Source organism: Pseudomonas sp. AG1028 (assembly GCF_007993955.1).
GTDB classification, from domain to species: Bacteria; Pseudomonadota; Gammaproteobacteria; order Pseudomonadales; family Pseudomonadaceae; genus Aquipseudomonas; species Aquipseudomonas straminea.
In genome coordinates, this window is sequence record NZ_VIVP01000007.1 from 1 (window position 1) to 56,106 (window position 56,106).

Sequence of the window (56,106 nt, forward strand, 5' to 3'; positions counted from 1 at the left end):
CTCGCCAGAGTCGCATTCGCCTTGATGAAAACTCAAGGCGAGTACATCAGCAGAAGGACATAAAGGCATTGCCCTAAACCATAGAATCTCCTACGGGTCGCGAACCGGTCCTAAAAAGTATCCGTCTCAAGGATCGATTTTACGCCGCACCCACGAAAACGGCGCCAGCACCCAGAACACCCCATACGCCAATGTCCGCGTACACATCCGCACCACTAGCGGTGCCGGCCGCCAGTCTGCTTCGGCAACGAAAGCGCCAACCGGCCGAAAGCGCGCCAACGGACGGGTCAGAAACGCCTGCCATAGACCGTGACGCGAGATCGCCGCGCCCAGATTTTCGGGCAGAAAGAAGCCCGAATGGCCATACTCCTCGGCCCGCACGTTAAGCGTCGAGGCAGCCAGATATCCAACCTTCCCGCCCGGCCCGGCGCCGGGAATCGCGTATTGCGCGAAAGGCACGGCGCGATCCTGGCCACCGACATGATTGAGCACAGCCTCCACCCGCCCCTGGGCAATTAGCCGATCCCAGTCGAAATCCGGGCGCACGATGCTCGCTGCAGTGATGATGCGACCAAACTTCAGGTCGGCGAATTCGGGGTTCTCCAGCACCCGTGACAGCAGCAGCGTGCCGAAGCTGTGGGCGATGATGTCCGGCCGGTCGGGCAGCCGGCTCTTTTGCGCCTCTGCGATGGCGATGCGCATGCGCTCGCCCAGGCGCCTGGCGAGGCGATCGTGCAGCCAGCGGGCGAACACGTCGATGGTCGCCCAGCCGTACTTGTAAATCAGTACCGGCGCCGAATAGCTGAGGCGGTTGGCGATTTCCCAGCTGAAGGCTTCCTGCCATTTGGCGCGGCTGTTCATGCCGTGAATGACGATCAGCCAGCGAATGTCGCGACTGCCCTCGCCCACCAGCCGATAGACAGGTTCGACCTCGGCCGTCACACCTTCCTGCTCGAAATCGGCCTGACAGAATGGGCACACAGTGTTGGCCATACCGGCCGGCAGCAGACGCGCGCACGGCGCCATTGGGCAGCGGTAAACCTCATGCCGCTCGGCGCTCGTGGCACCGACCAGGCCGTCGAGAAAGATCTTCAGCCCAACATCGTCAGGCGCCGCCTCGACCGTCCGGGCGAACTGCGCCTGGGTGAATTCCAGCTCAACGCCCTGACTCAGGCGCCGCTCGACCTCCACCTGCCAGCGGTCCGACTGTGTCGTATTCATGATGCGCCGTTGTAAGCCCAGAGCAGTTCGACGATGCGCAGCACATCTTCACGCTTGCACTGCGCCCAGATACGCAGCCGCGCGTCGCGGCCATACACCTGCACGGCAATGCGCCGGCTGGTGCCATGTTCTTCGGCGGCGAAATGCAGCATGCCCTGAGCCCGGTCGAACTGGCCGGTGTCCACCGCCTGCAGCACCACGCGCACCGGCTCGACGGCTTCGATTCCGCCATTGGCCAGGGTCGAGGCCATCTCCACATAGCCGCCATCGAGTTCGAAGCGGGTCGAATGCACGCCCTTGCCCTTGCTCGCCGCCACCTTGACGGCCTGGTCAAGGGGGATGGGTTTTGCCGGGGCGTCCGGGCAACCGATGGCGACCAGCGTGCGGCGGATATCCCCGAAAACCGCCTTGTGATCGATCTCGGGGTTGCGGTGAATCAGTACCAGGCAGTAGGGGTCGGCGAAGCGCCACTCGAAGCGCACCACGCTGCGATCAAGCCGCTGCCGATAGGCGTCGAAGCGATAACGCTCCAGCCCTTCCTCGAGTGTGAAATCCTTGGGTTTGAAGCGATTCCAGCCAGCCTTGCCCTGATGCCAGAGCAACGACAGGCCAGCGTCGGACAACGCGATATGAGTGAGCGTGAGCGCTTCCGGGAAATCCAGGCTGGCGCTGGCGCCGAGCGCTTCGGCATGAGGGCTCGCGGCGATACCGGCGGCCAGCCGCGCCCCATCGACCGCGGGCGGCGCGATCAGGTAAAGGTGCTGGTCGCCCCAGCCCTCGACTTCCGCCAACCAGGCTTCGAGCTTTTCCTGGGTTAGCTCGTCGGCATCGATGGCGGCGTCCAGGTTGGCAGCGAAGTCTTCCTTGGTCGCGCCGATCCTGGCGTTGGTGCCACGCAGCAGTTCCTTGATGAACGCGTTGCCCTGAGCAACGATCACCCGTCGCACCAGCTCCTTGAGTTGCGTCTTGCTCAGCGGATCCATGCCCTCTCCCGACAATACGCCGTGTCACGCCGGGCGGCAGGCACCCGGCGCAACATAGCCATACGCCATCATACTGCGTGGAGAGGATTTTGGCGCTGCGTCGCTATCAGGCGATCACCTGCCCGCCAGCCAGCGGCTTTCTGAGGGGCGTCGCTTCGCCCAGTGCACTGACCGAGTTGAGCCGCTCGACCTGCTCGGACGAAAGGTCGACGGCCAGCGAACCGAGGTTATCGGTAGCCTGCGCCAGGGAGCGCGGGCCGATGATCGGCACCGAGCCATGGCTGCCAGCCCAGGCGATGGCGACCTGGCCTGGCGTGGCGCCCAGCTCCTCGGCGATGGCCAGCACCGTATCGAGAATCTGCGTGCGCTGTGGCGAGTTCTCGGCCTGGAACACCCGGCCGCCAAGTCCCTCGGCCCGGCCCTTCTCGCCCTGGCGATATTTGCCAGTGAGCATGCCGCCCCCCAGGGGCGACCAGGTCAGCATGCCCAGGCCCAGCGCCCGACAGGCCTGGAACAGGTCGGCCTCGGGGTCGCGGTGCACCAGGCTATGTTCGAACTGCGCGGCGGCGATGGGCAGCGCCCGCGTCAGCTCCGCCAGCGTGGCGATATGGGCGAGGCGCCAGGCCGGGAAGTTGGACAGCCCTGCGTAGAGGATCTTGCCGGCACGAGCCAGATCGTCGAACCCGCGGATCAGCTCCTCGGCCGGCGTCAGGCCATCGGGATGGTGCACCCAGTAAAGGTCGATGCGGTCGGTCTTCAGGCGTTTCAGGCTGGCCTCGACGGAGGCGACCATGGCCTTGCGGCTATTACCGGTCACCAGGCGGTTGGCGTTCGGCACTGCGCCGCTGGTGTACTTGCTGGCGAGCAGGAAATCCTCGCGGCGCCCTTGCAGCAGCGTGCCGAGCAGCGCTTCGGACTGGCCGAACTGATAGACGTCCGCCGTATCGATGAAATTGCCGCCGGCTTCGGCGTAGGCATTGAAAATGCTCCTGCTGGTATCCGGGTCGGCGCCATGGCCCCAGCCTGTGCCGAAATTGCCCGTGCCTAGTGCAACCTGGGAAACCTGCAAGCCGGTATTGCCGAACGCTACGTATTTCATGGTCTGCTCCACTGTCATCATGCCGCCAGGCGGCCTAGGTCGATTGCGTTTACTGCGCGGGGCGCCGCGGTACAACCAAATTACCTACGGAAACCTGTACGGGCTGATCGTGCTGATTCAGGGTGGTGGTGCGCAGCTTGACCAGGCCCTGGGTAGGTTTGCTCCTGGACGGCCGTACCTCCAGCACCTCGAGCTCGACCCGCAGCTCGTCACCGGGCCGCACCGGCAGTGGCCAGCGCAGTTCGTCGAAACCGGCGCCGATGATGCCGCCGGCCAGCTTCGGCTCGCAGTCCACCAGCAGGCGCATGGTCAGTGCCGCGGTATGCCAGCCACTGGCCGCCAGCGAGCCGAACAGCGAATCGCGCGCTGCTTCGTTATCGAGATGAAAGGGCTGCGGGTCGAACTCACGGGCAAAGGCCTTGATGGCATTTTCTTCAACGCGCGCTCGGGCGTTGCCCTTGAAGTGTTGCCCAGGAGCCAGGTCGTCGAGGTAATAAAGGGTCATTTCTGCCTCCGTTTCTGGTCGTCGCCGTCGCGACGGCCAGGTGATGAATTCACTTCGTCGCCGCCAAGATCTGCGTGTGGCAAACGCTGAGAATTTCGTCGGCCAGTGGCGAGTCATCCGGGCAGGCCCGCGACAGCAAGATGGCGCCGACAGCCTGGGCGAGCTGGCCGATCAACCTGGCACGCTGCTCTTGGCTCACATCACCATCCGCTGAAGCTTCGTTACGCCCCAGCGTTGCCAACAAGCTGTCGATACCGTCGGCAAAGATCGCTTTGAGATTCTCCGGCTGGCGCGCCGCATCGCCGCCAAGCGCGGCGAGCGTGCAGCCAGCATCGCGAGAATCACGGTGCTGGCGCGACACGTAAAGATCGAAGAATTGCGCGGCGTCTACCGCCTGGGTGCGCTCGAGCGTTTTCGAAATACCGCAAGCCGCGGACTCGGCCATCAAATCGGCCTTGGAGCCAAAGTGCTTGTAGAAGCCGCCATGGGTGAAGCCGGCCGCAGCCATCAGATCGGCCACGCCAACGCCGTCATAACCGCGCTCACGGAACAGCTGCGATGCCGTATCCACGATCAGCGCCCGGTTCGCCTGGGCCTGGGCTTTGCTCACTCGCATGAGGTGATGCCTCCTGAAGTCCTGTCGATTGGCTGAGAGCCACTATACATAGATGTCGATCATAATCAAAATGCGTTGACATAAAAGATTATGACCATCATCTTAAACCGCACCGACACCACCGTCGTTAACTGGCATCGACGCCCCACTCCGCTATCGAGCAGATCACCATGAGCCAACTCTCTACCGTACTTATCACCGGCGCTTCGTCCGGTATCGGCGCCGTTTACGCGCAACGCTTCGCACAGCGTGGTCATGACCTGGTGCTGGTCGCTCGCGATCAGGCGCGCCTGGAATCGCTGGCCAGCCGGCTGCGCGCCGAACATGGCGTAGCCGTGGATATTCTGCGCGCCGACCTGAGCCAGGCCGATGACACCCGGCTTGTCGAAAAACGGCTGCGTGAGGATGCGCGCATCGGCGTGCTGATCAACAACGCAGGCATCGCGCAATCGGGCAGATTCGTGGAGCAGGCAGGAGACGCAATCGAGCGGCTGATCACCCTCAACACCACTGCCCTGGCCCGCCTGGCCAACGCCATTGCGCCGCGCCTGGCGCAGGCCGGTGGTGGCAGCATCGTCAATATCGGCTCGGTGGTCGGTCTGGCGCCGGAGCTGGGCATGACCGTCTACGGCGCCAGCAAGGCCTTCGTGCTGTTCCTGTCCCAGGGGCTGAGCCTGGAGCTGAACCCCAAGGGCGTCTATGTACAGGCGGTGCTGCCGGCGGCCACCCGCACCGAAATCTGGGAACGTGCCGGCATCGACATCAGCGCCATCCCGGAGCTGATGGACGTCAATGAGCTGGTGGATGCCGCGCTGGTGGGCTTCGACAAACGCGAGGCGGTGACCATTCCTCCCCTGCATGACGACGCTGCCTGGGACAAACTCAACAGCGCCCGCCAGGCCCTGCTCAGCGGCATCAAGCAATCCCAGGCGGCTGAGCGCTATCGCCCGGCCGACGCGCAGCGAGGCTAAGACCATGCCATCGAATCAAGGCACCTGGGTGCTTATCAGCGGCGCCTCGAGTGGCCTCGGCGAGGAGTTCGCCAGGCAATACGCGGCAGCTGGCCATAACCTGATACTCGTGGCCCGGCGATTGGAACGGCTCGAAGAACTGGCAGACTCCCTGCGCCAGCAACATCGCATCGACGTGCTGGTCGAGCAGGTAGACCTCGCCGACATCGCAGCCGTGAACCGCTTGCATCAACGGTTGACTGAAGAACGGGGCATCGAGGTCGATGTGCTGATCAACAACGCAGGCCATGGTTTGCAGGGGCCATTTCTGGGCAGCCAACCTGAGGCGGCCCTGTCGATGATCCAGTTGGACATTGCCAGCCTCACCGTCATGACCCACCTCTTCGGCCAGGACATGCGCCGCCGCAAGCGCGGCAAAATCCTGCAGGTTTCCAGCATTCTCGCCTACCAGGGCGTCGAGAGTTTTGCGGTCTACTCGGCGGCCAAGGCCTACGTGTTGCGCTTCAGCGAAGCACTGCACCGGGAATTCAAACACGACGGCGTGACCGTCACCGCACTATGCCCGGGCCTGACCGACACCGGCTTCGCCAGTGCCGCGCGCCAGCACATCACGCCCACGTTGAAGGCCGTGATGATGAAAACCCCGCCAGTGGTGCGCGCCGGTATTCGCGCCATGAATAACGGCCGTATCAGCATCGTGCCTGGTGTTGCCAACAAGCTGAACGTCGTGTTCATGTGGGTAACCCCGCGCTGGCTTCATCAGGCCGTCCTGGCTCGAATAATGACCGCCTGATCGAGATACTGACTGCCCGTTCGATAGCCAGATGACGCCCCAACGTTCCCCAATCGCAGAGCCGCTGACAACCCGGCGGCCACCGACCCTCTGATGGAGTTTTTATGTCCGACGACGTTCTGTTCAGCCCCTTCACGCTAAAGGGCCTGGAGCTTGCCAACCGCATCGTCATGGCGCCGATGACCCGCGCCATGGCTCCGGAAGGCATCCCCGGCCCGCAACATGCCGAGTACTACCGCCGCCGCGCGGCTGGCGGTGTCGGCCTGATTCTTACCGAGGGCACGGTGATCGACCGCCCGGCCTCGCGCAACATGCCGGGCATCCCCTTCTTCCACGGCGATGCGGCGCTGGCCGGCTGGGCTGAAGTGGCAAAGGCCGTGCATGCCGCAGGCGGGCGTATCGGGCCGCAGATCTGGCACACCGGTTCGACCCGTGGCCAGGGCGGCTGGGAGCCTGAAGCACCGGTCGAGAGCCCATCCGGGCTGGTAGCGCCAGATGATCCGCGCGGCACGGCGATGAGTCTGGAAGATATCGCCGACACCGTGGCCGCTTTCGCCAGCGCCGCTGCCGATGCCAAGCGCCTGGGCTTCGATACCGTGGAATTGCACGGCGCCCACGGCTACCTGATCGACCAATTCTTCTGGCCCGGCACCAACACCCGCACCGACGCCTTTGGCGGCGCCACCATCGCCGAGCGTTCGAGCTTCGCGGCCGAAGCAGTGCGCGCCGTACGAGCAGCGGTGGGCGAGGACTTCCCGCTGATCCTGCGGGTCAGCCAGTGGAAGCAGCAGAACTACGCCGCGCGCCTGGCCACCACGCCAGAGCAGATGACCGAATGGCTGGCGCCGCTGGTCGACGCCGGTGTGGATATTCTGCACTGCTCGCAGCGCCGCTTCTGGGAACCGGAGTTCCCCGAGATCGACGGCGCCGAAGGCCTCAACTTCGCCGGCTGGGCAAAGAAATTGACGGGTGCACCGACCATCAGCGTCGGCTCTGTAGGTCTGGATGGCGACTTCTTCGGCGCCTTCGGCGGCAAGGGTTCCGGCGCCGCGGTGCTGGATAACCTGCACTTGCGCATGGAGCGTGAGGAGTTCGACCTGATCGCCGTCGGCCGCGTGCTGATCTCCGATGCCGAGTGGGCCAACAAGGTCCGCAAGGGCGAGCCGCTGCCGGGCTTCGACGCGGCTGATCTGGCCAAGCTGGCCTGACGACCAGGCTGCATTGCTCAAGAAAACGCGAGCACAGAGCTCGCGTTTTTTTATTCTGGCGGGCTATCGCCCGCCTCTACTGCTCCTCATCACGCAGCTGTGCGCTCAACTGGTCGCAACTGGCGGACCAGTCGCTCAGCCACTGCGGCAATGGCGGCGATTGCTCGGGCAAGCGCAGTTCGGCGGCGAATTCGCCCGGCAACACGTTGCCTTTAGGCCCACGAAGCAGCCCACGCATGATCACCACGCCAACCACACGCCCGCCCTTGATGAAGCGATGCTCCATGAAGCTCCACTTGTCATCCCAACCCAGCATGCGGGAGTGAACTTCGAAGGCTTCGAACAGCTTCAGCTCACGGCGAAACTTGCCCCACACGTCACCGACGATGGGCAACGCACGATGGCGCAGCGCCACCCGGAATGCACCACTGCGCAATACGTAATCCATGCGCCCGACATCGGCGAGGGTGAAGTAGCGGCCGTTGGTGACATGACGATTGAAGTCCAGATCCAGCGGCCACACGCGCATGCGCACCACGGTGGTGTCGAACGCCAAAACTGGTTTGCGCCAGGGGCGGCGCAAGAGCATCAGGAAGAGGCGAAACCAGAGATTCATACAGGGACGGCCGGTAGCAGCGAAAGGCTTTCACTGTATACGGCGGGTGAGCGGGCGAGGTAGCTGCGAAGCGGCCGTTTCGCACGGGGTTTGTGCCTCGCTGGCAGCGGTTCAGCTACTTAGATGCGCTATCAGCGTTCTCGACGAATGGATCGGTTGGCGTGAATACGGTCTGCCCGTCCCGCTCGAGCAGCCGCTTGAGCTGGGCGATGAAGTCCAGCATCACCGCTTGCACGAGGGCACCGTTGCCCAGTTGTGACGTACTCAGGTGCCGTTGCCCCAGGCATTGTCCGTCGTTGGATATCGCCCTGAAGCAAATGCCGGTGGGACAACGCTCGAGTTCGAGCTGGCAGCCGGTTTCCGTCATGAATCTGCTGATGTATTTGTCCATACCTCTGTGAGGCGGATACATGCAGAACAGTTCGTATAGTCTTGCGACCACTCGTCCGGGGCATCAAGAATGGCCGCGAAGCGCCAATTAGACGCGCACGGCCACTCGTCTCAGCTCACACCGGTAGGCCCGTCGATAACCTGACGCACCTTGCGCGCCAACTCGTTGGGCACGTAGGGCTTGGAGATCACATCAAACTCGCTGCCACCGGCATCGGTGCGCTCCAGCGAGTTCTCCGCGTAGCCTGTGGTCAGCAGCACCTTGAGGCCCGGTTTGCGGCGGCGTGCTTCACGCGCCAGCATCACGCCATTCATGCCGCCGGGCATGATCAGGTCGGTGAATAGCAGGTCGTACTCGGCCACATCCAGACGCAGCAGCGCTTCGCGAGCATTCAGGGCGATGTCGGTGATATAGCCATAATCCTCGAGCACCATGCGCGCGAGGTCCGCCACATCCGGGCGGTCCTCGACCACCAAAACGCGCTCGGTGCCGTTGCGCTCGTTAGTGCGCTCCTTCGCCGGGCTGTGGATCACCTGGCTGTCATCGGCCGGGAAGTACAGGCGCAACGTAGTACCCACGCCCTCTTCCGAATAGATGCGCACGGCGCCGCCAGATTGCTTGACGAAGCCGTAGACCATCGACAAGCCAAGCCCGGAACCCTTGCCTTCATCCTTGGTGGTGAAGAATGGATCCATCACCCGGCTGCTCACGCCTTCGGACATGCCCATGCCGTTATCGGTGATCGCCACGCTGACATATCGGCCCGGCATCAACCCGTCATAGGACATGCTGCCCAGTTCTTCGACCCTGACGTTCTTGGTTTCGATATGCACCACGGGCTGGTCGCGACCTTCAAGCGCGTCGCGGGCGTTGATCAGGATGTTGAGAAACGCGACCTCGGCCTGAGTGGGGTCGATGCGGCAATTCCACAGGCTCTTGTCCAGGGTCAGACGCAGGTTCGCATTGCCCAGCGTGCGTTCGCCCAACTCTTTAAAGCCGCTGATCATCCCATTGAGGTTCAGTACCCGGCCTTCGAGCTTCTGCTTGCGCGAGAACGCCAGCAGCTGCTGGGTCAGCGTGGCCGCGCGGTCCGCGGCGTTGCGCGCGTTGTTCACGCAGCGCAGGATGCGATCGACGTCGTATTGAGGCTTGCTGGCAGTTCGTTCGAGCACTTCCAGGTAGCCGATCATCACCTGCAGCAGGTTGTTGAAGTCGTGGGCGATGCCACCGGTCAGCTGGCCCAGGGCCTCCATCTTCTGCGCCTGGCGCAACCCTTCCTCGGCGTCGCGGCGGCGGCTGATGTCCAACTGCGAGGCGAAGAAATAGATCAGCTCGCCGGCATCGTTGTATACCGGGGAGATAAACAGCGCGTTCCAGAAGGTCGAGCCATCCTTGCGGTAGTTGATCAGCTCAACCGAGATCTCCTGGCGTTTGGTAATGGCCTCCCGCACCTGGGCGACCACCGAGCGGTCGGTTTCCGCGCCCTGCAGAAAGCGGCAGTTCTGGCCGACGATTTCCTCGACCTCATAGCCGGTCATTTCCAGAAAAGCGTTATTGGCGAAGATGATCGGGTTATCGGGACGGTTGGGATCGGTCACGATCATCGGCATGCGGGTGGTTTCCACCGCTGCGAAGAAGATGTTCTTCCCCGAGCCGGAAATGTCGCCCGACGAGGCGTTATCGACCCGGAAATCGTGCTTGCCACCTGTTGGCATCGGCTTACCTATAGCGTTGCTGGCGGGGCCGATTGAACAAGCCCCTGTAGGTGATTCGAGCAACAGCGCCTTGAGAAGTTCTACAAGCAATGCGAGCTGTACAAGCCTGAAGCAAGGATGCCGAAGGATTACGGTAGAAAGCTCGCAAATTCCATGAACAATCGTGGCAAATGCTGCTGGGTTTGCCGCTCCCGCTCAGGCACACTGGGCGCCGACCCGCACCCCAGCAAGGTGTCCCGTGCCATCCATCCTTGACGATTTCGACTGGGCCGCCACGCCGCTCGGCCCCCAGCACAGCTGGCCCGCCGCGCTGCGCACCACCTGCGCGATCATGGCCACCAGCAGCTTCGCCATGTGCGCTGTCTGGGGTCCTCGGCGCACCTTGCTGTACAACGAGCCCTACGCGGCCATTCTCGGCAAGCATCACCCTGATGCCCTCGGCCAGCCCATTGAAATTGCGTGGGCCGATGTGTGGCCGACCCTAGGCCCGCTGGTGCAGCAGGTGCTACGCGGTGAGCCGGTGCATGATGAAAACATGCATCTTCTGCTGCACCGCAGCGGCCAGCCCGAAGACACCTACTGGACCTTCTCCTACAGCCCGCTGCGCGACGATTCAGGCCAGGTCGCCGGTTTCCTGAATGTCGCCATCGAGACCACTCGGGTGGTCACCATCGAGCAGCCGGCCGTCGCCAACGCCGAGCGGGTGCAATTGGCGCTGGCTGCCGGAGCGATCATCGGTACCTGGTTCTGGGACCTACCCAGCAACCAGTTCACGGTCGACGAAGCCTTCGCCCGCAGCTTCGGTCTGGATCCGGCACTTGGCCGCCGCGGCCTGAGCCTGCAGCAGGTAGTTGAGACGGTTCACCCGGACGACATCGACAGCCTGCTCGCTGCCATCAACGAAGCGATTGCCCGCGGCGGCCCCTACGCCCACCAGTACCGCGTGCGCCGCGCCGATGGCCGTTATTACTGGCTGGAAGCCAACGGCCGTGTCGAGTTGGCAGCCGATGGTACGGGCCTGAGTTTTCCCGGCGTGCTGATCAACGTCGAAGAGCGCCGCGCCATCGAAGGGGAACGTGACCGTGCCATCGCCCGGGTCATGGCGCTCAATGCCGAGCTCGAACAGAAGGTCATTGCCCAGACCTTCGAGCGTGGCCGTACCTGGCAGATCACCCCGGATCTGCTCGGCGTGCTCAACCACGATGGCTACTTCGAGACCACCAACCCGGCCTGGCAGGCCACCCTGGGCTGGAGCGAGGAGGAACTGGCCAGCGTTCACTTCCTCGAATTCGTCCACCCCAAGGACCAGGCTGCCACAAAACAGGTGTGGATGAACTTCAAGAGCGCCGGAGAGCCGGCGCTGGGACTGGAGCACCGCTTCCGCTGCCGCAACGGCGACTGGCGCTGGCTGTCCTGGGTGGCGGTGCCCGACGGCCGCAAGACCTACTGCTCGGCCCGCGACATCACACGAGAGAAACTCAACCGCGCCGAACTGCGCAAGCGCACCGCCGAACGCGACCGTCTGTGGGAAACCACCAACGATCTGATGGGATCGGCGGGGCTGGACGGCTACCTCAAGACCATCAACCCGGCCTGGACGCAACTGCTCGGCTGGGAGGCAGACACACTGCTCAGCGCGCCCTTTCTCGACGTGGTGGTCGAGGACGACTGGGCCGATGTGCTCAATCTCATGGAACGTCTGCGCCAGGGTGAAAAGGTCAGCGACTTCACCAGCCGCTTGCGCAGCAAGGATGGCGAAACGCGCACCTTCATGTGGACGGCCGGCCCGGATCCCTCCGGGCGGATCTTCCATTTCGTTGGCCGCGATGTCACAGCCCAGCACATGGCAGAGGAATCCCTGCGCCAGGCGCAGAAGATGGAGGCCATCGGCCAGCTGACCGGCGGTCTGGCCCACGATTTCAACAACCTGCTGGCCGGTATCTCCGGTGCGCTGGAGCTGATGCACTTGCGCATCGAACAGGGCCGCTTTCATGAGCTGGCCCGTTACATGAGCGCTGCGGAAACCGCCACTCGCCGCGCCGCCGCCCTGACCCATCGCCTGCTAGCCTTCTCGCGCAGGCAGACGCTGCTGCCCAGCCCCACAGACACCAACCAGTTGATCGCCGGCATGCTGGAAATGATCCAGCGCACCGTCGGCCCGGCCATTCGCCTGGAGAGCGATCTGCAGGCCGACCTTTGGACGGCTCTGGTCGACGCCTCGCAGCTGGAAAATACCCTGCTCAACCTGTGCATCAACGCCCGCGACGCCATGCCAGGTGGCGGCGTGATCAAGGTCAGCACCCGCAACCTGCATATCGACGCAACCCAGGCCACCGCACTGAACCTGACGCCGGGCTCTTACCTGAGCCTGGCGGTCGACGACGATGGCGTGGGCATGCCCGCCCACATCGTTGCCCGCGCGGTGGAGCCGTTTTTCACCACCAAACCGATCGGCGAAGGCACCGGCCTAGGACTTTCCATGGCCTACGGCTTCGCCAAGCAATCCGGCGGGCAAATGCGCATCACGTCGGTTGAAGGTGAGGGTACGGTAGTAACGCTTTACCTGCCGCGACACAACGGTAACCCGCAGAGCGAAACCGAGCCGGGTAGCATTCCCGCACTCGAACCTGCGCAAGAACGCCAAGGCAAGACGGTGTTGGTGGTCGACGACGAGCCGACCATTCGCCTGCTGGTCACCGATGTGCTCGAAGAACTGGGGCTGACGGTGATCGAAGCCGGCGACAGCACAGCGGGCATCGGCCTGCTGCATTCGGACGCCGCCATCGACCTGTTGATCAGCGACGTCGGCCTGCCTGGCGGCATGAACGGCCGGCAGATGGCCGATGCCGGCAGGCAGCAGCGGCCGGGCATGCCGGTGTTGCTGATCACCGGCTACGCGGAAAATACGCTACTCACCGATGGTCAGCTGGCGCCTGGCATCACCGTGCTGACCAAACCCTTCACCCTCGACGCTCTGGCCTCGCGGGTGCGAGAACTGCTCGCCGAATAGCGAGCGGCGCTCAGTCCAGAGCGTCCTGGTAATCCTTGACGTACTGACTGGCCAGACTGGTCTTCTGCTGGTCGGTGAGCATCTTGCCGGCCTGCTGGAAGAAGGTGTGCTCCTCGTCTTCCAGATGATGGACGATCTTGTCCTTGAGCTTGCGCGCCGTGGCGATCCACGACGGGCTGGAGGGGTCGGTTTCCTCCAGGGTTTCCAGCAGCTCGTCCATCTCGTGGTGCTCGGCCACCCCATGGCGGGACAGATCAACCCCGGCATCGTGCTTCATCAGCGGTGAATAGAAGAACCGCTCCTCGGCCCGGGCATGGGCCAGCAACTCGTCCTTCAGCTCGCTGTAACGCTCTGCCCGCTCGGGCGAATCACCGGTGGTAGCGAGCAACGCCTCGGCCATCGCCCGCTGACGGTCATGACTCTCGCGCAACGCTTCGAATATCTGCATGGATCACCTCATCGGCTAACGGCTGTGCGCGGCCTTTAAAGGCCATCTGCAGGTTGTGACCGAAGCGGCGAAAAGCGGGTTCAACACTTCGCTACTCCAAACCTGGCACGGTGCTTATGCACGACGTCTACAAGCTGACGCATCCGACAAGTTGCTTGCCTCTTGTACAACCTACAGCGCATCATGCCGTCACTCTTTCTGCGGTACCCGCCGATGTCCCATCGCCCCGCCCCTGCACCGCATGACGAAGAAGAGCGCGTTCTGTCGCTCGAGCATCTCGACATCCTCGACTCGGTACCCGAGCAGAATTTCGATGACGTGGTGCTGCTGGCCACCACCCTGTGCGACACCCCGATTGCATTGGTTTCCCTGGTCGACCGCGAGCGCCAGTGGTTCAAGGCCTGCGTGGGTCTGGACGTGCGCGAGACGCACCGTGACCTGGCGTTCTGCGCCCATGCGATCCTCGAACCCGATGACGTGCTGGTGGTCGAGGATGCCACCGAGGATCCGCGCTTCCAGCACAGCGCTCTGGTGCTCGGCGAACCGCACATTCGATTCTATGCCGGTGCGCCGATTCGTACCGATGCCGGCCATCCGCTAGGGACCGTGTGCGTGATCGACACCAAACCACGCACCCTCCCTGCCCACCAGCGTCAGGCACTGCAGGCATTGGCCCGGCAGACTGCCGCTCTGCTGCAGCTGCGCCTGCTGGAGCAGCAACGCGAACGCCGCGCCAGCAAGCTGCTTGATAAGCTGGAACAGGCCAAGGCGCGGCATCGCAAGGCCGAGGAGTCGCTGCGCCATGCACGCCGCGTGTCGTCACTCGGCATGCTCACCGCCAGCATCGCCCACGATGTCAATAACCTGCTGCAGGTGCTCAGCACCAGCCTGCAGATGGCACAGCTACGCGCACGACGGCCCGCGGACGTCGAGCGCTTGACCCAGACTGGTCTGCAGGCGGTGGAGCAAGGCGGCAAACTGATCCGCCAGCTGCTCGCCAATGTACGCCAGGACGGCCCGGAGCTGGCCTGTGTGGATATCAGCGAGCGTCTTGATGCCGCCCGTGAGCTGCTGGCCGGCACCCTGGGCGACACCGTCACGCTGAGCTTCGATCTGAGTGCTCGCGATGTTGGCGTGATGTGCGACGAGGTGCAGCTGCAGGCGGTGATGCTCAACCTGCTCAGCAATGCCCGCGACGCCATGCAGGGCCGCGGCAGGGTGTTGATCACCACGCACCAGAAACAACTACTCGGCGACAAACAGCTGAGCGACGGCAATTATCTGGTGCTGAGCGTGCAGGACGACGGTCCTGGCATGTCTGCCGAGCTGGCGGCCAAGGTATTCGACCCCTTCTTCACCACCAAGCAGGCTGGCAAAGGCACCGGGCTGGGCCTGGCCCAGGCTCGCGAATTCGCCAACACCACCGGCGGCGACGTGCGCGTGCTGACGACTCCCGGCGCGGGCACCACCATGCAGCTGTACCTGCGGATTCTGGGGCGAATCAGCGGCGTCGATCGAGCAGGTTGACGATCAACCGGTCCGCCCAGCCCCAGACGCGCTGACGCACACGGGTCCAGAACGGCCGTGCCTGCCACATCTCAAGGTCCACTTCGCGGCTCTGCGGGAAATCGGTCTCGAAGCTCTGCTGCACCGCTGCAGTGAAGCCGGCGTCCAGCGTCTCGGCGTTGGCGTCGAGGTTGAAGCGCAGGTTCCAGTGATCGAAGTTGCAGGAGCCGACGCTGGTCCAGTCATCGACCAGCACCATCTTCAGATGCAGAAAACGCGGGCGGAATTCGAAGATGCGCACGCCGGCACGCAGCAACCGCGGGTAATAACGCTGCCCGGCAAAGCGCACCGGCGGGTTGTCGGTGTGCCGGCCGCTGAGCAGCAGGCGCACGTCGACACCGCGGCCAGCGGCCTTGCGCAGCGCCCGGCGCACACGCCAGGTGGGCAGGAAATACGGCGTGGCCAGCCACACCCGGTGCTGGGCGCCGTTGAGCGCGCGAACCAGCGATTGCAATATGTCGCGGTGCTGGCGGGCGTCGGCATAGGCCACCCGCCCCCAGCCTGGCCCCTCTTTTGGCAAGTGCGGCAACGGCTGACGGTGCGGGGTGAGATACGGGCGCCAGGCGAAGCGCGAGTTGTTGGCTTGCCATTGGCGGTCGAACAGCTGCAGCCAGTCAGCCACCAGCGGCCCGTCGATCTCCACCATCACTTCGTGCCAGGCGCTCTCGGGCTCGCCGGGCGTCCAGAAATCATTCGTCGAGCCGGTACCGCCGACGAAGGCCACGCGGCTATCGACCACCAGCAGCTTGCGGTGGTCGCGGTACAGGTTACGCACGCCGCGCCGCCAGCGCAGCGGGTTGTACCAGCGCAGCTGGATGCCGGCATCGAGCATGCGCTGGCGGTCGGCGGCATTCAGTGCCTGACAGCCGAAGGCGTCGAACAGGCAGCGCACCGCCACCCCTCGCGCGGCCGCCTCGCACAGGGCCCGTAGCAGCGCGTCGGTGCAGGCACTGCTACACACCAGGTACTGTTCGAGTTCCACCGTTTCACGGGCGGCATCGATGCAGGCGATCATCCGCGGGAAGAATGCCGGGCCGTCGTTGAGCAAGGTGAACTGATTGCCCTGACGCCAGGGATAGACCTGACCGGGCATCAGTCGCACACACAAAAAAGAGGGGAAAAACGGCGCATGACAGCTCGTCGACAACGGGGATGCGCCAAGATAGCCGGCGCCGTGCGCCTTGCAAAGGGCGGCGCCCATAAGCTGTCAGCGCGGCAGCTGATAGTCCTCGGGGCCGAGCAGGTCGAGCCCACACTCCAGGTTCTCGATCCAGTACAGAAAGGCGCTGATCATCTCGCCGCCCACGAACGGCCGGCCATGCTGCGGCACGATCATTTCCACGTCCATGTCGCGCACCATGGCGGCCCACAGGCGGCAGGCCTTGTTGCTGGTCATGTAGCGACGGTGAAAGCCGAGCAGGCTCGGCACATGGGCGGCAAAGTCGGTAACCGGGCCGCTGTCATCGAGCATCGAGGCGCCCATGTCGCCGGAAAACAGGATCTTGCTCAGCGGGTCATAGAGCTGGAAGTTGCCCACCGAATGCAGAAAATGTGCGGGCACCGCCTTGAGGGTGCAACGCCCGAGTGCGAAAGACTGACCGCGGTCCGGCAGCGCGGTGATGCGGTCATAGGTGTTGATGCCGCGGCTCAACGCCAGGTAGTTGGCCGTCAGGTGCGGCAGAAAGCGCGCCCACAACTTGGAACAGATGACCTGGGCTTTAGTGTGCAGCAGCCACTTGTCGAGCGAGGCGATGATGTCCGGGTCCTGGTGCGAGGCGAAGATGTAGGTCAGCTCCTGCACCGGAATGTGCTTGGACAATTCCATGCTCAGCGGCACGTAGGTCAGATCGCCGCCGGGGTCGAGCAACAGGTACTGGTCGTTATCGATGATCAGGAACTGGTTGGACTGCACGCCCTCGCCACTGACCAGGTCGTCGAACATCATGCAGCGGTGGGTGCCGTTATCGAACAGCACGATGGGGTCGCGGCGCATACCGGCACACCTGTCAGGCAAAGGCGCCGAGCTTAGGCAGTGGCCCCTGCGTACGTGATGACCTGGATCAGCAAAAGCCGCCGATATTTCAGCGTTGCCCACACATGCGGCAGCGCCCACCAGTCATCACGCCCGTGCAGCTCGAGCAGCCGCCGTTCAAGGTGCCACGCCGCCATTGCCAGATCTGCACCAGCCGCCGCGCCGCCCAGACCGCGCCCAAAGCCGGCAACACGCCCAGCCACGGGAACATCGCCCGCGCCCAGTCCGCTACCGCGCCGCCCTGCCGGGAAAGGATCGCCAGCCCCATCATGGCGACCACGCCTCCGATGATGAGGATGAAGGGTACGGCGAGGTTGCGGATGAAGAACATGGGCAGTGGGCGCTCGAGAGGCTCAAAGACGCCCATGGTAAGCAAGCCGCACCTGTGCTGCACGCCTGATCGCAGCCTGAGCGCTGTCACACAAGCATCACCGAACCTTCATGGGCGTGACACCGGCACTGCCTAGCCTGAGCCTGTTTCCTGAGTTCGCTCAGGTCTGCAGGTCAATCCGGCCCGTGCGCAGCGAGGCTGCCCGGGACGCAAAGGAGGTAAGGCATGACCCAGAACGCCATGGCACCCGAGCGCAACACGTCCCGTCGCCTGCAGGCCGAGCGCCTGACCACGCCACGCGCCCTGCGCGAGGCCCAGGCCCTGCGCTTTCGCGTGTTCAGCGCCGAATTCGACGCCAAGCTCAAGGGCGCCGAACTGGGCCTGGACATGGACGACTACGACCTGCACTGCCGCCATATCGGCGTGCGCGACCTGAACAGCGGCGAGCTGGTGGCCACCACCCGCCTGCTCGACCACCAGGCGGCTGCCAGCCTGGGCCGCTTCTACAGCGAAGAGGAATTCGCCCTGCACGGCCTGCGCCACCTGCAAGGCCCGGTGCTGGAAATCGGCCGCACTTGCGTGGATGCCGCCTACCGCAACGGCGGCACCATCGCCGTGCTGTGGGCCGAGCTGGCCGAAGTGCTCAACGAAGGCGGCTACCGCTACCTGATGGGCTGCGCCAGCATCCCCATGCAGGACGGTGGCATCCAGGCCCAGGCGATCATGCAGCGCCTGCGCGAACGCTACCTGTGCACCGAAAACCTGCGCGCCGAACCAAAGACGCCGCTGCCGGCGATGGAAGTCTCCGGCAATGTGATCGCTGAAATGCCGCCGCTGCTCAAGGCCTACATGCGCCTGGGCGCCAAGGTGTGCGGAGAGCCTTGCTGGGACAAGGATTTCCAGGTTGCCGACGTGTTCATCCTGCTCAAGCGCGACGAGCTGTGCCCCCGCTATGCCAAACACTTCAAAGCGGCAGTCTGATCGACGACTTGCCCACACTGGCCCGGCGCGGTAGAAAGGCCGCGCCGGTGCTGGCTATCTCGAAAAGCCGCGCGCCTTTCCGTTTCCCAACCTTGGCCCGATGTTGATGAGCAATCTGCGTCTGTATCTGCGCTTGACCCGCCTGGCAGCTGTACTGGCCGTCGGCACGCTGCTGGCCGCCTTTCTGGTGCCGGTCGAGCGCCTCACCCGCCGCAATCTGACAGGCCTTCGCCAGCACCTGACCCGCTGGTGGCTGGCCCGCCTGGGCAACGCCCTGCCCTTTCGCGTTCGTGTGCAGGGGCAACTGCCACGCAAGCCGATGCTGTGGCTGAGTAATCATATTTCCTGGACCGACATCCCGCTGATCGGCATGCTGGCACCGCTGTCGTTCCTGTCCAAGGCCGAAGTGCGTACCTGGCCGCTGGCCGGCTGGCTGGCCCACAAGGCCGGCACCCTGTTCATCCGCCGCGGCGCGGGGGACGGCGGGCTGCTCAACCAGCAATTGGGTCGCCACCTAGGCGGCGGCCGCCACCTGCTGATCTTCCCCGAAGGCACCACGTGCGACGGCGCCGCCCTGCGTACCTTTCACGGCCGCCTGCTGAGCAGCGCCATCGAAAGCGGCATCGACCTGCAGCCGGTCGCCATTCGCTACCTGCGCGATGGCCATCGCTGCAGCGTGGCGCCCTTTATCGGCGACGACGACATGCTCTCGCACCTGCTGCGGCTGATGAAAAGCGATGTGGCCGAGGTGGAAATCCAGTTGCTCGAGCCGATTGCCAGCAACTCCGGCAACCGCAACGAACTGGCCCGCCGGGCGCAGGCGGCGGTGAGCGAGGCGCTGTATGGACGGCAGCCGGAAGCGCAGGCTGCGGCTTGAAGCCGGCTCACCATCTTCCGAACTCATTTTTCCGCAGCGCAATGGCGACAGGGCAAAAGCGCAATCCCAGCGACCGCGTAGGAGCGGCTTTAGCCGCGAGCTTTCCCGGCGGATCCTTCCATACTCTCAGACCCTGCTGCGGTTGTAGCAGCGCGCCATGCGCGCGAAAAAATCACGGGCATGGCCCGCTCCCACGGGTAGTGCACTTGCGTGCATTCTCACTACATCGCGACCACTGCCCGTGGAATTACCAAGAGATCGATCACGCCCGCCGCAACTGCGGACTATCGCTCTGCAACCAACGTCTGAAAATCGGCTCTGCCAGAAACAGCACCAGAAACAGCCGAACCACCTGCATCGCCGTCACCAGTGGCACCGCCAGTTGCAGGGTCTCGGCCGTCAGGCTCATCTCGGCGATGCCGCCGGGCATCATCCCCAAGGTCAGTGATTGCACATCCAGTCCGCTTGCCCAGCTCACCAGCACCGCGCCGACGAAGGCTACGACCATCATCACCAGCGTGGTGAGCAGCGTGCGGGCCAGAAATGACGGAGCGTAGCGAAAGAACGCGCGGTTGAAGAAGCAGCCCAGAGCGCTGCCGATCATCAGCTGGCCGACCTGGCTGGCGCCCGCCGGCAGCGTGTTGTTCAGGTCGAAACCGATGCTCGCCGCGGCGCTGACCAGCAGCGGGCCGAACAGCCAGGGGTTGGGCTGGCGGTAGAGTTGTAACAGCCAGCCGGCCAACCCGGCCACCGGTAGGATCAGGGCCAGCCAGGGCCAGTCGACGTGAACCGTGTGGTGATGCGCCTCACCATCGCCCAGCAGAAACTTGAACACCGCAGGCACCAGCAGCACCACCGCCACCACGCGCAGGCTCTGCGCCGCCGCCACTCGAGTTAGCTCGGCGCCATTGCGGGCGCCGAGGTTGACCATTTCGCCAGAGCCGCCCGGCATGCTGGAAAAATACGCCGTGGCCATGCTTTCACCAGTGCGACGCATGAACCAGACGCCAGCGATGCTACTGAGCACGGTAATCAGTGCACCGACGATGATCGGCAGCAGATGCCCGCCGATCTGCGCCACCAACGCCGGCGTGAAGTGCAGGCCGATACCGATGCCGATGATCCACTGACCGACCTTGCGCCCGCCCGGCAACGGCTGCAGCTGCCAGGTGCTGAAGCAGCGCACCAGGATCACCGCCACCAGCGAGCCGATCATCCAGGGCAGCGGCCAACCGATATACGTCGCGATTACCGCGCCAAGGGCACCGACCAGCGGCGTTCCCAGGTGATTGCTCCAGTGGGTCTTGAACATTGCGTCCCCTTCGGTACGTGCACCAGCGGCCTGGTGATGGATCAAAATCGAGGTGGTCGCGGAAAACGGAAGGCGAATCTTGGATGTTTTTTATCGCTACGTTATTCACAGCCTGTCGAGCGCGACGGCATTAATCAGGAAATATTGCCGAAGGCCTCGTGAATCGACTCGACCATTATTGATCTTTAGAATAATAAAAAACAATCTACCATTGAAAAGCATCAGCTACCCGGCATCTTTTCGTGGCCTCGTTTACGTAGCAGAATGCAGCGCCTGCCCGCTGATCGGCGCCGGCGAACCACCCCAGACAGGAATCGACGCTCACTGCCATGGCCCAGGACAACACCCCGTCGGCGGTACTCACTGCCCTGCAGAAGCGCGTCGCCCGCGAGGTGATCGCCTACGTGCGCCGTGAGCGCCTGCCCATCGGCCACCACCTGGCCGAATCGCACCTGGCACAGACGCTGAACACCTCACGTACGCCGGTGAAGTTCGTGCTCAACCACCTCGCCGAGCGCGGCATGCTCAAGCACGACCGCAATCGCGGCTTCTTCCTGGCCCGCGCCGCGGAAGACCTCAACGAGCTGGTACAGGAAATCGCAGAGGCCGAGGAAGATTCGGTGTATCGCCGCTTCGTCGCCCTGCGCCTGTCGCGGCAGTTGCCGGAGCAGTTCACCGAGATCGAGCTGATGCGTCAGTTCGATGTATCTCGCGCGGAGCTGCGCGCGGCGCTGCTGCGTATGCAGCAGGAAGGCTGGGCCGAGCAGCGTAGCGGCCAAGGCTGGAAGATGCTGCCGGTGATCGACTCCATCGAGGCTTACGAGGAGAGCTTCGCCTTTCGCTCGATCATCGAGCCGGCCGGTCTTTTGTCGCCGACCTTCCAGGTCGACCGCGAGCTGCTGGCCAGCTGCCGCAAGCAGCAGGCGTTCATCGCCGAGGGCGGTTACCTGAGCATGACCATCGAAGAGCTCTACGAAGCCAACTCGCGCTTCCACGAGATCATCGCCGGCTTCTCCGGCAACCGCTTTCTGCTGCAGTCGCTCAAGCGCCTGGATCGCCTGCGTCGCCTGGTCGAATATCGCGTGGATGTGTCCCGCGAGCATCGCCGCGCGCAAGTCGAGCAACACCTTGAGATTCTCGACCTGATCGAACAGGGCGACCGCCTCGCCGCCGCCGACCGCATGCGCGCGCATCTGGAAGGCGCACGACGCAAGAAGGTCGACGCCACGCTGTTCGACAAATTGCAGAACACCGGTCAGGACTGATAACCGGCTGCGGCTCGCTCAGCCAACGGCGGGTGTCAGTGCCTCGCGCTGCTCCCGGGCGAAGGCCATCAGCTCGGGATAGAACACGCTGAAATCCTCGCTCAACGGCTCGTAGAGACGGCGCAGCTCGTCCAGCCCGCCATCCAGCAAGCCTGGCCGTGACAAGCGCCGCGACATACCGGCGATCACCTGCCCCAGCACCTCGAACTCCTCGTAGCTACCCAGCCAGTCCTGCGCCGCCATACGTGGGGCGATGCGCTGCAGGCTGCCGGGCAGCTGCGGTTCGGCGGCCAGCACGCGATAGACGCGGCTGGTGAAATGCTGCAGCGGCTGGTCGCTGTAGCGCTGCCAGTCGCGAGCCAGGCAATGATCGAAGAACAGGTCGAGAAAGATCCCGGCCACCCGCCGCCGCTCGACGGGAAAACGTGCCCGCGCCCTGGCCTGCAGCGGATGGTTGTCGGTAAAGGCGTCGATGCGCCGATGCAAGGCGATGCCCGCCTCGATTGTAGCCGGCCATTGCCCGGCCAGCGGCCCTTTGACGAAATCGCCATACAGGCTGCCAAGCAGTTCGGCGGGCGCATAGCCGCCCAAATGAAGGTGTGCGAGGTAGTTCATGCCGCCCAGCTTAAAGCCTCGGTCGGCTGACCGCGATAGGCGCGCCATCATGCCGCTCGATATGCACTATCTCCTTGAACGATCTGTATATCGCCAAGTCTCGATATAAAGTTCGCCCCATCGCGATATACCGTTGCAGCTGCGCAGGAGAGCCGATGAGACCCGAAGAGTTGGACCTGGACGAAGTGATCAAGGCCCTGGCCCACCCCGTGCGCCGCGAAATTCTGCGCTGGCTGAAAGAGCCCGAAGCGCACTTCGTGCAGCCCGATCACTCCTTCGAAATCGGCGTATGTGCCGGCAAGTTCGACCAGGCCACCGGGCTGTCTCAATCCACGGTTTCGGCCCACCTGGCCACCCTGCAGCGCGCCGGCCTGGTAACCAGCCGCAAGGTTGGCCAGTGGAATTTCTTCAAACGCAACGAGGCGACCATCGCGGCCTTTATCGAGCGCATCACCCGTGAGCTCTGAGCAATATGCGTTGCAACCAGAACTGTTAACCCGTCCATCAACCCGTACCAAGCGAATGTTTCGAGGATCTAGGCAATGACCACACTGTTCGACCCCATCAAGATCGGCGATCTGGAACTCGCCAACCGCGTCATCATGGCGCCGCTGACCCGTTGCCGCGCCGACGAAGGCCGCGTGCCCAACGCCCTGATGGCCGAGTACTACACGCAACGCGCCTCGGCTGGCCTGATCATCAGCGAAGCCACCTCGGTCACGCCCATGGGCGTGGGCTACCCGAACACGCCCGGCATCTGGTCGGACGACCAGGTGCGTGGCTGGAGCGGCATCACCAAAGCGGTGCACGCCAACGGCGGCAAGATCGTTCTGCAACTCTGGCACGTGGGCCGCATCTCCGACCCGGTCTACCTGAACGGTGAACTGCCGGTCGCTCCCAGCACCATCAAGCCAGCGGGCCACGTCAGCCTGATCCGCCCGATGAAGGACTACGTGACTCCGCGCGCCCTGGAAACCGAAGAGATCGCTGATGTAATCGAGGCCTACCGCCAGGGCGCCGAGAACGCCAAGGCAGCCGGCTTCGACGGTGTGGAAATCCATGCCGCCAACGGCTACCTGCTCGATCAGTTCCTGCAGGACAGCACCAACCAGCGCACCGACAACTACGGTGGCAGCCTGGAAAACCGTGCCCGCCTGCTGCTGGAAGTCACCGATGCGGTATTGAGTGTGTGGGAGCCGGGCCGCGTGGGCGTGCACCTGGCGCCGCGCGCCGACAGCCACGACATGGGCGACTCCAACCGCACCGAAACCTTCACCTACGTGGCGCGCGAGCTGGGCAAGCGCAATATCGCCTTCCTGTGTGCCCGTGAGCACGAAGCCGACGACAGCCTGTCGCCAAGCCTGAAAGAAGCATTCGGCGGTGTGTTCATCGCCAACGAAGGCTTCACCAAGGCTCAGGCCAACGCCTGGCTGGCCGCTGGCAAGGCCGACGCCGTAGCCTTCGGCGTGCCCTTCATCGCCAACCCGGACCTGCCCGAGCGCCTGCGTCAGGACGCGCCACTGAACGAGCCGCACAAGGACACCTTCTACGGCTCCGGCCCGGTTGGTTACATCGACTATCCGCGTCTGTAATTTTCTTGAGCTCCAACAAAAAGCCCGCGTAAAACGCGGGCTTTCTCATACCTGCGACTCGGATCAACGCGCGTCGATCTGCTGCTGCAGGTTCTGAATCTGCGCCTGCAGGGTATTGATGCTGCGGGTGGTCTGCGCGCGATAGGCATCGAATTCGGCGGTGCTGCTGCCGCTGTTACTGGCCGCAGGGCGGTTGTCCAGTTCGCTCTTGAGCACCAGCATGTCCTGCTCCAGACGCTCGACCGCGGCGTTGGAGTTGCCGGCCTTTTTCAGTGCGTCGACTTCGCCGGACAGGCTCTTGATCTGGGTCGCCAGCTTGCCGGCGTCACCCTGGCTGCTCTTCAGCGAAGCCAGTTCGGTTTTCAGATTCGCCAGTTCGGTTCTCAGCGCGTCCTGGCCGCTGCCCAAGCTCTTCAGGCTGTCGCCGTACTTGCCGGCATCGCCCTGAGCGGTCTTGAGGTCAGCGACCAGTTGCTCGATGCGCTTGTCCTGGCCGCTCTGCTGGCCACCGGCAGCCTGCTGCTGCTTACTCAGCTCGTTCAGCTTGTTCTCCAGCTGACGCACCTGCAGTTTCAACGCTTCGCTGCCGCTGGTGGAGGTCGACTCGGCCGCCACCACCTTGCCGGAAATATCCTGAATGCGCCCGGCGGCTTCCTCGCTGATGCGCGCGAAGCTTTCCTGAGTCGCCACCAGTTGCTGCTCCATCAGGCTGATCTGCTGAAAGCTCCACCAACCCAGGCCGGCCAGGGCGATGCTCAGGGCACCAACCAGCGCCCACAGCGGCCCGGTGCTGGCCGCGCGCGGCGCCTTGGCGGCACGTGGCGCCGCGGCAGCACGAGCGTAGGGCTGCGGCTCGGGCTCGAAATCGTCGTCATCGCGGCGATCCGGAGTCAGGCTGGGTACGTCATCGAAGTCGTCGTGGGCATCGTTACGCATGTGGGAGACCTTGAGAAAACCAGGGTGGAGGCAAAGTGCCGCGCAGTATACCGATTCACGGCTGTCGCTAGGGTGTCGCAGTGCCAGTAATCGGGGGTTCGCAACGGCCTTTATTGGCCACAGAGACCCACAGCGAGCGGCTCGGGTTCCGCGACAGCCTAATGCGGGCGCCTAGCTCTGCGCTCTCCACCAGCGGCAGAACTCGTCAAGCGCCGGCCACAGGCCATGGCTTGCCTGATAGTCCAGATGCTCCCGGGCCTGGCTGATGTCGAGGGAAAAGTTGCGGCTCATCACGTCCACCGCCAGGCGCGTCAGCGCGGGCTCCGGCCGACCGGGCAGCAGGCTGCACACGCCTTCACTGGCCACCGCCAGGCTGCGCGCCACAGCAACCGGCACATGACGGGTGACCGGTGGTAATTCCAGCTGGCGCAGCACGTAGTTGACCACGTCCCACAGTGGCAGCGGCGCGCCATTGCTAATGTTGTAGGCCTTGCCGAGCGCCGGGCCGGCGGCCAGCAAGGCGCCGAACAGTGCGTCGTTGAGGTTGTGCACGCTGGTGAAGTCGACCTTGTTGAGGCCGTTGCCGATGATCGCCAGACGGCCCTTGCGTTGCAGGGCGATCATCCGCGGAAAGATGCTCACGTCCCCAGCCCCGGTAACGAACCGAGGGCGCAGCGCAAGCACTTCCAGGCCAAATTCCTGAGCGCCGAACAGGCGCTGCTCGGCGAGGAACTTGGTGCGTGCGTAATGGTTGGCGAAGCGTTTGGGCACCTGCTCTTCGCGCAGGCCCATGTGATCGCGGCCATCGAAATAGATCGACGGCGAGGACAGGTGCACCAGGCGGCGCACACCGCGCTTGAGGCAGGCTTCGATGACGTTCTCGGTGAGTACCACGTTGCCCTGGTGGAAATACTCGTAGCGCCCCCACAGACCCACGGCGCCGGCACAGTGCACCACAGCCTCGACGTCGCTGCACAGCGACAACGCCAGCTCGGGATCGGCCAGGTCGCCCGACGTGAACTGCGCGCCGCGGCGAATCAGGTGCTCGAACGCTACCTCACGGCGGCCGGTGACGCGCACGTCCAGGCCCTGCTCGAGGGCGAACCGCGCGAAACGCCCGCCAATGAACCCGCTTGCTCCGGTGACCAGAATCTTCATCACGCCCTCCGCCCGCTGCTGCGCGCACTATAAGTGCGTCTTACTGCCAGCGACAGCGGTGCTCATGCCAGCGGCACCAGATAATCGCCGGTATGACGTTGCAGGTGCCGGGTCAGTTGATCGAGCAGCTCGCCACCGTTGCGCCAGTGGTGCCAGTACAGCGGCACGTCGACGGGTCGGCCAGGCAGCAGCTCGACCAACTCGCCGCGAGTCATGGCCTCGGTCATCTGCGGTTCAGGCACCATGCCCCAGCCCAGCCCTTCGGCAGTCAGGCGCAGGAAGCCTTCGGACGAGGGGCACAGGTGATGCAGAAAGCTGCCCGACAGGCCCAGCTCGCTCAGGTAGCGATGCTGCAGTTGATCATCCGGGCCGAACACGATGGCCGGCACCTGGGCGATGCGCGCGGTGCTAACTCCGCCCGGAAAATGCCGGGCGATAAAGGCCGGGCTGGCCATGGCACGGTAGCGCATGGCGCCCAGCGCCAGGCTCCGCGCGCCGGATACCGGGCGTTCTGCAGCACACACGCAGGCGGCCACGTCACCGGCGCGCATGCGCTTGAGGCCAACCTCCTGGTCCTCGACCACCAGTTCCAGCAGCACCCGGTGGCTGGCGCAGAAGTCCGCTACGGCTCTTGCCCACCAGGTGGCCAGGCTGTCGGCGTTGATGGCGATGCGCAGGCGCTGGGCTTCGCCGTCCGCTTCCAGAGCCGGCACCTGTCGCTGCAGGTCGCGTTCTAGCAGGCGCACCTGCTGCACATGGTTGAGCAGCTGCCGGCCCACATCGGTGGGTGTCGGCGGCGTGGCACGCAACAGCACCGGTTGGCCGATACGTGCCTCCAGCAATTTGATGCGCTGCGACACCGCCGATTGCGACAGACCCAGCACCTGGGCGCCGCGCTCGAAACCAGCCTGTTCGACGACCGCAGCAAGAGCGGCCAACAACTTGTAATCGAGCATCGATTTTCCTAATGAGCGATCAGCACTATTGTTTTTTCTTATACAGATGATCCGCGCAGACTGACAGCCATCAACCGCATTGCTGCGCACTTCAAGGACTCTCATCATGTGGCAGAGCTACACCAACGGCCTGGCGATCACCGCCGGCCTGATCATCGCCCTCGGCGCGCAGAATGCCTTCGTACTCGCGCAAAGCCTGCGCCGCGAACATCATCTGCCTGTGGCGCTGCTGTGCATCGTCTGCGACGCGCTGCTGATCAGCGCTGGCGTGTTCGGCCTGGCGACCCTGCTGCTGCAGAGCGAATTGCTGCTGGGCATCGCCCGCTGGGGCGGCGCCGCGTTTCTGATCTGGTACGGCGTCCAGGCCCTGCGGCGCGCCTGCCGCCCAGCCGGGCTGCAAACCGAGACCGGCGCCTCGCGATCGTTGCGCGCGGTCCTGCTGGCGACCCTGGCGGTGACTCTGCTCAACCCCCACGTATACCTGGACACCGTGCTGCTGATCGGCTCGCTTGGCGCTCAGCAGCCGGTTCCCTCGGCCTATGCAGCGGGTGCGGCCAGTGCGTCGATGCTGTGGTTCCTGTGCCTGGCCTTCGGCGCCGCCTGGCTCGCGCCCTGGCTGGCCCGCCCGCTGACCTGGCGGATCATCGATCTGGTGGTCGCGGCCATGATGTTCGCCATCGCCTGGCAACTGATCGCCAGCCCGCTGTAACGCCAGCATCACCGCGGCCCCAACTGTTATGCTGGGGCCCGCCTGACCCTAGGGTCTGTTGCCGTTTCAACGCGAGCCGCGTTGTCGCGAGAAATCTCGCCAGGCCGGGCGGCGATCCGCTAGGCGGAGGACGCAGGGAATGGTTGTTCCCTTGCCAAGTCCTCCAACGACGCATGGCGAGATTTCCCGTACAACCCGAAGGGCCGGGCCCGTTTTGTCGCGATGCTGCGTTTCTCGCCGGCTCATTTTAGCTAGCTAAACTTCGCGGCTCGTGCCTTGCCTCGCGACAAAACGGGCTCCGGCGCGGCCGTGCGTGAAACAGCAACAGACCCTAGGGAGCAGCCGTGGAAACCAGCGTCTTTGTGATGGTCATTGCCGCCGCGGCCCTGCACGCCGGCTGGAACGCGCTGCTCAAGATCGGTCTGGACCGCTTTCTCACCGCCTCGCTGATCCAGATCGGTGCCGGCATCGTCGCCCTCCTCGCCCTGCCTTTCGTGGCCGTTCCTCATGCAGCCGCCTGGCCATGGATCATCCTCTCGGCGCTGCTGCATATCGGCTACAACCTGTTCCTGAGCCGAGCCTACCAACATGGCGATCTCGGCCAGGTCTATCCGATTTCCCGGGGCAGTTCGCCACTGCTGGTGGCGCTGCTTTCAATTCTCTTGCTCGGCGAAGTATTGCCCGCCGGCCAGTGGCTGGGCCTGAGTGTGCTGGTTGGCGGCATCTGGCTGATGGCGATCCGCGGCGGCCACGGCAAGAGCAGCAGCGGCCTACTCATCAATGCGCTGCTCACCGCCCTGTTCATCGCCGGCTACACCCTGGCCGATGCCAGCGGCGCCCGCGCCAATGGCGACCCGCTGTCCTATTCGGCGTGGCTGTTCGCGGTCAACGGTCTCGTCGCCGCGCTGGTGATCCTAGCCCAGCGCGGCCATACCGTGGTCTCCGCGCTCGGCCCGCACTGGCGCGCCGGCCTGCTCGGCGGCGCCATGTCGATGCTGGCCTATAGCATCGCCATCTGGGCCATGACCCACGCACCTGTGGCGCTGGTTTCGGCACTGCGCGAAACCAGCGTGGTGTTCGCCCTGCTGATCGGCCGGCTGTGGCTCAAGGAAAGCCTGCCACCGCTGCGCGCCATGGCCTGCCTGATCATTCTCGCCGGCGTAGCGATGATGAAACTGGCCTGAAACGACCCGCAACGGCTCTGGCAAGCTATCCCGCACAGTTGCTGCGTGGTTATGGCGTAGCCCCGGTGCTATGATCCTTGCCCTGCGTCGCAAAGGGTATAAACCCGCCGACGCAAGTTTGGCCGCCCGTGATCGGCCTTGCGCTCATCGCAACTGACCTGATTAGGAGAATAACCATGGCTTTCGAATTGCCGCCGCTGCCCTACGCACACGATGCTCTGCAGCCGCACATCTCCAAGGAAACGTTGGAGTACCACCACGACAAGCACCACAACACCTATGTCGTGAACCTGAACAACCTGGTGCCTGGCACCGAGTTCGAAGGCAAGAGCCTGGAAGAAATCGTCAAGACTTCATCCGGCGGCATCTTCAACAACGCCGCCCAGGTGTGGAACCACACCTTCTACTGGAACTGCCTGAGCCCGAACGGCGGTGGCCAGCCGACCGGCGAACTGGCTGCAGCCATCGACAAGGCCTTCGGTTCCTTCGACAAGTTCAAGGAAGAGTTCAGCAAAGTCAGCATCGGCACCTTCGGTTCCGGCTGGGGCTGGCTGGTGAAAAAGGCTGACGGTTCCCTGGCTCTGGCCAGCACCATCGGCGCCGGCTGCCCGCTGACCAGCGGCGACACCCCGCTGCTGACCTGCGACGTCTGGGAACACGCTTACTACATCGACTACCGCAACGTACGTCCGAAGTATGTCGAGGCGTTCTGGAACCTGGTCAACTGGGACTTCGTGGCGAAGAACTTCGCTGCCTGAGCCCTGCCTAGGTAAGTAAAGATGCCCTCCTGATGCGAGTCAGGGGGGCATTTTTGTATCCACCATAAATTCACGGCCGCGACGAGCGGCCTCAAGGCCTGTCGTTTTTTTCCGAAACAGACCCTGGGTGCGACAAGATTGGGCGTCGCGCACATGCGGCCTTTGACTGGCACCGCGAGTTTGCCAATACTCAACCCAATCCGGCGCCGGTTATCGCACAAGGAACTGCCATTTGAAGCTGGAACTCAAGCACAGCTTGTCCGTGAAACTGCTGCGCGTGGTGCTGTTGTCCGCGCTTGCCGTGGGCGTGGTGCTAAGCCTCGGGCAGATCGTGTTCGACATGTACAAGACCCGTCATTCGATCACCAGTGACGCCCAGCGTATCCTTGGCATGTTCCGCGACCCTTCCACCCAGGCGGTCTACAGCCTGGATCGCGAGATGGGCATGCAGGTGGTCGAAGGCCTGTTTCGCCACGACTCGGTACGTGAGGCCTCCATCGGCCATCCGGGTGAGCAGATGCTCGCCGAAAAGAGCCGCCCCCTCGCCGACCTGCCCATGCGCTGGCTGACCGACCCGATTCTCGGTGAAGAACAGCGCTTCAGCACACGCCTGGTTGGCCGCGAGCCGTACAACGAATATTACGGCGACCTGAATATCACCCTGGACACCGCGTTGTACGGGGAAAGCTTTCTCACCAACTCGGTGATCATCTTCATCTCCGGCGTGCTGCGCGCACTGGCAATGGGCCTGGTGTTGTATTTGGTCTACTACTGGCTGCTGACCAAACCCCTGGGCCTGATCATCCAGCACCTGAGCAATATCAACCCGGACCGCCCCAGCGAGACCAAGCTGCCGATGCTAGCCGGCAACGAGCGCAACGAGCTCGGCCTGTGGATCAACACTGCCAACCAGCTGCTCGCCTCGATAGAACGTAACACCACCCTGCGACGCGAGGCGGAAACCAGTCTGCAGCGCATGTCGCAGTACGATTTCCTCACCAGCCTGCCCAACCGCCTGCAATTGCAGCAGCAACTCGAACAGATCCTCGAAGACTCCGGGCGCATGCAGCGCCGCGTCGCGGTGCTGTGCGTCGGTCTGGATGACTTCAAGGGCATCAACGAACAGTTCAGCTACCAGACCGGCGATCAGTTGCTGCTGGCCTTGTCCGACCGCCTGCGCAGCCACAGTGGCCGGCTCGGCGCCCTGGCGCGCCTGGGCGGCGACCAGTTCGCCCTGGTGCAGGCCGATATCGAGCAACCCTACGAAGCTGCCGAACTGGCGCAGAGCGTGCTCGACGACCTGGAAACGCCCTTCACCCTCGACGACCATCAGGTGCAACTGCGCGCCACCATCGGCATCACCCTGTTCCCGGAAGATGGCGACAGCCCTGAAAAGCTGCTGCAGAAAGCCGAACAGACCATGACCCTGGCCAAGAGCCGCTCGCGCAACCGCTACCAGTTCTACATCGCCAGCGTCGACAGCGAAATGCGCCGCCGCCGCGAGCTGGAAAAGGACCTGCGCGACGCCCTGGCTCTGAACCAACTTCACGTGGTCTACCAGCCGCAGATCAGCTACCGCGACCACAGCGTGGTCGGCGTCGAGGCATTGTTGCGCTGGCAACATCCGCAGCATGGCTTCGTCGGCCCGGACCTGTTCATCCCGCTGGCCGAGCAGAACGGCAGCATCATCCCCATTGGCGAATGGGTACTCGACCAGACCTGCCGCCAACTGCGTGAATGGCATGATCAGGGTTATGGAGAGCTGCGCATGGCGGTCAACCTGTCCACCGTGCAGCTGCACCACGCGGAGCTACCGCGGGTGATCAACAACCTGATGCAGATGTACCGCCTGCCCGCCCGCAGTCTTGAGCTGGAAGTCACCGAAACCGGCCTGATGGAAGACATCACCACCGCTGCCCAGCACTTGCTGAGCCTGCGCCGCTCCGGCGCACTGATCGCCATCGACGACTTCGGCACCGGCTACTCCTCACTCAGCTACCTGAAGAGCCTGCCGCTGGACAAGATCAAGATCGACAAGAGCTTCGTGCAGGATCTGCTCGAAGACGAAGACGACGCCACCATCGTGCGCGCCATCATTCAGCTGGGTAAAAGCCTGGGCATGCAGGTCATCGCCGAAGGCGTGGAAACCGCCGAACAGGAAGCCTACATCATCGCTCAGGGCTGCCATGAAGGTCAGGGCTACTACTACAGCCGGCCGCTGCCTGCACGCGAGCTGACTCAATACCTCAAGCAGTCCAGCCGCTCGCAGCGCCTGATTAACCCCGCCACGCTTTGACAGACCGCTGAAAAACTACCTAGCCGCTGGCGTTTTTTAACGGTCTGTTCAATCCCCTCTCCCACCCAATCGCGCAAACCGCGCGATTGGGTGGTGGCACATCGACCCTTTGCTTAAAATGCAAATCTTTCGCATTATGTTACAGCTCGCGTGGAGCCCCATGCGTACTCCCCATCAACATGCAAAGGATTTCGTCATGATTCGTATGCCCCTGGCCTCTGCCAGCCTGCTGACCATCGCTATCGCCCTGGCGGGCTGCGGCGAAGACAAGGCGCCTGCCAACCAAGCCGCTGCCCCGGCTGCGCAGGCGACCAGCAGTGCACCTGCAGCAGCCGGCGCCTTCGACGAAGCCGCTGCAAAGGCCGTGGTCAAACACTACGCCGACATCGCCTCGGCCGTGTTCGACGACGCCGCCAGCACCGCCAAGAAGCTGCAGAGCGCCGTCGATGCCCTGCTCGCCAACCCCAACGATGAAACCCTGAACGCCGCCCGCCAGGCCTGGCTGGCCGCTCGCGTGCCTTACATGCAGAGCGAAGTGTTCCGCTTCGGCAACACCCTCGTCGACGACTGGGAAGGCCAGGTTAACGCGTGGCCCCTGGACGAAGGCCTGATCGACTATGTCGATGCCGATTACCAGCACGCCCTGGGCAACCCGGCGGCCAGCGCCAACATCATCGCCCACACCGAAATCCAGGTTGGCGAAGACAAGATCGACGTCACCGAAATCACTCCGGACCTGCTCGCCAGCCTCAACGAGCTGGGCGGCTCCGAAGCCAACGTCGCCACTGGCTACCACGCCATCGAATTCCTGCTCTGGGGCCAGGACCTGCACGGCACCGGCCCAGGCGCTGGCGAGCGTCCGGCTACCGACTACGTTGTGGGTAACGACGCCACCGGCGGCCACAACGAGCGCCGCCGCGCCTACCTGAAAGCTGCCACCGATCTGCTGGTCGCCGACCTCGATGAAATGGCCGGTCAGTGGAAAGCCGGCGTGGCCGACAACTACCGCGCCACCCTGGAAGGCGAATCCGCCGAGAACGGCCTGCGCAAGATGCTGTTCGGCATGGGCAGCCTGTCCCTCGGCGAGCTGGCTGGCGAGCGCATGAAGGTCGCCCTGGAAGCCAACTCCACCGAAGACGAGCACGACTGCTTCAGCGACAACACCCACAACTCGCATTTCTACAACGGCAAAGGCATTCGCAACGTCTACCTGGGCGAGTACAAGAAGGTCGACGGCAGCACCCTGACCGGCCCGAGCCTGTCCGAGCTGGTGGCCAAGGCTGACGCCGCCACCGACAGCACCGTGAAGGCCGACCTGCAAGCCACCGAAGCCAAGCTTCAGGCGCTGGTCGACAGTGCCGAGAAGAACAATGTGCACTTCGACCAGCTGATCGCCGCCGACAATGCCGAAGGCCAGCAACTGGTTCGCGACGCCATCGCCGCCCTGGTCAAGCAGACCGGTGCCATCGAGCAGGCCGCCGCCAAGCTGGGCATCAACGACCTGAACCCGGACACCGCCGATCACGAGTTCTGATCGACGCGCTGACCGCGTAACGAAAAGCCGGTGTGAGCGTTCGCACCGGCTTTTTTATTGGGCCCATGACCGCAAGGGTCGCTTTTGCTCTGAATGTTCATGGAGTACCTCGCCTGTAGTGGCCTGATGTATCGGCCGATTAAACGCAAATCCATCTTATTTAAACCGGCGCGGACTGCTAAGATTGCCGCCCTCGATTTCAGCTCTGCGGATCCATCCATGCCCGCGTCACCCGGTCGCCTGCTGCCATTGCTGTGTTTGGCTCTCGGCCTGAGCGCCTGCGATCAGTCGCCCACCTTCACCAGCGCCGAACCCGGCGAAGCGCTATCCGGCGGCGCCGCCACCGTCTCGCGTAGCGACCGCGTGGCCTTCTCCCTGCCCTCCGCCAACCTGGCGCCTGAGCGCCGCCTGGATTTCAGCGTGGGCAACAGCTTCTTCCGCAACCCCTGGGTAATCGCGCCGTCAACCACCACGGCCCGTGACGGCCTCGGCCCGCTGTTCAACACCAACGCCTGCCAGAACTGCCACGTGCGTGATGGCCGCGGCCATCCGCCGGAGCCGGGCAGCGTCAACGCCGTGTCGATGCTGGTGCGCCTGTCGATTCCGGCCGGCGATGCCGATCGCGCCGCACTCGAGCGCCTTGGCGTGGTGCCCGAGCCTACCTACGGCGGCCAGCTGCAGGACATGGCCAATCCCGGCATCGCTCCGGAAGGCAAGGTGCGCGTCGAGTACAGCACCGAACAGGTACGCTTCGCCGACGGGCACAGCATCGAACTGCGCAAACCGCAGCTGAACATCACCCAACTGGGCTATGGGCCTATGCATCCGGATACGCTGTTCTCGGCGCGCGTCGCCCCGCCGATGATCGGCCTCGGGCTGCTCGAAGCGATTCCCGAAGCGGCGATCCTCGCCAACGCCGACCCGGACGACCGCAACGGCGACGGTATTCGCGGCCAAGCCAATCGGGTGTGGGACGACGCGCGCCAGGAGACGGTGCTGGGCCGCTTCGGCTGGAAGGCCGGGCAGCCGACGCTCAACCAGCAGAACGCCCACGCCTTCCTGCAGGACATGGGCCTGACCAGCACTCTCTTGCCCACCGACGGCTGCACCGAGGCGCAGACCGCCTGCCGCCAGGCGCCCCACGGCGGCGAGCCTGAGGTCAGCGATAACATCATGAGCATGGTGCTGTTCTACACCCGCAACCTCGCTGTACCGGCGCGGCGCAAGGTCGGCGATGCCCAGGTGCTGGCCGGCAAGACCCTTTTTCATAGCGCCGGCTGCCAGGGCTGCCATACGCCCAGTTTCGTCACCGCCGCCGATGCTGCCGAACCGGAGCTGGCGGGCCAGACCATCTACCCCTACACCGACCTGCTGCTGCACGACATGGGCGACGGCCTGGCCGATGGCCGCAACGAATTTCGCGCCAACGGTCGCCAATGGCGCACCGCGCCGCTGTGGGGCATCGGCCTGACCGAAACGGTCAGCGGCCACACCCAGTTCCTGCACGACGGTCGTGCCCGCAATCTGCTCGAAGCCATCGCCTGGCACGGCGGCGAAGCCGAAGCGGCCAAGCAGCAGGTGCTGCAATTTTCCAGCGAGGAGCGCGCCGCGCTTCTGGCGTTTCTGAACTCACTGTAAGGAGCCGCGCATGATCCGTTCTCCGCTGACCCTCGCCCTGCTGGGCCTGACCCTGGCTGCGTGTTCCCCGGCCGACCCACAGGCCACCACCAGTTCGGCGTTGGCCGAAGGCGTTTTGCTGCCGGCCCACGCCACCTGGAAAGAGGCCGACGTCGCCCTGGCCAGCAGCGCCAAGGCCTTCTGCGCAGGCCAGGAAGATCTCGGCCGGGCGCGTCAGGCATTCCTTACCGCGCAAAGCGCGTGGGCCAGCCTGCAGCCTCTGGCGGTCGGTCCGCTGGCCGAGGGCAACCGCGCCTGGCAGGTACAGTTCTGGCCGGACAAGAAAAATCTCGTGGCGCGCCAGGTCGAAGCACTGGTCAAGGCCAAGCCACAGCTCGGCACAGCCGATCTGGAAAAGGCCAGCGTGGTCGTCCAGGGGCTCACCGCTTACGAATACCTTATGTTCGATCCCGAGATCGATCTCCAGAACGCCGAGCAGAAAACCCGCTACTGCCCGCTGCTGGTGGCCGTCGGCGAGCATCAGCAGGCGCTGGCCACCAGCGTGCTGGAGCAGTGGCAAGGCGACAATGGTGCCCTGGCGCTATTTCGCACTTTCCCCAACGAGCGCTACGCCGAAGCGGGTGAAGCGATCTCCGATATGCTGCGCACCCAGGTCAGCGCCATCGACGGCCTGAAGAAGAAACTCGGTGCCCCGCTGGGCCGTCAGAGCAAAGGCGTTCCACAGCCCTACCAGGCCGAAGCGTGGCGCAGCCAGGCCAGCCTGAGCAACCTGAGCGCCACACTGAGCGGCGCCGAGCAGCTCTGGCACGGCGCCAAAAACGATGGCCTGCAGGCCTTGCTGGGCAGCGATCAGGACGATCTCAAGAAACGCATCGACGCTGCCTACGCGGAAAGTCGCAAGCAACTGGCCGGCCTGCAGCGCCCGCTCGGCGAGCTACTCGCCGACGATGCCGGCCGCCAGAGCCTCAACGCCTTCTACGACAGCCTCAACGTGCTGCACCGCCTGCACGAAGGCGAACTGGCGCGAGCGCTGGGCATCCAGCTGGGCTTCAACGCCCATGACGGAGACTGAACCATGAGCATGAAACGCCGGGCGTTTCTCGGCCTGAGCGCCACCCTGCTGGCTGCCGGCGCCGTTGGTGGCTGGAAGCTGACCCACACCGGTCACCAGCCACTGCTGCTATCGGCACGCAACGATGAAGGCGGCAAGCATTACGCGGTCGGCTATCGCCTCGACGGCGAGCGCGCCTTCGTCACCCAGGTGACCGAGCGCTGCCACGACGTAGTGCCCCACCCCAGCCTACCGATGGCGCTGTTCGTCGGGCGCCGGCCGAGCACCGAGAGCTATCTGATCGACACCCGCGACGGCCGCCTGCTGCACACCCTGCCCAGCGAGAAGGATCGGCATTTCTACGGCCACGCGGTGTTCCATAAGAATGGCGAATGGCTGTACGCCACCGAGAACGACACCCGCGATCCCGGCCGTGGCGTGATTGGCGCCTATCGCCTGGAGGGCGAAACGCTGGTGCACCGCGACGAGCTTTCCAGCCACGGCCTGGGGCCCCACCAGCTGCTGTGGATGCCCGACGGCGAAACCCTGGTAGTGGCCAACGGCGGTATTCGCACCGAGGCGGAAAGCCGGGTGGAGATGAACCTCGACGCCATGGAAGCCAGCCTTGTGCTGATGGGCCGCGACGGCACGCTGCATAGCAAGGAACAGCTGCCCGAGCCGATGAACAGCGTGCGCCACCTGGCCGTGGCCAGCGATGGCACCGTGGTCAGCGGCCAGCAGTACATGGGCGATCCCATGGACGCCGTGCCCCTGGTGGCGATCAAGCGCCCGGGCCAGCCGTTCCAGCACTTCCCCATGGCGGACGCGCAGCGCCAGATGATGAGCCAGTACACCGCCAGCGTCGCCGTGCACAGCGAGCTGCGCCTGCTGGCGATGACCGCCCCGCGCGGCAACCGCCTGTTCATCTGGGATCTGGACAGTGGCGCCGTGCGCCTGGACGCAGCCCTCCCCGACTGCGCCGGCGTCGGCGCAGTGCAGAACGGCTTCGTGGTCAGCGCCGGTATCGGCCGCTGCCGCCTCTACGACTGCCGCAGCGAACGCATCGCCATGCAGCCGCTGGAGCTGCCGGCAGGGTTCTGGGATAACCACCTGCGCCTGGCTTGATTGCTGTCAACGGTGGGAGCGCAGCGTGTACGCGGTTTTCCGCGGGCATGGCCCGCTCCCACTGTCACGAACTGCTAAAACATTGCCAACGTAGGATGGGTCGGGCTGCGTAGGTGAACCCCATCAACGCTCGATGGGTTGCACCCATCCTGCGGCTGCGACTGACGTGCAGAAAGGTGGCTGGAGCGGCCGTTCGCGTAAATTGTAGGAGGGGCTTTAGCCCCGAGCTCTTTGCACCCTCATAAAGCTCGGAGCTAAAGCTCCTCCTACAAGAGCGGCGGTGCCCGATGTCTGCTTCTGCCTTAAAGCAACCCCAACTGCTCCGCCCGCGGCTCGTTGTCGGTGTACGGCGGCAATGGCGGAAGGCCCGGTAACCGCTCGCTCAACAGCGCGTGAAAACGCAGCGCCTGAGCCGCGGCCAGGTGATTGTCCGGGGTATGCAGGAATACATGGGGCGTCAGGCCCTGCTCGATCCAGGCAGCGATCTTGTCCAGCCAGGGCTCGAGAAACGGCTGGTTGGCGTCCAGGTCCGGCCCGCCGATGAAGCGCACCTGGGGGCTGTCCGTGAACGCCGCCGGGCGAATCGGCAGACGCGGTTTCTTGGACTGAGCATGCAGCACCGCCGGGTCGCGGGACGTGCAACTGAACAGCGCCCGGGAATCCAGGCAGATACGCTCGACGCCACGCTCGTGCAGCAGCCGATTGAGTACCCGCTCCTCGTCGCCCTTGTCGAAGAACGCTGGATGTCGCACTTCCACGGCGATCCGCCGGTTGGCGAATTCGTCCAGCCAAACCGCCAGCTCACCCAGCCGCGAAGGGCCGAACTGCGCCGGCAGCTGCAACCATAGCGGCGTGATGCGCTCGCCCAGCGGTGCAAGCAGATCGAGAAATGCCTGGGTGCTGCCCAGCTGGTCGCGCAGATCGCCTTCGTGGCTGATGTCCTTGTGTACCTTGGCGCAGAAACGGAAATGCGCCGGCATGCGCGTCACCCAGCGCGCGAGCTTTTCCGCGTCGGGCCGTGCATAGAAGGTGGTATTGCCCTCCACCGCGTTGAACACGCGGCAGTAGTGTTCCACGCTGTCACTCATGTTCAGGTCGGGCGGATAGAAGCTGCCGCGCCAGGCGGGCTCGTTCCAGGAAGGACAACCAAGAAAATAGGGAAGCATCGCGAATCGCTAGACAGCCAAAACGGCTATTGTGCCTGAGCCAGACGGCTCAGCGACCGCCAATCGATCAGGCGTAGAGGTCGAGGCCCAGAATCTGCTGGGCATCCTGATCGCGGGCGAACGCGGCGGTGCTGCTGTAGCTGGCGATGGCCTGGGCAGCGCGGTTGCTCATGGCCGGCTGGTAGGTGCTATCCAACGCGCGCACGGGGTAGTTGTCGGTGCTGGCATTGCTCTGTTGCACGCGACGAATCTGCGGGGTCTGTTCGAAGCCCTGGGTGGCTGCGGTAGGTGCCGGCTGCTCACGCTTTACTTCCGTTTCCCGGTTCGCCTCACGATAGGGCGTAACCGCAGTCCCCGAGCGGGGGCCACGATCCGGTGAATAGGGCGCGATGTTACCGTCGATACGCATCAATGAAGGCTCGGCAGGAAGGCGTGCGGAAGTACCGGCAATTTAGCCGCGTCGTCCGCCCTTGGCAATTAATGTCGGTAAGTTGACGACAAAAGGACGACCCTTTCGTCGCTCGGTGATCAAAAGCCCGCCGGTGGCGGCATCTTTGGCGTCGCGACCTGATCGCGCAGGTAGATCGGCTGGGCCTGATCGGCCACCACCGCCTCGCCGCGGGCCCAGGCGAAACGGGCCAGGCTCAGCAGATCTTCGGCATGGGGCAGCATCGCCCCGTCGCAGGCAGCGACCTGGCCACCGATGCGCTCGGCGAAGGTGCCCCAACCGGTGCCGGCGCCAAACCATTCGCCGTGGGCGTCGTCCGGCAGCAACGCGCGTTCTGGAGCAAGTACGGCTTCGCGCCCGAGCAGACGCATCTCGCCCGCTTCGGCCCGGTAGCAGCCCCAGTACACCTCATCCATGCGCGCATCGATGGCGGCAGCGACCTGGCTGGCGCCATGTTCACGCTGTGCGCGCTGCGCCAGCACGGCCAGATTGGAGACCGGCAGCACCGGGCGATCCAGCGCGAAGGCCAGTCCCTGGACCACGCCGATGGCGATACGCACGCCGGTGAAGGCGCCCGGGCCGCGGCCGAAGGCGATGGCGTCCAGCGCCGACAGCGCGACGCCCTGCTCGGCCAGCAGCGTCTTGATCATCGGCAGCAGTTTCTGCGCGTGCAGGCGCGGAATCACCTCGTAGTGGCTCGTCACGCGGCCGTCATGCAGCAAGGCGACGGAGCAGGCTTCGGTGGCGGTATCGAGGGCCAGCAGAGTGGTCATGGCGATCTGTAGAGGTAGCTGAGCGGGCGGGCATTAAAACGGTTTGGGGCGTTTTTTTCCAGCACGGCGGGCCAACTGGCGCTACGCAGTGGCCAGGCGGCCGCCGGATAAACAACCGGCGCCCAAAGGGGCGCCGGTGATGAGGATCAGCGATCCAGGGCGGGGGTTACCACTTCTCGATAACGGGCTTGGCGTCCCAGGCCTTGAGGGGCTCTTTCGACCAGGTGCCATAGCCGGCATTCGGGAACACGATCCACTCGGTGCCCCACTTGGCCGACTCGGCATCGGCAGTGGCGCGCTGCTCGGCCACCGGTTTTTTGCGGAAGCGCGCATCGAAATCATGCAGGGTGTCGCCGAGCAGCATCACGATGCGGTAGTCCTTGGCGACCAGCTCGCGGCGCTCCACCTTGGGTGGCCCAAGCAGCAATACGCTGTCGGTGCTGACCTGAGGTAGCTCAAGTTTCTTGAGCGCCTTGAGGGTGTAGTCCTTTTGCTCCTCGGAGCGGTCGGACACGTAGCGAATGGTCACGCCCAGCTTGTCGGCGTGCTCGAGAAATTTCTTCGCACCGGGGATCAGCACCGGATCACCATCACGCTCCCACGGCAGCCAGGTGTCCCAGCCGTCATAGCTGTGGCAGTTGGCGAGGTCGCGCGCCAGCAACGCAGAGTTGTCGATCACCGTTTCATCCACATCGGTGACGATGGCCAGCTTGGAAGGATCCTTGGCCTTGGCCACAGCGGCGTCGAGCTTCTCGGTGGCGATGTTGTAAGCCTGCATCTGCAAGGCACGAACTTCCGCAGATTGCTGCTGGTAGCGCAGCGCCATGGTGAACTGGTCAACCGAGCATTCGCCCTTCTTCTCGGGGGCGCCGTCGGCCAAGGCGACGGATGCAGTCAGTGCCGATACCAGGGCGATGGGCAAGCAGGCGAATCTTCTGTTCTGGGTCATGGAATGCACTCTGATGGAGGGTGGGTTGTAGCCGCCTTTCTCGAAGTTCTTCGTGACGGTCGATCAAACCAGCCCGCGCAGCGGCGCGCCGGCTGGAATTCGGAGCATGCCAGATGGCGATGGAGAGCCCGATAGTAACGAAACGGCAGCGGCCGTGGCTGCCTGACAGCGACCCGAATTGGGCCCGTGATAGCTCTGGCATGCCCAGAAACGACAACGGCCCGCAAGCGGGCCGTTGTTGAAGTGGGTCAGGTCAGCTCAGCGCTGCCAGCACCTTGGCGGTGATCTGCTCGACCGAGCCGACGCCTTCGATGGCGCTGTACTTCGGCGTGCCTTCGGCGGCCGACAGCTTCTGGTAGAAGTCCACCAGCGGTTTGGTCTGCGAGTGGTAGACCGACAGACGATGACGCACGGTGGCTTCCTTGTCGTCATCACGCTGGATCAGGTCTTCACCGGTTTCATCGTCCTTACCAGCCACCTTCGGCGGGTTGTGCTCGGTGTGGTACACGCGGCCCGAACCCGGGTGCACGCGGCGACCGGCGATGCGACCGACGATTTCTTCGTCGTCGACGGCGATTTCCACCACGTGGTCGATCTGCACGCCAGCATCTTTCAGGGCCTGAGCCTGCGGAATGGTGCGCGGGAAACCGTCGAACAGGAAGCCATTGGCGCAGTCAGGCTGAGCGATGCGTTCCTTGACCAGGTTGATGATCAGCTCATCGGAAACCAGACCGCCGGCGTCCATCACACTCTTGGCTGCCAGGCCCAGCTCGGTGCCGGCCTTGACCGCAGCACGCAGCATGTCGCCGGTGGAGATTTGCGGAATGGAGAATTTCTTGGTGATGAAACCTGCCTGAGTACCTTTGCCGGCACCGGGCGCCCCCAACAGAATCACGCGCATCGATGTGCTCCTCAAGTTCTTGGTATTGTGGACTCGCCTTGCGGGGCCAATCGCAACTGGATTTCGGCAGCCCGGCCAGGTGCCGAACTGTCAGAAGGTCGATCAAGATACACAGCGCTCCAATGCCGCACAAGCCGTTGAAAAGTCGCAGTTCGTGTCGACTTGCCGTTACGCTGGTACAGCTTGAGCGCAGCGGTGATGGCCGCGCCATCCCACCAAAGTCGAAAGCGCGCCGCACCCTGATCTATATCTGGCAATTCATCCCTGAATCAACGCTTTTGCCAGCACGATCATTCATCAATGCAGCGCGCTCGATAGCGCCTCAACCTGTGTTGCGCAGCCCTGCCGCAATCCCCGCCACACTGACCAGCAACGCCTGTTCCAGAGCGCTTCCGGGCTCCTGTTCACGCTGCCGTGAGCGGGCCAGCAGCTCGGCCTGCAGCAGGTGCAGCGGGTCGAGATAAGTGTTGCGCACGGTAATGAACTCCAGGGTTTCGGGACTGTGTACCAAGAGCTGCGATTGACCGGTCAGCCCCAGCACCACCTCGCTGGCCTGCGACAATAGGTCGCGTAAATGCGCGCCCAAAGGTTGCAGTTCAGGCGTCACCAGGCGCTCGTCATACAGCCTGGCGATCGACTCGTCGGCCTTGGCCAGCACCATCTCCAGCATGTCGATGCGCGTGCGGAAGAACGGCCACTGCTCGCGCATTTCGCGCAGCAACTCGCCCTCGCCACGCTCCAGCGCATTGCGCAAGGCGGCCTCCCAGCCGAGCCAAGCGGGCAGCATCAGGCGGGTCTGGGTCCAGGCGAAAATCCACGGGATGGCGCGCAGGCTTTCCACCCCACCCTCGCGACGCTTCGCTGGCCGGCTGCCCAAGGGCAGACGGCCAAGCTCCTGCTCGGGCGTGGCCTGGCGGAAGTACTCGACGAATTGCGGATGCTCGCGCACCACGCCGCGGTAGGTGGCCACGCCATCGGCGGCCAGCTTGTCCATCTGCGCGCGCCAGCTCTTCTGCGGCACCGGTGGCGGCAGCAAGGTGGCTTCCAGCACCGCGGCCAGGTAGAGGTTGAGGTTCTGCTCGGCGATATCCGGCATGCCGAACTTGAAGCGGATCATCTCGCCCTGCTCGGTGGTGCGGAAGCGCCCGTTAACCGAACCCGGCGGCTGCGATAGGATCGCCTCGTGGGCCGGGCCGCCGCCGCGTCCCACGGTGCCGCCGCGACCATGGAACAGCAGCAGCTCGACCTCGTGCTCGCGGCAGATGCGCACCAGGCTTTCCTGGGCGCGGTACTGCGCCCAGGCGGCTGCGGTGGTGCCGGCGTCCTTGGCGGAATCCGAATAGCCGATCATCACTTCCTGCGGGCCCTGCAGGCCGGCGCGATAGTCCGGCAGGCCAAGCAATCGCTCGATGGCCACAGCAGCGTTGTCCAGGTCCGCCAGGGTTTCGAACAGCGGCACCACTCGCATCGGGCGGCGCAGCCCGGCTTCCTTGAGCAGCAGCTGCACCGCGAGCACGTCCGAGGCAGCGCCCGCCATGGAGATCACATAGGAGCCCAGCGAGGCCGCCGGCGCAGCCGCCACTTCGCGGCAGGTGGCGAGCACTTCGGCCGCGTCGTCGCTGGGCTTGAAATCGGCCGGCAGCAAGGGCCGGCGACCGCTCAGCTCATCCTGCAGGAATGCCAGCCGCTGTTCTTCGTCCCAGCTGTCGTAGCGGCCCAGGCCCAGGTACTCGGTGATCTCGGCCATGGCAGAAGCATGACGGGTGGCGTCCTGGCGCACGTCGAGGCGCACCAGGAAGAGCCCGAAGGTACCGACGCGACGCAGGAAATCCAGCAGCGGGCCATCGGCGATCACCCCCATGCCGCAGTCATGCAGGGAGCGATAGCAGAGCAGCAAGGGCTCGCGCAGCTCGGCGTTATCGTGCAGCACCTGCGCTGGCGGATTGACCGACCCGGCCAGCGATTCGTGGGCCCAGGTTCGGGTGGCACGCAGCCGCTCGCGCAGTTGCTTGAGTACGGCGCGGTAGGGCTCGGCACTGTCACCTGCGCGGGCGCGCAGCTCGTCGTTGGCGCGCTGCATGGACAGCTCGGCGGCCAGGCTGTCGATGTCGCGCAGGTACAGGTCGGCGGCCATCCAGCGCGCCAGCAGCAGCACCTCGCGGGTAATCTTGGCGGTGACATTGGGGTTGCCGTCGCGATCACCGCCCATCCACGAGGCGAAGCGAATCGGGGCGGCGTCCAGCGGCAGGCGTTGCCCGGTTTCCCGCTGCAACGCCTGGTCGGCCTTGCGCATCATCGTCGGCAGCGCGTACCACAGGGAATTTTCGATCACCGCGAAGCCCCACTTGGCCTCGTCCACCGGGGTCGGCCGTACGCGGCGAATTTCCTCAGTGTGCCAGGCCTCGGCGATCAGCCGTTGCAGGCGGCTGGCAATGGCCTCACGTTCGGCGCTCGACAGGTCACTGTGATCCTGCTCGGCGAGCTGCGCGGATATGGCGTCGTACTTCTGAATCAGCGTGCGCCGCGACACCTCGGTGGGATGTGCGGTAAGCACCAGCTCGATATCCAGCTCGGCGACCTGTCGGGCCAGGGCTGCGGGCTCATGACCGTTGGCCCGCAGGCGCTGCAGCAACTCGTCGAACACGCGGTTTTCGAAGGGCTGCGCTTCGCCAGTGCCACGGCGGCGCACGCGGTGGTACTGCTCGGCGATATTGGCCAGGTTGAGAAACTGGTTGAAGGCGCGGGCCACCGGCAACAGCTCGTCATCGTGCAGCCCGTCGAGAGTTTCGCTGAGCTGCCGTGCGCCGTCAGCCGAGCCCTGGCGCGCGGCCTTGGCGCCCTTGCGAATGCGCTCGATCTTGTCGAGAAACGCTTCGCCGTGCTGATCGCGGATGGTGGTGCCGAGCAGCTCACCGAGTTGGTGAACATCCTCGCGTAGACGTGCATCGATTTGCGTCATACCAGTCTCCCATCGCCTCTGCGTGAGCCCTCAGATTGCCCAGCCGCGAGGCGCCTGACAAGCCAGGCCATGAGTAAAGCCGCATCCGGCCCGCACAACGAGCTGCAACCGGAACGCCACCGGAGCGCTCGGGTCTCTAGGAAACAACCCTGCCCCGAGGTCTCTATGAAGATTCGCCAGCTCGTCCAGCAATGGGAACAGAACGCCACCGGCCAGTTGACCAGCGCGCCTTACCAAGTGCACCTGGACGTGGAGGCCGCCGCCCGCCTGGCGGCGCTGCACCACATGTACCCCAAACGTCGCCCCGAAGAATTGCTCGCCGAACTGCTGAGCGCCGCGCTGGAAGACCTGGAAGCCAGCATGCCCTACGTGCAGGGCAGCCAGGTGGTGGCCACCGACGAGGAAGGCAATCCGGTCTATGAAGACATCGGGCCAACGCCGCGCTTTCTCGAACTGGCCCGCCACTACCGCCAGGAGCTCGACGCGGGGCAACCGCCCTCGCCAACCTGATCACTTGGTCAGATGCGTGCAGGCCAGCAGCCACGGGGCCTGCGCAGCTCTGAATGGCAACTCTCTGGTGGCACTCTGCAGTTTTTTGCTGAACGTTTCGCTAAGTGGCCAACTCACACAACTATGCCGATGCGACCACTGGTCGCCGGAGAAAAACTTACTCAGCAGCCCTACGCTCCTGAGCTCCGTCCGGCAGGTAACCATCGTGGAACCGACTGTTTTGCCAGTTATTTACCAATGGAGTTGCACACCATGACCACTAAAACTGCCCCAAATGCTCGTACCCAACTGGCCAGCTGGAAGGTCGCTGCGCTGGCCATTGGCAGCAGCCTGCTGCTGGCAGGCTGCGCTGGCAACCCGCCCAGCGAGCAGATGGCCGTGACCAAGTCCGCCGTCAATGAAGCCGTCAGCTCCGGCGGCACCGAGTTCGCCGCAGTAGAAACCAAATCCGCTCAGGACAAGCTCAAGCAGGCCGAGCTGGAAATGGTCGAAAAGAACTACGAAGAAGCCAAGCGGCTGGCTGAGCAGGCCGAGTGGGACGCCCGCGTAGCGACCCGCAAGACCCAGGCTGCCAAGGCGGACAAGGCGCTCAAGGATGCTCAGCAGGGTATCGAAGAGCTGCGTCAGGAAGGCATGCGTGGCGCCGAGCAGATGCGCCCTCAGGGTCAGCAGTAATAACGCCCCGCTACCGCTTTCGCCAATTCATAGAAGGATGAACGACCATGCGTAATCAAGTGATGATTCCTGCCCTGCTGGCCCTGAGCGTCGGCCTAGCTGCTTGCGCCTCCAAGCCCAACGTCAACCTGGAGCAGGCGCGCAGCAGCTACTCCAGCCTGCAGACCAACCCGGAGTCGGTCAAAGTAGCCGCTCTGGAAACCAAGGACGCCGGCGAAGCCCTGGAGCGTGCAGAGAAGGCCTACCGCGAGAAAGAAGACGAGAAGCGCGTCGACCAGCTGTCCTACCTGGCCAACAAGCGCATCGAGCTTGCCGAACAGACCATCGCTCTGCGCACCACCGAGCAGAACCTGGAGCAGACCGGCGCCCAACGTGCCCAGGCGCGTCTGGAAGCCCGCGATGCGCAGATCAAGCAGCTGCAGGACAGCCTGAACGCCAAGCAGACCGAGCGCGGCACCCTGGTGACCTTTGGTGACGTACTGTTCGATCTGGATCGCTCCGAGCTCAAGCCGGGCGGCATGCACAACATCACCAAGCTCGCCCAGTTCCTGCAGGAAAACCCGGATCGCAAGGTGATCGTCGAAGGCTACACCGACAGCACCGGCTCGGCTCAGTACAACCAGAGCCTGTCCGAGCGCCGCGCCAACTCCGTTCGCGCCGCGCTGATCAGCCAGGGTGTCGGCCCGGAGCGCATCGTCGCTCAGGGTTATGGCAAAGAATACCCGGTTGCCAGCAACAGCGACTCGGCCGGCCGCGCCATGAATCGTCGTGTGGAAGTGACTATTTCCAACGACAACAAGCCGGTCGCCCCACGCTCGAGCATGAGCAACTAAGGCTCTGGCCTGCCTGAGGGAGTCTGCTGCGCAAGGCTACAGACTTCCTTGAATGACAAACCCCGCTCAGGCGGGGTTTATCATTTCAGGGGTTGCAGCGCACCGCGCGCTTGGCGTCATCCACCAGTACGCCGCTGAGGCCCTTCTGCTGTAGATCGAACAGTACCAGCACGCCATCGATGCACTGCGCCACTTGGTCGGCGGGCTTCAGGCTGACCCGGTAATCCTCGCCGGGAATGGTCTTGAGCATGGTGAATTCGGCCAGCAGCAAGGCGTCTTCAGGCTTGGCGAAATGCAGGTAGCCGTAATAACCGAGCACCGCCACGGTGCCGGCGACGCTGCCGATGGCGGTGAGAATCAGAGGAATGGGGTTGGGCGCTGTCATACCGGCATCATCTCGGTGCAGGCTGCCCGGTCAGGCAGCTCGGAAAAGTGGGGATCTGCCGCATCGCCACCGACCCGAGCCGGTGCTCAGAGGATATTGGCGTAGTCGGCTTCGATCCGATCCAGGCTCAGGTGATTGAGGAAGTTGGAAAAGCACATCCAGGCCGACAGCGAGTTGAGGTCGCGAAACTGCTGCGGTAGGTACTTGGGTGGGCTCACCAGGCCTTCATCGACCAGCTGGCGTAGCGTACGCATATCCTCGAGCGTGGTCTTGCCACAGAACAATAAAGGGATCTGTTCCAGCTTTCCTTTGCGCACCGCGAGCTGGATATAGTTGTAGATCATGATGAAACCCTTCAGATAAGAAAGGTCCTTGGTAAAGGGCAGACCGTCCGGCGCCGAGCCGCGGAAGGCTCGGCTGGCATTGCTGTAGCTGTCTTCCAGGCTGAAACCCTGCTCGCGGTAGAAATCGCAGACCTGCACGAAGTCGGCGCCCTGCTCGGCCATGTGAATGGCGCGAGTACGGTTGGTCAGCTTGCGCAGGCGGCTGGGGTAGGAGGCGAACGCGATCACTTCCATGAGAATCGCCAGGCCTTCCTGGGTGACCGTCGACGAGGGTGGCCCCTTGGCCAGAAAGGTGCAGATCGGCTGGTTCTGGCCATTCAGCGTGGTCGCCACGTGCACCAGCCCTTCGTGCACTTCCAGCGCCTTGACGTCACGCTCGTTGAACATGGCGTCAGTGCGGATCTTGATGTAGTCGGCGCCGGCCGCGGCGTCGGCAAGAATGCCGTCGGACTCGAACACACGAATGGTGTTCTCGCTCTCGCCGAATACCAGGTTCAGGCGGCTCTGCAGCAGGGCCACGGCTTCCTTGGCGCCCAGGGTTTTGGGTTCGTCCTTGAGATCACCGCGGCTGTCGATGTTGTTCAGGTAGTCGGAAAACATCAGCCCCAGATCCGCCAGGGTCGGGTCACCGGCGTGGAAGGCGTCGGACGCAGCGCCGTACAGCTCCTGGGAAATCAGCCCGAAATCCGAGGTGCCGCGCGCTTCCAGCATGCGAATCACCATGCGGTACTCGCGGCACATGCGGCGCATGATCTGCCCGACCGGGTTGAACTGACCGAGCTGGCGGGTGATGTCGCGCTCGATATTCTGGAATTCCAGCTTCTTGGCGGCCGGGTCAAAGGGCAGCGGACGGCTGTCGTAGTAGCTACGGTCGATGGCCGGCAGCTCGCGGCCCTTGTGCTTGAGAAAGGTCTGGCGAACGGAATCGTCCCATTTCACCGCATCGAGCACGCGGATTGGCGTCTGCGCCTCGACAATGCGGTCGGACAGCGCGCGCACCGCCAGTTGGTAGCCGTCGAGTGCTAGGTGGCTGTTCATGGCAATCCTCTTTGCGTTGAAAATGTCAGGGCACGCTGCGCTGGTAGCGCGCCACTTCGACGAACAGGTCGGAGTTGGCAGGATCGTTCAGGTAGGCGAACACCTTGTCCAACTTGCTGGTGACCAGCACGCCCTGGCCCTGGGGCATCTGTACGTCGTTGCCGGCCAGCTCGCCCGTGGCGATGGCCTGGCGAATACGCTCAACATCCAGGTTGAAAAGCACCAGCTCGCCGGTCTGTGTCAGTTCGAAGCCGCCGATGGCGTAGTTGGCGCCCATGCGCTTGGGCAGGCCCGCAGACAGGTACCAGCGCCGCCCGTGGTGGGCCACGGTGAAGCTGTAGCTCTGCACGCTGGGCACGTTATCCGGGTTGTCGACGTAGGTGTCGGCCTTGTACAGGTTGGAGCCGGCACGGGTGATGTCCAGGTAACGCAGCTCGCCCCACTCGTCCACCCGCGACCACACGCCGAGCAGCGGAATCGGCGCCGCCTCGTTGGCCGGAATCGGCTCCCTGAAGGTCACCAGGCAGCCGCTCAAGAGCAGCAACGACAGCACCACCAATGCGCGACAGGCTTTCATCATGCTCTCCTTGAGACAGGCGTGTGGCCGGCAACGGCCTGATAGTCCAACCCTGCTGCGCACTGCGTCAAGCGCGCTATCTCAAGGATAGGCGCAGAATCGCGGGCAATAAAAAGCCGCCCTGAGGCGGCTCGTTCGATCCTTAGAGCCTGTTCACGATCTCGCGAGCTAGAGCGATCCAAGGCAAAAACAAGCGAGGAAGCGGAGTTTACAAGTGGTAAATGAGCATTCCGAGCTTGTTTTTAACGCAGGAGCGCCGACGCGCAGCAGATAGCGAACAGGTTCTTAGAGTTCCGGGCGCATGTGCGGGAATAGAATCACGTCACGAATCGACGGCGAATTGGTCAGCAACATCACCAGACGGTCGATGCCGATGCCCTCGCCCGCAGTCGGCGGCATGCCGTACTCGAGGGCGCGCACGAAGTCGGCGTCGAAGTGCATGGCTTCGTCGTCACCGGCGTCCTTGTCGGCCACCTGCTGCATGAAGCGCGCGGCCTGGTCTTCAGCGTCGTTGAGCTCGGAGTAGGCATTGGCGATCTCGCGGCCACCGATGAACAGCTCGAAGCGATCGGTCACGCTTGGATCATCGTCGCTGCGACGGGCCAGCGGCGAGACTTCGAACGGGTAACGAGTGATGAAGTGCGGCTGCTCCAGCTTGTGCTCGACCAGCTCCTCGAAAATCATCACCTGCAGCTTGCCCAGGCCTTCGAAGCCGAGCACCTTGGCGCCGGCTTTCTTGGCGATGGCGCGAGCCTTGTCCAGATCCTGCAGGTCAGCGGCAGTGATTTCCGGGTTGTACTTGAGGATGGAGTCGAACACCGACAGGCGTACGAATGGCTCGCCGAAGTGGAACACCTTGTCGCCGTACGGCACGTCGGTGCTACCGAGAATGGTCTGGGCCAGCTCGCGGAACAGCTCCTCGGTCAGGTCCATGTTGTCTTCGTAGTCGGCGTAGGCCTGGTAGAACTCGAGCATGGTGAACTCGGGGTTGTGCCGGGTCGAAACGCCTTCGTTACGGAAGTTGCGGTTGATCTCGAAGACCCTTTCGAAGCCACCAACCACCAGACGCTTGAGGTACAGCTCCGGCGCGATGCGCAGGAACATGGCCATGTCCAGGGCATTGTGGTGAGTTTCGAACGGCTTGGCCGCGGCCCCCCCGGGAATGGTCTGCAGCATCGGCGTTTCCACTTCCAGGAAGTTGCGCTCGGCGAGGAACTTGCGGATGTGGGCGATGACGTGGGAACGCACGCGGAAGGTGTCGCGTACTTCTTCGTTGACGATCAGGTCGACGTAGCGCTGGCGGTAGCGCTGCTCGGTATCGGTCAGGCCGTGGTGCTTGTCCGGCAGCGGGCGCAGCGACTTGGTCAGCAGGCGCACGCTGGTCATCTCGACGTAAAGGTCGCCCTTGCCGGAACGGGCCAGGGTGCCTTCGGCGGCGATGATGTCGCCCATGTCCCAGGTCTTTACCTGAGCCAGGGTTTCTTCGGGCAGGGTCTTACGGTTGACGTAGACCTGGATACGCCCGCTCATGTCCTGGATGACCATGAACGCGCCACGGTTGAGCATGATGCGCCCGGCAACCTTGACCGGAATGGCCGCCGCTTCCAGCTCTTCCTTGGTCTTGTCCACGTACTGTTTCTGCAGCTCGGCGCAGAGATTGTCGCGGCGGAAGTCGTTCGGGAAGGCACTGCCCTGCTCACGGATGGCAGCAAGCTTTTCCTTGCGCTGGGCAATCAGCTTGTTTTCTTCCTGTTGCAGTTCGTGCTGGTCGGGCTGTTGGTCGCTCATGGTCGTCTGTCTGCCTGGCGTCTGGTCACTGATTCGATGAATAAATCCGCAGGGCGCCGCTGCTCACGGGCAGCGGCCCCGGCATGGGGTGCGGGCTCAGAGGCCCTGTTTGAGGCTGGCTTCGAGGTAACCGTCGAGGTCGCCGTCGAGCACCTTCTGGCAATCGCTACGCTCGACGCCGGTACGCAGATCCTTGATGCGCGAGTCATCGAGCACATAGGAGCGGATCTGGTGGCCCCAGCCTATATCCGACTTGCTGTCTTCCAGCGCCTGGGAGGCGGCGTTGCGTTTCTGCATCTCCAGCTCGTACAACTTGGCCCGCAGCATCTTCATGGCGGTGTCCTTGTTGGCGTGCTGGGAACGTTCGTTCTGGCAGGCCACCACGGTGTTGGTCGGCACGTGGGTGATACGTACCGCCGAATCGGTGGTGTTGACGTGCTGACCACCAGCACCGGAGGAGCGGTAGGTGTCGATGCGCAGGTCGGCCGGGTTGATTTCGATCTCCACCTTGTCGTCGATCTCGGGCGAGACGAACACCGCCGAAAACGAGGTGTGGCGACGGGCGCCGGAGTCGAACGGGCTCTTGCGCACCAGGCGGTGCACGCCGATCTCGGTACGCAACCAGCCGAAGGCGTACTCGCCCTTGATGTGCACGGTGGCGCCCTTGATGCCGGCGACCTCACCTTCGGACAGCTCGACGATCTCGGCATTGAAGCCGCGCTTGTCGGCCCAGCGCAGGTACATGCGCAGCAGGATGTTGGCCCAGTCCTGGGCCTCGGTACCACCGGAGCCGGCCTGGATATCCAGGTAGCAGTTGTTGGGGTCCATCTCGTGGCTGAACATGCGGCGGAATTCGAGCTTCTCGAGAATTTCGCGCAGGCGCTCGATTTCAGCGGCGACGTCGTCGACGGCGCCCTGATCGTTCTCTTCTACAGCCATGTCCAGCAGGTCGCGAGAGTCGGCCAGGCTGCCGGTCAGGTCGTCGATGGTTTCGACGATCTGCGCCAGGGTGGAGCGCTCACGGCCCAGGCTCTGGGCGTATTCAGGCTTGTTCCAGACGTTCGGGTCTTCGAGTTCGCGGTTTACTTCGACGAGACGATCATGCTTGTGATCGTAGTCAAAGATACCCCCGAATAGTCTGGGTGCGCTCGGACAGGTCCTTGATGCTGTTCAGGATCGGGTTGATTTCCATGGCTGGCGGCACTCGCAGGTAAAACTTCGGAAAAGCCGCGGAGTATACCCGACTCAGGCTATTCTGGCAGCACGCCAGGCGGTGATCGGCCACCTGCGCACTAACGGCCCTTCTATACTCGACGGGCAGCCCGCCATCGAGCCAAGGATCTCCAGCCCCAATGCTCCGCACCCAAAGCCTGCGTAGCCACTATGCCCTGCTCACCGTGGCACTGGTCTGCCTGCTCAGCCTGCTGCTCGGCGGCCTGATCAGCCGGGATTCCAGCCAGCGCATCCGCGCAGAAATCGGCCGCGACCTGGCCGAAGTCTCCTACACCATGGTCGATCGCCTGGATCGCGACATGCAGAGCCGCGCCAGCATGCTACAGGTGATCGGCAGCCTCAGTGCCCTGCGCCACCCGGGCGACAGCCGCGAAGTACGCCGCCTGCTCGACGAGCTGCAGGGCAAGTTCCCGAGCATCGCCTGGATCGGTTTCACCGATGCCCAGGGCAAGGTACGGGCTTCCAGCGACGGCATTCTTGAAGGCGCCAGCATCGCCCAGCGGCCGGTATTTCTCGAAGGCAGCAAGGAACTGTTCATCGGCGACGTGCACGAGGCAGTGCTGCTGGCCAAGCTGCTGCCCAACCCTACCGGCGAGGCGATGAAGTTCGTCGACATCAGCCTGCCGGTGCGCGATGACACTGGCCACCTGGTCGGTGTGCTGGCCTCGCATCTGTCATGGTCTTGGGCCGACGAGGTACGCGAGGCGATCCTCAAGCCCATAGAGGAAACCCGCCAGGTGGAATTCTTCGTGATCGGCCGCGATCGCACCATCCTGCTTGGCCCCCGCGAGCTGGTCGGACAGAAACTGCATCTGCCGATGATGCAGAACCTGTCGGCCCGGCAGAGCGACTGGGCCGTTCAGCAATGGCCCGACGGCAAGCAATACCTCACCGGCCTGACAGCCAGCCAGGGCTACCTCGACTATCCGGGCCTGGGCTGGATGGTGGTGGCCCGTCAGGATCTTGAGCTGGCCGATGCGCCGGTACGGGCCATGCACCTGATCATTCTCGCCTGGAGCGTGGTGCTGGCCCTGCTGTTCGCCGCCTGCGGCTGGCTGCTGGCCAGCTACGTGACCCGCCCGCTGCGCACCATCGCCCGCGCGGCCGACCGCCTGGCCAGTGGCGAAATCACCGTGATCCCGGAAATCGGTAGTCCTCGCGAGATCGCCCGGCTCAGCCATTCCATCCGCCACCTGGTGGAAAGCCTCACCCATCAGCACGCCGAACTTGATGCGCTGGAAAACCGTGCCCACCACGACCCGCTGACCGGCCTGCCAAATCGCGCCGCGCTGGCGCGCTTTCTACCCCGGGCGCAGCAACGTAATCAGAGCGCCCAGGACGGCCTGGCGGTGCTCTATCTGGATCTAGACGGTTTCAAGCCGGTCAACGACCGCTATGGGCACGGCGCTGGGGATCAGGTGCTACGCGAGGCGGCCTCACGGATGCGTGGCTGCCTGCGCGGCGGCGACTTGGTGGTGCGCCTGGGCGGCGACGAGTTTCTGATGATCCTGCAGGTGGCTGCCGATGACGCAGCCAACCAGGCCCGGCAGATCGCCGAGCGCACGCTCCAGGCCCTGGCGGCGCCGATACATTGGGAAAGCCGGCAATTGCTGATCGGCTGCAGCATCGGCGGCGCGCTCTGGCCACAGCACGATGCGGATCTCGAAAAGGTGATGGAGATGGCCGATCAGGCCCTATACCGCGCCAAGCAGACCGGCCGCGGCCGCGTCATGCTGCACGGCGAAGCGCCGGCGGACGAGCCACAGTGACTCAGGACAATGCGCTGGTGTCGTTGACCAGACCGACCTGATCGCGGCCAGCCTGCTTGGCCATGTACAGGCCCTGGTCGGCAAGGTTGACCAGTTGCAGAGACGTCTGGCCGACCCGCGGCACCAGGGTGGCGACGCCGATGCTGGCGGTCAGCACCGAGTCCGGCTCTGGTTTGTGGTGGGGGATGCCGAGGTCGGTCACCGCGCGGCGTACCTTTTCGGCCAGAAGTCGCGCACCGCCAGCTGAAGTGCCGGGCAACACCATGGCGAACTCCTCGCCGCCGTAGCGTGCAGCCAGGTCGGTAGAGCGGCTACAGCTACCGCGTAGCGCGGCTGCTACACGGCGCAGGGCATCGTCACCGGCCACATGACCGAAATGATCATTGAAGCTCTTGAAGAAGTCGACGTCGATCATCAGCAGCGACAGCGCAGTCTGCTCGCGGGTCGCACGGCGCCATTCCATCTCCAGGTACTCATCGAAATGGCGACGATTGGACAGCCCGGTCAGGCCGTCGGAGTTCATCAGCCGCTGCAGCACCAGGTTGGTTTCCAGCAGTTGCTGCTGGCTTTCACGCAATGCGCGGTAGGCTTCGTCGCGCTGCAGAAGGGCCATGTAAGAGCGCGAGTGATAGCGAATACGAGCCACCATCTCGATGGTATCAGGCAGCTTGACCAGGTAATCGTTGGCGCCGGCGGCGAATGCCGAGCTCTTTACCGTGGCATCGTCCTTGGTCGACAGCACGATGATCGGCACATCGCGCAACGCCGGGCGCGCACGGTATTCGCCGAGCAGGGTAATGCCGTCGACACCGGGCATCACCAGATCCTGCAGAATCACCGTCGGGCGCAGCTGCTCGGCCACGGCGATGGCCTGAGTCGGGTCGGAGCAATAGTGGAAATCGATGCCCTCCTCGCCCAGCAGCTCACGACGAACCGCCTCCCCGATCATCGCCTGGTCATCGACCAGCAACACCATGACCGCGCCGTCCTTGCGTGAGCCGAATTCTTCCATGGATTGGGGTGGGACTTGCATGTTGGTCTCCGGACCGGTTGAAGGCAGGCCTCTGGTGAGTGGCGGTTAGTCTATCAGCCAAACAGTTCGACGATGCGTGGTGCGATACGCTCCAGCGTGAGTATTTCGTTGGCCGCCTGCAGTTCGGCGGCGGCCTTGGGCATGCCATACACCGCGCAGCTGGCCTGGTTCTGGGCGATGGTGGTGAAACCACGGTTGCGCATGTTCTTCAAACCTTGGGCACCGTCGCGGCCCATGCCGGTGAGCAGCACGCCAATGCCCTCGCCCGTCCAGTGCTCGACCAAGCTGTCAAAAAACACATCGATGGAAGGCCGGTATACGTGGCTGCGCGGTTCCGCGGTGTAGGTCAGGGTGCCGTTGCGCTGCAGGCGCATATGGTTGTTGGTACCGGCCAGCAGCACCAGGCCCGGCTGCGGTTGCTCACCATCGCGAGCCAGGCGCACCGGCAGGGCCGACTCACCTGCCAGCCATTCGGCCATGCCGGCAGCGAACACTTCGTCGACATGCTGCACCAGCATCACTGCAGCATTGAAGTTACGCGGTAATTGCTTGAGCAGCACGGCCAGCGCCGCCGGCCCGCCGGCCGAGGCACCGATAGCCACCAGGCGGCGGGCGGCTGTGTTAGCTGGCGCAGTTGCCGCGGCGATCGGCTTGCGGTTGCTACTCTGGCCGATCAGCCAGCCGATGTTCTGGATCTTGCGCAGCAGCACCGCAGCTTCGCTACTTTGCCCGCCAAGCGAAGGGGTGTTGACGGCATCCAGAGCACCATGCCCCATGGCCTCGAACACGCGGTTGACGTACTGCTCGATATCCACCGAGACGATCAGTACCGCGCAGGGCGTCTGCGCCATGATCCGCCGCGTCGCCTCGACACCGTCCATGACCGGCATCAGCAAGTCCATCAATACCAGATCCGGCGTGTCAGCCTGGCAACACGCCACGCCCTCGGCACCGTTGCCCGCCACCCAGACGATACGATGCGCCGGCTCCTGCGCCAGCGCCCGGCGAATGGCCTCCACCGCGAGCGGCATGTCGTTGACGATCCCGATCCTCATTCGTGTGGTTCCCCTACCAGGTCAACCACGGCGTCGAGTAACGCCTCGTCATGGAAACTGGCCTTGGCAAGATAATAGTCGGCCCCGGCATCCAGTCCACGCCGGCGGTCTTCTTCCCGATCCTTGTAGGACACCACCATCACCGGCAGCGACTGCAAGCGGCTGTCGCGGCGTACCA

52 protein-coding genes and 1 pseudogene (1 of these 53 only partly in view) are annotated in these 56,106 nt (G+C 64.0%); 22 read left to right on the plus strand and 31 right to left on the minus strand.

All coding sequences use genetic code 11. From position 1 onward, the window contains the following. Positions 1–126: 126 nt before the first annotated feature. The 5 genes and pseudogenes from FB481_RS12665 to FB481_RS12685 all read right to left on the minus strand — a co-directional run bounded on the left by FB481_RS12665 (position 127) and on the right by FB481_RS12685 (position 4,424). Positions 127–1,221, minus strand: coding sequence for a hypothetical protein (locus FB481_RS12665; protein ID WP_093506056.1), 1,095 nt, complete (start codon positions 1,219–1,221; stop codon positions 127–129). Next, positions 1,218–2,204, minus strand: a complete 987-nt coding sequence (locus FB481_RS12670) for a hypothetical protein (RefSeq protein ID WP_093506058.1) — start codon at positions 2,202–2,204, stop codon at positions 1,218–1,220. The genes FB481_RS12665 and FB481_RS12670 overlap by 4 nt, the downstream gene beginning before the upstream one ends. A 68-nt stretch (positions 2,205–2,272) precedes the next feature. Beyond that, positions 2,273–3,303 (minus strand): annotated as a pseudogene (locus tag FB481_RS12675) (aldo/keto reductase). A 49-nt stretch (positions 3,304–3,352) separates the two neighbouring features. After that, the gene (locus FB481_RS12680; protein WP_093506062.1) at positions 3,353–3,808 is read right to left on the minus strand and encodes a MaoC family dehydratase; all 456 of its coding nucleotides are present in this window, start codon (positions 3,806–3,808) and stop codon (positions 3,353–3,355) included. Positions 3,809–3,857: 49 nt separating this feature from the next. After that, positions 3,858–4,424, minus strand: coding sequence for a TetR/AcrR family transcriptional regulator (locus FB481_RS12685; RefSeq protein ID WP_147176627.1), 567 nt, complete (start codon positions 4,422–4,424; stop codon positions 3,858–3,860). 170 nt (positions 4,425–4,594) lie between these two features. Between FB481_RS12685 and FB481_RS12690 the strand changes: the two genes are divergently transcribed. The 3 genes from FB481_RS12690 (at position 4,595) to FB481_RS12700 (ending at position 7,396) form a co-directional block, all read left to right on the plus strand. Further along, entirely contained in the window at positions 4,595–5,395 is an 801-nt protein-coding gene (locus FB481_RS12690) for an SDR family oxidoreductase (RefSeq protein WP_147176628.1), read from the plus strand. A 4-nt stretch (positions 5,396–5,399) separates the two neighbouring features. Continuing rightward, positions 5,400–6,188 (plus strand): SDR family oxidoreductase, encoded by a 789-nt coding sequence (locus tag FB481_RS12695; RefSeq protein WP_147176629.1) that lies wholly within the window; start codon positions 5,400–5,402, stop codon positions 6,186–6,188. 104 nt (positions 6,189–6,292) lie between these two features. Further along, positions 6,293–7,396, plus strand: a complete 1,104-nt coding sequence (locus FB481_RS12700; RefSeq protein ID WP_147176630.1) for an NADH:flavin oxidoreductase — start codon at positions 6,293–6,295, stop codon at positions 7,394–7,396. Between the two features lie 76 nt (positions 7,397–7,472). On the opposite strand, the gene FB481_RS12705 is transcribed toward FB481_RS12700, so the two are convergent. The 3 genes from FB481_RS12705 to FB481_RS12715 form a co-directional block, all read right to left on the minus strand. Continuing rightward, on the minus strand, positions 7,473–8,012 hold the full coding sequence (locus tag FB481_RS12705; RefSeq protein WP_147176631.1) for a thioesterase family protein: 540 nt from the start codon (positions 8,010–8,012) through the stop codon (positions 7,473–7,475). A 115-nt stretch (positions 8,013–8,127) separates the two neighbouring features. Further along, positions 8,128–8,403 (minus strand): hypothetical protein, encoded by a 276-nt coding sequence (locus FB481_RS12710; protein ID WP_147176632.1) that lies wholly within the window; start codon positions 8,401–8,403, stop codon positions 8,128–8,130. Between the two features lie 110 nt (positions 8,404–8,513). After that, positions 8,514–10,118 carry a histidine kinase famiy protein gene (locus FB481_RS12715; RefSeq protein ID WP_147176633.1) on the minus strand — a complete coding sequence of 535 codons (1,605 nt, stop codon included), beginning with the start codon at positions 10,116–10,118 and terminating at the stop codon, positions 8,514–8,516. Positions 10,119–10,356: 238 nt separating this feature from the next. Between FB481_RS12715 and FB481_RS12720 the strand changes: the two genes are divergently transcribed. Further along, on the plus strand, positions 10,357–13,128 hold the full coding sequence (locus FB481_RS12720; RefSeq protein WP_147176634.1) for a PAS domain-containing sensor histidine kinase: 2,772 nt from the start codon (positions 10,357–10,359) through the stop codon (positions 13,126–13,128). Between the two features lie 10 nt (positions 13,129–13,138). Here FB481_RS12720 and FB481_RS12725 read toward each other — a convergent pair whose 3' ends face one another. Then, positions 13,139–13,576, minus strand: a complete 438-nt coding sequence (locus FB481_RS12725) for a hemerythrin domain-containing protein (RefSeq protein WP_147176635.1) — start codon at positions 13,574–13,576, stop codon at positions 13,139–13,141. A gap of 213 nt (positions 13,577–13,789) precedes the next feature. On the opposite strand from FB481_RS12725, the gene FB481_RS12730 reads away from it, so the two are divergent. Continuing rightward, a complete protein-coding gene (locus FB481_RS12730) occupies positions 13,790–15,103 on the plus strand; it encodes a sensor histidine kinase (RefSeq protein WP_147176636.1) in 1,314 nt (437 codons plus the stop codon). On the opposite strand, the gene FB481_RS12735 is transcribed toward FB481_RS12730, so the two are convergent. From FB481_RS12735 to FB481_RS12745, 3 genes are all read right to left on the minus strand, one after another. Continuing rightward, complete coding sequence (locus FB481_RS12735; RefSeq protein ID WP_147176637.1) at positions 15,078–16,235, minus strand: phosphatidylserine/phosphatidylglycerophosphate/cardiolipin synthase family protein; 1,158 nt, start codon at positions 16,233–16,235, stop codon at positions 15,078–15,080. The genes FB481_RS12730 and FB481_RS12735 overlap by 26 nt on opposite strands. A gap of 114 nt (positions 16,236–16,349) precedes the next feature. After that, the gene (locus FB481_RS12740; protein ID WP_147176638.1) at positions 16,350–17,135 is read right to left on the minus strand and encodes an MBL fold metallo-hydrolase; all 786 of its coding nucleotides are present in this window, start codon (positions 17,133–17,135) and stop codon (positions 16,350–16,352) included. An 88-nt stretch (positions 17,136–17,223) separates the two neighbouring features. Further along, on the minus strand, positions 17,224–17,541 hold the full coding sequence (locus tag FB481_RS12745) for a hypothetical protein (protein ID WP_147176639.1): 318 nt from the start codon (positions 17,539–17,541) through the stop codon (positions 17,224–17,226). Between the two features lie 189 nt (positions 17,542–17,730). Between FB481_RS12745 and olsB the strand changes: the two genes are divergently transcribed. Together olsB and FB481_RS12755 are read left to right on the plus strand one after the other, a co-directional pair. Next, entirely contained in the window at positions 17,731–18,486 is a 756-nt protein-coding gene (gene olsB / locus FB481_RS12750; protein ID WP_093506088.1) for an L-ornithine N(alpha)-acyltransferase, read from the plus strand. Positions 18,487–18,592: 106 nt separating this feature from the next. Beyond that, on the plus strand, positions 18,593–19,363 hold the full coding sequence (locus FB481_RS12755) for a 1-acyl-sn-glycerol-3-phosphate acyltransferase (protein ID WP_093506090.1): 771 nt from the start codon (positions 18,593–18,595) through the stop codon (positions 19,361–19,363). A 262-nt stretch (positions 19,364–19,625) separates the two neighbouring features. Here the strand turns inward: FB481_RS12755 and FB481_RS12760 are convergent, their stop codons facing one another. After that, the gene (locus FB481_RS12760) at positions 19,626–20,675 is read right to left on the minus strand and encodes an AbrB family transcriptional regulator (protein WP_093506092.1); all 1,050 of its coding nucleotides are present in this window, start codon (positions 20,673–20,675) and stop codon (positions 19,626–19,628) included. Between the two features lie 329 nt (positions 20,676–21,004). On the opposite strand from FB481_RS12760, the gene FB481_RS12765 reads away from it, so the two are divergent. Next, on the plus strand, positions 21,005–21,940 hold the full coding sequence (locus FB481_RS12765) for a GntR family transcriptional regulator (RefSeq protein ID WP_093506094.1): 936 nt from the start codon (positions 21,005–21,007) through the stop codon (positions 21,938–21,940). A gap of 18 nt (positions 21,941–21,958) precedes the next feature. Here the strand turns inward: FB481_RS12765 and FB481_RS12770 are convergent, their stop codons facing one another. Further along, positions 21,959–22,555 (minus strand): ACP phosphodiesterase, encoded by a 597-nt coding sequence (locus tag FB481_RS12770; protein WP_147176640.1) that lies wholly within the window; start codon positions 22,553–22,555, stop codon positions 21,959–21,961. A 155-nt stretch (positions 22,556–22,710) separates the two neighbouring features. Here FB481_RS12770 and FB481_RS12775 point away from each other — a divergent pair, with 155 nt between their 5' ends. Together FB481_RS12775 and FB481_RS12780 are read left to right on the plus strand one after the other, a co-directional pair. After that, positions 22,711–23,022: a helix-turn-helix transcriptional regulator gene (locus FB481_RS12775; protein ID WP_093506096.1), complete on the plus strand. Its 312-nt coding sequence runs from the start codon at positions 22,711–22,713 to the stop codon at positions 23,020–23,022. A 75-nt stretch (positions 23,023–23,097) separates the two neighbouring features. Further along, positions 23,098–24,147 (plus strand): alkene reductase, encoded by a 1,050-nt coding sequence (locus FB481_RS12780; protein ID WP_147176641.1) that lies wholly within the window; start codon positions 23,098–23,100, stop codon positions 24,145–24,147. 63 nt (positions 24,148–24,210) lie between these two features. On the opposite strand, the gene FB481_RS12785 is transcribed toward FB481_RS12780, so the two are convergent. From FB481_RS12785 to FB481_RS12795, 3 genes are all read right to left on the minus strand, one after another. Next, positions 24,211–25,083 (minus strand): ATPase, encoded by an 873-nt coding sequence (locus tag FB481_RS12785; protein WP_147176642.1) that lies wholly within the window; start codon positions 25,081–25,083, stop codon positions 24,211–24,213. Between the two features lie 171 nt (positions 25,084–25,254). After that, positions 25,255–26,241, minus strand: a complete 987-nt coding sequence (locus FB481_RS12790) for an NAD(P)-dependent oxidoreductase (RefSeq protein WP_147176643.1) — start codon at positions 26,239–26,241, stop codon at positions 25,255–25,257. 62 nt (positions 26,242–26,303) lie between these two features. Further along, the gene (locus tag FB481_RS12795; RefSeq protein WP_093506106.1) at positions 26,304–27,197 is read right to left on the minus strand and encodes a LysR family transcriptional regulator ArgP; all 894 of its coding nucleotides are present in this window, start codon (positions 27,195–27,197) and stop codon (positions 26,304–26,306) included. A gap of 106 nt (positions 27,198–27,303) precedes the next feature. Between FB481_RS12795 and FB481_RS12800 the strand changes: the two genes are divergently transcribed. The 8 genes from FB481_RS12800 (at position 27,304) to FB481_RS12835 (ending at position 37,492) form a co-directional block, all read left to right on the plus strand. Further along, positions 27,304–27,906, plus strand: a complete 603-nt coding sequence (locus FB481_RS12800; RefSeq protein WP_147176644.1) for a LysE/ArgO family amino acid transporter — start codon at positions 27,304–27,306, stop codon at positions 27,904–27,906. 344 nt (positions 27,907–28,250) lie between these two features. After that, positions 28,251–29,090, plus strand: a complete 840-nt coding sequence (locus FB481_RS12805) for an EamA family transporter (protein WP_147176645.1) — start codon at positions 28,251–28,253, stop codon at positions 29,088–29,090. 176 nt (positions 29,091–29,266) lie between these two features. Next, on the plus strand, positions 29,267–29,848 hold the full coding sequence (sodB, locus tag FB481_RS12810) for a superoxide dismutase [Fe] (RefSeq protein ID WP_013790284.1): 582 nt from the start codon (positions 29,267–29,269) through the stop codon (positions 29,846–29,848). A gap of 232 nt (positions 29,849–30,080) precedes the next feature. Next, positions 30,081–32,144: a bifunctional diguanylate cyclase/phosphodiesterase gene (locus FB481_RS12815; protein ID WP_093506112.1), complete on the plus strand. Its 2,064-nt coding sequence runs from the start codon at positions 30,081–30,083 to the stop codon at positions 32,142–32,144. 196 nt (positions 32,145–32,340) lie between these two features. After that, positions 32,341–33,678, plus strand: a complete 1,338-nt coding sequence (locus FB481_RS12820) for an imelysin family protein (protein ID WP_147176646.1) — start codon at positions 32,341–32,343, stop codon at positions 33,676–33,678. Between the two features lie 219 nt (positions 33,679–33,897). Beyond that, positions 33,898–35,316 carry a di-heme oxidoredictase family protein gene (locus tag FB481_RS12825; protein ID WP_147176647.1) on the plus strand — a complete coding sequence of 473 codons (1,419 nt, stop codon included), beginning with the start codon at positions 33,898–33,900 and terminating at the stop codon, positions 35,314–35,316. A gap of 10 nt (positions 35,317–35,326) precedes the next feature. Then, entirely contained in the window at positions 35,327–36,388 is a 1,062-nt protein-coding gene (locus tag FB481_RS12830; protein WP_147176648.1) for an imelysin family protein, read from the plus strand. 9 nt (positions 36,389–36,397) lie between these two features. Further along, on the plus strand, positions 36,398–37,492 hold the full coding sequence (locus FB481_RS12835; RefSeq protein ID WP_147176808.1) for a DUF1513 domain-containing protein: 1,095 nt from the start codon (positions 36,398–36,400) through the stop codon (positions 37,490–37,492). Between the two features lie 302 nt (positions 37,493–37,794). Here the strand turns inward: FB481_RS12835 and FB481_RS12840 are convergent, their stop codons facing one another. The 6 genes from FB481_RS12840 to ppc form a co-directional block, all read right to left on the minus strand. Beyond that, positions 37,795–38,658: a DUF72 domain-containing protein gene (locus FB481_RS12840; protein WP_147176649.1), complete on the minus strand. Its 864-nt coding sequence runs from the start codon at positions 38,656–38,658 to the stop codon at positions 37,795–37,797. Positions 38,659–38,725: 67 nt separating this feature from the next. Further along, positions 38,726–39,067: a hypothetical protein gene (locus FB481_RS12845; protein ID WP_147176650.1), complete on the minus strand. Its 342-nt coding sequence runs from the start codon at positions 39,065–39,067 to the stop codon at positions 38,726–38,728. Between the two features lie 119 nt (positions 39,068–39,186). Next, on the minus strand, positions 39,187–39,879 hold the full coding sequence (gene tsaB, locus FB481_RS12850; RefSeq protein WP_147176651.1) for a tRNA (adenosine(37)-N6)-threonylcarbamoyltransferase complex dimerization subunit type 1 TsaB: 693 nt from the start codon (positions 39,877–39,879) through the stop codon (positions 39,187–39,189). Positions 39,880–40,045: 166 nt separating this feature from the next. Then, positions 40,046–40,828, minus strand: coding sequence for a 5'-nucleotidase, lipoprotein e(P4) family (locus FB481_RS12855; RefSeq protein WP_147176652.1), 783 nt, complete (start codon positions 40,826–40,828; stop codon positions 40,046–40,048). Between the two features lie 253 nt (positions 40,829–41,081). Further along, positions 41,082–41,729 carry an adenylate kinase gene (adk, locus tag FB481_RS12860; RefSeq protein ID WP_013790274.1) on the minus strand — a complete coding sequence of 216 codons (648 nt, stop codon included), beginning with the start codon at positions 41,727–41,729 and terminating at the stop codon, positions 41,082–41,084. Positions 41,730–42,051: 322 nt separating this feature from the next. Continuing rightward, complete coding sequence (gene ppc / locus FB481_RS12865; protein ID WP_147176653.1) at positions 42,052–44,688, minus strand: phosphoenolpyruvate carboxylase; 2,637 nt, start codon at positions 44,686–44,688, stop codon at positions 42,052–42,054. 165 nt (positions 44,689–44,853) lie between these two features. Here ppc and FB481_RS12870 point away from each other — a divergent pair, with 165 nt between their 5' ends. From FB481_RS12870 to FB481_RS12880, 3 genes are all read left to right on the plus strand, one after another. Continuing rightward, positions 44,854–45,198 carry a pilin assembly protein gene (locus FB481_RS12870; protein WP_093506130.1) on the plus strand — a complete coding sequence of 115 codons (345 nt, stop codon included), beginning with the start codon at positions 44,854–44,856 and terminating at the stop codon, positions 45,196–45,198. Positions 45,199–45,435: 237 nt separating this feature from the next. Continuing rightward, entirely contained in the window at positions 45,436–45,873 is a 438-nt protein-coding gene (locus FB481_RS12875; RefSeq protein WP_093506133.1) for a DUF4398 domain-containing protein, read from the plus strand. Positions 45,874–45,920: 47 nt separating this feature from the next. After that, entirely contained in the window at positions 45,921–46,706 is a 786-nt protein-coding gene (locus tag FB481_RS12880; RefSeq protein ID WP_093506135.1) for an OmpA family protein, read from the plus strand. 85 nt (positions 46,707–46,791) lie between these two features. Here the strand turns inward: FB481_RS12880 and FB481_RS12885 are convergent, their stop codons facing one another. The 5 genes from FB481_RS12885 to prfB form a co-directional block, all read right to left on the minus strand. After that, positions 46,792–47,091, minus strand: a complete 300-nt coding sequence (locus tag FB481_RS12885; RefSeq protein WP_093506137.1) for a hypothetical protein — start codon at positions 47,089–47,091, stop codon at positions 46,792–46,794. An 86-nt stretch (positions 47,092–47,177) separates the two neighbouring features. Continuing rightward, positions 47,178–48,473, minus strand: a complete 1,296-nt coding sequence (locus FB481_RS12890) for a flavohemoglobin expression-modulating QEGLA motif protein (protein WP_093506139.1) — start codon at positions 48,471–48,473, stop codon at positions 47,178–47,180. A 25-nt stretch (positions 48,474–48,498) separates the two neighbouring features. Then, entirely contained in the window at positions 48,499–49,050 is a 552-nt protein-coding gene (locus FB481_RS12895) for a hypothetical protein (protein ID WP_093506141.1), read from the minus strand. Positions 49,051–49,335: 285 nt separating this feature from the next. Further along, positions 49,336–50,838 (minus strand): lysine--tRNA ligase, encoded by a 1,503-nt coding sequence (lysS, locus tag FB481_RS12900; protein ID WP_147176654.1) that lies wholly within the window; start codon positions 50,836–50,838, stop codon positions 49,336–49,338. Positions 50,839–50,934: 96 nt separating this feature from the next. Next, positions 50,935–52,030 (minus strand): peptide chain release factor 2 gene (gene prfB, locus FB481_RS12905; RefSeq protein ID WP_143103616.1). Its coding sequence is split into 2 segments (ribosomal slippage): positions 50,935–51,957 and positions 51,959–52,030, totalling 1,095 coding nucleotides; the frame shifts between segments, so codons are not numbered across the junction. A 160-nt stretch (positions 52,031–52,190) separates the two neighbouring features. Between prfB and FB481_RS12910 the strand changes: the two genes are divergently transcribed. Then, positions 52,191–53,840, plus strand: a complete 1,650-nt coding sequence (locus FB481_RS12910) for a GGDEF domain-containing protein (protein ID WP_147176655.1) — start codon at positions 52,191–52,193, stop codon at positions 53,838–53,840. 1 nt (position 53,841) lies between these two features. Here the strand turns inward: FB481_RS12910 and FB481_RS12915 are convergent, their stop codons facing one another. The 3 genes in view from FB481_RS12915 to FB481_RS12925 are tightly spaced (at most 53 nt apart) and all read right to left on the minus strand, a layout consistent with a single transcriptional unit that may run on beyond the window. Then, complete coding sequence (locus tag FB481_RS12915; RefSeq protein ID WP_093506147.1) at positions 53,842–54,873, minus strand: diguanylate cyclase; 1,032 nt, start codon at positions 54,871–54,873, stop codon at positions 53,842–53,844. Positions 54,874–54,926: 53 nt separating this feature from the next. Then, positions 54,927–55,928 carry a chemotaxis response regulator protein-glutamate methylesterase gene (locus FB481_RS12920; protein WP_093506149.1) on the minus strand — a complete coding sequence of 334 codons (1,002 nt, stop codon included), beginning with the start codon at positions 55,926–55,928 and terminating at the stop codon, positions 54,927–54,929. Beyond that, positions 55,925–56,106 carry the 3' portion of a hybrid sensor histidine kinase/response regulator gene (locus FB481_RS12925; RefSeq protein ID WP_147176656.1) on the minus strand. Its footprint extends 2,119 nt past the window's final position, so the window shows 182 of its 2,301 coding nt (coding positions 2,120–2,301); the start codon falls outside the window, past its right edge — the gene reads right to left on this strand; it ends in the stop codon at positions 55,925–55,927. Before FB481_RS12925 ends, FB481_RS12920 begins: the two co-directional genes overlap by 4 nt.

What these genes read in the sequence shown, in the direction of transcription:
- FB481_RS12840 (WP_147176649.1), bottom strand. Translation starts at nt 38,658, where the DNA reads ATGCTTCCCTATTTTCTTGGTTGTCCTTCCTGGAACGAGCCCGCCTGG.
- sodB (WP_013790284.1), top strand. Translation starts at nt 29,267, where the DNA reads ATGGCTTTCGAATTGCCGCCGCTGCCCTACGCACACGATGCTCTGCAG.
- FB481_RS12910 (WP_147176655.1), top strand. Translation starts at nt 52,191, where the DNA reads ATGCTCCGCACCCAAAGCCTGCGTAGCCACTATGCCCTGCTCACCGTG.
- FB481_RS12825 (WP_147176647.1), top strand. Translation starts at nt 33,898, where the DNA reads ATGCCCGCGTCACCCGGTCGCCTGCTGCCATTGCTGTGTTTGGCTCTC.
- FB481_RS12890 (WP_093506139.1), bottom strand. Translation starts at nt 48,473, where the DNA reads ATGAACAGCCACCTAGCACTCGACGGCTACCAACTGGCGGTGCGCGCG.
- olsB (WP_093506088.1), top strand. Translation starts at nt 17,731, where the DNA reads ATGACCCAGAACGCCATGGCACCCGAGCGCAACACGTCCCGTCGCCTG.
- FB481_RS12820 (WP_147176646.1), top strand. Translation starts at nt 32,341, where the DNA reads ATGATTCGTATGCCCCTGGCCTCTGCCAGCCTGCTGACCATCGCTATC.
- FB481_RS12770 (WP_147176640.1), bottom strand. Translation starts at nt 22,555, where the DNA reads ATGAACTACCTCGCACACCTTCATTTGGGCGGCTATGCGCCCGCCGAA.
- tsaB (WP_147176651.1), bottom strand. Translation starts at nt 39,879, where the DNA reads ATGACCACTCTGCTGGCCCTCGATACCGCCACCGAAGCCTGCTCCGTC.
- FB481_RS12705 (WP_147176631.1), bottom strand. Translation starts at nt 8,012, where the DNA reads ATGAATCTCTGGTTTCGCCTCTTCCTGATGCTCTTGCGCCGCCCCTGG.
- FB481_RS12780 (WP_147176641.1), top strand. Translation starts at nt 23,098, where the DNA reads ATGACCACACTGTTCGACCCCATCAAGATCGGCGATCTGGAACTCGCC.
- FB481_RS12670 (WP_093506058.1), bottom strand. Translation starts at nt 2,204, where the DNA reads ATGGATCCGCTGAGCAAGACGCAACTCAAGGAGCTGGTGCGACGGGTG.
- FB481_RS12710 (WP_147176632.1), bottom strand. Translation starts at nt 8,403, where the DNA reads ATGGACAAATACATCAGCAGATTCATGACGGAAACCGGCTGCCAGCTC.
- FB481_RS12920 (WP_093506149.1), bottom strand. Translation starts at nt 55,928, where the DNA reads ATGAGGATCGGGATCGTCAACGACATGCCGCTCGCGGTGGAGGCCATT.
- FB481_RS12740 (WP_147176638.1), bottom strand. Translation starts at nt 17,135, where the DNA reads ATGCGCCGCGACCCCATCGTGCTGTTCGATAACGGCACCCACCGCTGC.
- FB481_RS12735 (WP_147176637.1), bottom strand. Translation starts at nt 16,235, where the DNA reads ATGCCCGGTCAGGTCTATCCCTGGCGTCAGGGCAATCAGTTCACCTTG.
- FB481_RS12685 (WP_147176627.1), bottom strand. Translation starts at nt 4,424, where the DNA reads ATGCGAGTGAGCAAAGCCCAGGCCCAGGCGAACCGGGCGCTGATCGTG.
- FB481_RS12775 (WP_093506096.1), top strand. Translation starts at nt 22,711, where the DNA reads ATGAGACCCGAAGAGTTGGACCTGGACGAAGTGATCAAGGCCCTGGCC.
- FB481_RS12830 (WP_147176648.1), top strand. Translation starts at nt 35,327, where the DNA reads ATGATCCGTTCTCCGCTGACCCTCGCCCTGCTGGGCCTGACCCTGGCT.
- FB481_RS12880 (WP_093506135.1), top strand. Translation starts at nt 45,921, where the DNA reads ATGCGTAATCAAGTGATGATTCCTGCCCTGCTGGCCCTGAGCGTCGGC.
- FB481_RS12755 (WP_093506090.1), top strand. Translation starts at nt 18,593, where the DNA reads ATGAGCAATCTGCGTCTGTATCTGCGCTTGACCCGCCTGGCAGCTGTA.
- lysS (WP_147176654.1), bottom strand. Translation starts at nt 50,838, where the DNA reads ATGAGCGACCAACAGCCCGACCAGCACGAACTGCAACAGGAAGAAAAC.
- FB481_RS12725 (WP_147176635.1), bottom strand. Translation starts at nt 13,576, where the DNA reads ATGCAGATATTCGAAGCGTTGCGCGAGAGTCATGACCGTCAGCGGGCG.
- FB481_RS12665 (WP_093506056.1), bottom strand. Translation starts at nt 1,221, where the DNA reads ATGAATACGACACAGTCGGACCGCTGGCAGGTGGAGGTCGAGCGGCGC.
- ppc (WP_147176653.1), bottom strand. Translation starts at nt 44,688, where the DNA reads ATGACGCAAATCGATGCACGTCTACGCGAGGATGTTCACCAACTCGGT.
- FB481_RS12695 (WP_147176629.1), top strand. Translation starts at nt 5,400, where the DNA reads ATGCCATCGAATCAAGGCACCTGGGTGCTTATCAGCGGCGCCTCGAGT.
- FB481_RS12760 (WP_093506092.1), bottom strand. Translation starts at nt 20,675, where the DNA reads ATGTTCAAGACCCACTGGAGCAATCACCTGGGAACGCCGCTGGTCGGT.
- FB481_RS12790 (WP_147176643.1), bottom strand. Translation starts at nt 26,241, where the DNA reads ATGAAGATTCTGGTCACCGGAGCAAGCGGGTTCATTGGCGGGCGTTTC.
- FB481_RS12835 (WP_147176808.1), top strand. Translation starts at nt 36,398, where the DNA reads ATGAAACGCCGGGCGTTTCTCGGCCTGAGCGCCACCCTGCTGGCTGCC.
- FB481_RS12895 (WP_093506141.1), bottom strand. Translation starts at nt 49,050, where the DNA reads ATGAAAGCCTGTCGCGCATTGGTGGTGCTGTCGTTGCTGCTCTTGAGC.
- FB481_RS12765 (WP_093506094.1), top strand. Translation starts at nt 21,005, where the DNA reads ATGGCCCAGGACAACACCCCGTCGGCGGTACTCACTGCCCTGCAGAAG.
- FB481_RS12795 (WP_093506106.1), bottom strand. Translation starts at nt 27,197, where the DNA reads ATGCTCGATTACAAGTTGTTGGCCGCTCTTGCTGCGGTCGTCGAACAG.
- FB481_RS12870 (WP_093506130.1), top strand. Translation starts at nt 44,854, where the DNA reads ATGAAGATTCGCCAGCTCGTCCAGCAATGGGAACAGAACGCCACCGGC.
- FB481_RS12875 (WP_093506133.1), top strand. Translation starts at nt 45,436, where the DNA reads ATGGAGTTGCACACCATGACCACTAAAACTGCCCCAAATGCTCGTACC.
- FB481_RS12745 (WP_147176639.1), bottom strand. Translation starts at nt 17,541, where the DNA reads ATGGGCGTCTTTGAGCCTCTCGAGCGCCCACTGCCCATGTTCTTCATC.
- FB481_RS12800 (WP_147176644.1), top strand. Translation starts at nt 27,304, where the DNA reads ATGTGGCAGAGCTACACCAACGGCCTGGCGATCACCGCCGGCCTGATC.
- FB481_RS12915 (WP_093506147.1), bottom strand. Translation starts at nt 54,873, where the DNA reads ATGCAAGTCCCACCCCAATCCATGGAAGAATTCGGCTCACGCAAGGAC.
- adk (WP_013790274.1), bottom strand. Translation starts at nt 41,729, where the DNA reads ATGCGCGTGATTCTGTTGGGGGCGCCCGGTGCCGGCAAAGGTACTCAG.
- FB481_RS12855 (WP_147176652.1), bottom strand. Translation starts at nt 40,828, where the DNA reads ATGACCCAGAACAGAAGATTCGCCTGCTTGCCCATCGCCCTGGTATCG.
- FB481_RS12885 (WP_093506137.1), bottom strand. Translation starts at nt 47,091, where the DNA reads ATGACAGCGCCCAACCCCATTCCTCTGATTCTCACCGCCATCGGCAGC.
- FB481_RS12715 (WP_147176633.1), bottom strand. Translation starts at nt 10,118, where the DNA reads ATGCCAACAGGTGGCAAGCACGATTTCCGGGTCGATAACGCCTCGTCG.
- FB481_RS12690 (WP_147176628.1), top strand. Translation starts at nt 4,595, where the DNA reads ATGAGCCAACTCTCTACCGTACTTATCACCGGCGCTTCGTCCGGTATC.
- FB481_RS12845 (WP_147176650.1), bottom strand. Translation starts at nt 39,067, where the DNA reads ATGCGTATCGACGGTAACATCGCGCCCTATTCACCGGATCGTGGCCCC.
- FB481_RS12730 (WP_147176636.1), top strand. Translation starts at nt 13,790, where the DNA reads ATGTCCCATCGCCCCGCCCCTGCACCGCATGACGAAGAAGAGCGCGTT.
- FB481_RS12785 (WP_147176642.1), bottom strand. Translation starts at nt 25,083, where the DNA reads ATGCGTAACGATGCCCACGACGACTTCGATGACGTACCCAGCCTGACT.
- FB481_RS12700 (WP_147176630.1), top strand. Translation starts at nt 6,293, where the DNA reads ATGTCCGACGACGTTCTGTTCAGCCCCTTCACGCTAAAGGGCCTGGAG.
- FB481_RS12680 (WP_093506062.1), bottom strand. Translation starts at nt 3,808, where the DNA reads ATGACCCTTTATTACCTCGACGACCTGGCTCCTGGGCAACACTTCAAG.